This window comes from Cryobacterium sp. Sr8 (genome assembly GCF_004403225.1).
In the GTDB taxonomy this organism is placed as follows: Bacteria; Actinomycetota; Actinomycetes; order Actinomycetales; family Microbacteriaceae; genus Cryobacterium; species Cryobacterium psychrotolerans.
The window spans coordinates 1-57,671 of sequence record NZ_SOHO01000014.1; the positions used below are offsets into that span (position 1 = coordinate 1).

Sequence of the window (57,671 nt, forward strand, 5' to 3'; positions counted from 1 at the left end):
CTTCGACCAGCGGCGGCACGACGTGCTCGCTGTCATCCTCGACGTCGCGGCGCGCAGCGCCGAGGCCCCCACCATCGGAGGCGCCGCCCCCACCGTTCTTGTCACCGTCAGGCAGAAAGACCTTCTTCAGGAACAGGGAGTGGGCTGGATCGACGGCATCGAGGTTCCGCTGTCGATGCGGGCCGTGAAGCAGAAGGTCTGCACCGGCGGCATCCAGCCCGTCGTCTTCGGCGACGAAAACGCGATCTGCTCGCTCGGTGTGCCCGACCGTTGCTTCAATCGGGAGCAACGCCGGGCGATCTCCGCCCGGGACGGTGGCTGCATCATCCCTGGCTGTCAGATCCCGGCCAGCTGGAGCGAGATCCACCACGTCATCCCGGACGCTTGGGGCGGAGACACCCACACCGATAACGGGGTGCTTCTCTGTTGGTTCCATCACAGAACGATCGAGACCTCCGGCTGGAAGATCCGCATGCTGAGAGGCGTCCCCCAGCTCAAGGCGCCACCCTGGCTCGACCCCGGCGGCGGCAAATGGCGCTACGTCACCACCTCCCGCACAAGGATCGCGGACGCCCTCGATCTCCGCCTGGCCCAATCGGACTAGGTGCCAGTCGGACTAGGTGCCAGTCGGACTGAGTGCCAGCCGGACCAGGTGCCGGCTGGACTTGGTGCTAGCCGGACCAGGTGTCAGCCGGACCAGATGCTAACCGGACCAGGTGCCAGCCGGACCAGGTGTCAGCGATCCGGCGAAACCCTCAGCACGATCTTGCCGCGAGTGTGTCCTTGCTCGAGCAGCCGGTGCGCCTCCGGACCCTCGGCGAGGTCGAACACTCGGTCGACATGCACGCGCACGGCTCCCTCGTCGATCAGCTGGGTGATCAGCTCCAGGGTGCGCGCGTCGGCGGCGACCTTGTATCCGGTGGCGCGGATGCCTGCGGCCGCGGCCTCGGCCATCATCGTCGGCCAGCTCCCGGTCGGCGCATTCACCAGAAGGCCGCCCGGCCGCAGCACCGCGAGCGACCTGCTGCCGGTCTGGTCGTGCACATTGCCGACCAGGTCGATCACGGAGTCGAGACCGGACAGCACCTCGTCGAAGCGCTGGTTCGTGTAGTCGACGACTTCGTCCGCGCCGAGTTCCCGCAGGAATTCAAGGCTCCAGGCCGAACCGGTCGCGATCACGTGGGCACCGAAGGCCTTGGCGAACTGCACCGCGAAGTGTCCCACGCCGCCGCTGCCGGCGTGGATGAGCATCCGTTGCCCCGGAGCGGCGGCAGCAACGTCGACGACCATGCCCCAGGCCGTGAGCGCGGCGAGCGGCACGGCCGCGGCTTCGATGTGGCTCAGGCGGGCGGGCTTCCGCGCGACGCTCATGCTCGACACGGGCACGTACTCGGCGTAGGTTCCCGGGGTGCGGGGCACCCGTGCCATCCCGTAGACCTCGTCGCCGGGCTGCAGGGGGAACGACTCGTAGGGCGCGCGCACGACCACGCCGCTGAAGTCGTTGCCGAGAATCGTCGGGTAGGCGGCGATGGCGGCCGAAGCGCCCTTCCCGGCCCTGGTCTTGGCATCGATCGGGTTGATCCCGGCCGCGATGACGCGCACGATGAGCTCGTCGCTGACCGCGATCGCCATCGGCACCTCCGCGAGGTGCAGTTCGTCGGGGTCGCCGGTTCGGTCGATCACGAGGGCGCGCATGGATGTAGGCAGGTCGGTGGCATGTCCCATGCCCCCAGTCTGCTCCATGGAGGGTGCCGGCGCCCTACCGAGCGGCCTGGCGGTTGAGCACGTCGATCAGGTCGTTGGCGAAGCCGACCAGGATGGCGATCTGGTCCTCGTCGCGTTCGATCCAGCGGCACTCCGGCTCCGCGCTGACGGGCACGAAGTCCAGGTGCTGCTCCCAGACGAGGAGCGTGCGTTCGGCGCCGAGCACGTACTGCTGCCACCAGACCTGGCGGAGGTACGAGCGCGGGATGCTCCGCCAGGGCTTGCTCGTCGTCTTGATCTCCGCAAGCTGAAGCGAGCCGTCGGACGAGTGCCCCACGCCGTCCGGCGTTGCGAGGTGCCGGGTCTGGCCGGCGGCGTGGAAGAGGTTCGTGCTGGGTTCGATCCCGTGATTGCGCAGCACCCAGGCGGCGATCTCCGGTTCCCGGGCACGTCCGTGGTCGGTGAAGGTGTTGCCGCTGAAGCCGGTGCCGTGGGTCTTGTCCCTGGCCGCGTTCCGCACGGATGCCGGGGTCGCCAGCTTGGCGGCATCCGTCGCCGTGATGCCCTGGCTGCGTGCCCGCAGCCAGGCGACCCGGTCGGTCGAGTCGGCCACGATTCGGGACAGGTGAGGGGCGAGGCGGGGCCCCCGGGGTGACGGCGGCTCGGCCTCGTCGAAGAGGGAGAGCACCTGGACCGTCACCCCCCTATTCTGCACGCTCTCCGCTCACAGCGTGGGCGCGGGGCGCTCAAAGCTGATTCATAGAAAACTCTGGATACTAAGAGGATCATGACCACGCCCGCGAAGAACCCGTCCCATGGCCCGCGCCTGACCAAAGCCGACGGCAGCCCGATCCGGGTTCTCGTGGTCGACGACGAACCGATGCTGACCGACCTGCTCTCGATGGCGCTGCGCTACGAGGGCTGGGAGGTGCGCACCGCCGGAGAAGGGCGTCAGGCCCTGACCATCGCGCGGGAGTTCCGGCCCGACGCCATCGTGCTCGACATCATGCTGCCCGATATCGACGGACTGCAGGTGCTGCAGCGGGTGCGGGCCGACGGCCACGAGACGCCCGTGCTGTTCCTGACCGCGAAGGACGCCCTCTCCGACCGCATCGCCGGCCTCACCGCCGGGGGCGATGACTACGTCACCAAGCCGTTCAGCCTCGAGGAGGTGGTGGCCCGCCTGCGCGGGCTGATCCGCCGGTCCACCCTCTCCGTGACCGACTCCAGCGACCCGCGGATCACCGTCGGCGACCTCACCCTCGACGAGGACAGCTACGAGGTCTTCCGCGCGGGTGAGCCGGTGGAACTGACCGCCACCGAGTTCGAGCTGCTGCGCTTCCTCATGCGCAACCCCCGGCGCGTGCTGAGCAAGGCGCAGATCCTCGACCGGGTGTGGAGCTACGACTTCGGCGGTCGGTCATCCGTGGTCGAAATCTACATTTCCTACCTGCGTAAGAAGATCGACGCCGGCCGAGAGCCCATGATCCACACTGTCCGCGGCGCCGGCTACATGCTGAAGACCGCCTGATGGCGACGCGCAAGCCGCGCGCCAGGGAACCGCGCGCGCCCTGGACGCTGCGCCGGAGGCTCGTCCTGGCCGTCGTCGGCCTCCTGGCGCTGGTGAGCCTGGCCATTGGGCTGGCGAGCGTCGCGATCCTGCGAGCCTCCCTGCTCGACGGCCTCGATGGGCGCCTCGCATCCGCCGCCGACCGGTCGAGCGCTGTCCTCGGCAGCGACGGGGACGGCGACGAAGACCACCCGCGGCCCACGCCCTCGGCCGAGGTCATCCTGAACGGTCCGGCCCAACCGCCAGGGACGCTCGCCCTGGTCTTCGACGGCAACACGATCACGGCCGGCTACACCAACGACGAGAGCGGCGAAATCGAGTCGCTGACCGCCGAGCAGATCAAGCTCCTCGGTGAGAACCTCGACCAGTCGGCGCCGGTCACCATCGACCTCGGGGGAGGACTCGGGGACTATCGGGTCGTCGCGCAGACGAGCAGGACGGGCACGCTGTACATCCTCGGCTACCCGCTGTCCACGGTGAACGGCACGGCCGCCCAGTTGGCCGTGATCATCGGCGTGGTCTCGCTCATCGGCCTGCTCGTCGTCGCCGTCGTGGCGGCCTGGATCGTGCGGCTGGCGCTTCGCCCGCTCGACCGGGTGACCGACACCGCCGCGCGGGTGGCCGAACTGCCGCTCGACCGGGGTGCCGTCGACCTCGTCGACCGGGTGCCGGCCGCCGACACCGACCCGCGCACCGAGGTCGGCCGCGTGGGATCCGCGCTCAACCGGATGCTCGACCACGTCGACCTCGCCCTGGAAACGCGCCACGCCAGCGAGAGCAAGGTGCGCCAGTTCGTCGCGGATGCCAGCCACGAACTGCGCACGCCGCTGGCCTCCATCCGCGGCTACGCCGAGCTCACCCGCCGGAGCGGTCAGGAACTCCCGCCCGACGCCATCCGCTCGCTGGACCGGATCGAGTCCGAGTCCATCCGGATGTCCGGCCTGGTCGAAGACCTGCTGCTGCTGGCCCGCCTCGACGAGGGCCGCGAACTCGAACGCGAGCCGGTTGACCTCACGCGCATGCTCGTCGACGCGGTCAGTGACGCGCACGCGGCCGGGCCCGAGCACAGCTGGAATCTCGACCTGCCGGAGGAGCCGATCGAGGTGACCGGGGACGCGAGCCGGCTGCACCAGGTGTTGGCCAACCTCCTGGCCAACGCCCGCGTCCACACGCCGCCGGGCACGAGCGTCACGACCGCGCTCGCCGCGGAGGGCGACCGCGCCGTCGTGACGGTGACGGATGACGGCCCCGGCATTCCCGAGAACCTGCGCTCGACCCTTTTCGAGCGGTTCGCCCGCGGCGACAGCTCACGCTTCCGGGGGACCGGCAGCACCGGTCTGGGGCTGGCCATCGCCCGGGCCGTCGTCACCGCGCACCGCGGAGAGATCACCGTCGAGAGCCGCGAGGGGTTCACCCGGTTCCGGGTGACCCTTCCCCTCGACCAGACGCAGGTCGGCAACCCCGATCTGCCGACCTCGGGCGCCTCGCATCACAACTGAGTTGCGGACAAACACCCTTCCCCGCGCCAACGAAGGTACTTTTTCCGCAGTTCAACCCCGGGCGCACGATCGCGACGCTCGCCCGCGAGCGGGCGCAGAGCAGCAGAGAACTGGCTGTCCTTGCTTTCTTGCAGTCCTTGCAGTAGTTGCCAGCAGCAGCAGCAGCAGCGCCTGGCAGTGGGTGCCAGTAGCTGCCAGCAGTGGCGACTCTGGCTGCAGCTGCCCTCGCATCACAACTGAGTTGCGGACAAACACCCTTCCCCGGGCCAGGGAAGGTACATTCTCCGCAACTCAACCCCTGGCGCACGCGGCCTTGGCTAGCGCGGCGCGGTACTACTTCGCGTCGGGCGCGTTCAGCCGGGCGATCAGCGCAGCGAACTGCCGGAGGTCCGCTTCGGGCCAGGTGCCCAGCCGCCGGTTCACCACGGCGATCTTGCCGGCGCGCAGCTCGGCCAGCTTCTGCTCCGCGGCGGGCGTCAGAGCGAGGAACCGGGCCCGGCCGTCGCTGGGGTCCGCCTGGATCTCGAGCAGGCCCAGCTCCTGGAGCTGAGCCGCCTGCCGGCTGACGACGCTGCGGTCAACGGTGAGGGCCTCGGCGACGGTGCTGGCATGGGTCGGGCCGCTGCGCGAAAGCAGACGCAGCAGCTTCAGCCCGAACGGCTGCAGGGCCGGGTCGATGCTCAGCGCGGCATCCCGGATACTCCTCCGGATGAGGCCGGCGAGGATGTTCATCTGCTCCTCGACCTCCGCGAGTGCCTCGGCCGTGGTCATTTCACGACTTCGATCGACCCGGTCGGGTGCGCCTCACCGACCGGGGGCAGGGCTGCGGCCGCGGCGCTCACCTCGATCAGGATGTCTTCCGCGTCTTCGATCTCGCGCTGGTGCACGGATCCTTCGGTCTGAGCGAGTTCAATCGCGTTCTTGCGCCCGAGCGGAAGGTTGGGCAGGAGCGCGACCATGATCAGGGTGACCACGGCCAGCGGGGCCCCGAGCAGGAAGACGGTGCCGACGCCCGAGCCGTACGAGGATTCGACGAGCACGCGGATGGCGTCCGGAAGCTCCGACACGTGGGGGATCGCCCCGCTGCCGAGGGCCTTGCCCGCGGCGACCTGGTCGGCGGGGCTGAGCGAGCCGATGCCGTCCGCGATCGTCGAGGCGACCGTGCTGCCGAGCACCGAGCCGAGCACCGAGATGCCGATCGTGCCGCCGATGCTGCGGAAGAACGTCACGGCGCTGGTGGCCACGCCGAGGTTCTTCACCTCGATGGCGTTCTGCACGACCAGGACGAGGTTCTGCATGAGCATCCCGAGGCCGGCGCCGAGGACGAACATGTACATTCCGACGAGCACGAGGTTCGTGTCGTACTGAAGCGTGCCGAGAAGCAGCAGGCCGGCGATGACGAGCACGCTCCCCCAGACCAGGATCGCCTTCCATTTGCCGGTGCGGCTGACCATGCTTCCGAAGACGGTCGACGAGATGAGCAGGCCGCCCATCATCGGGATGGTCAGCAGGCCCGACTGGGTGGGGGTCGCGCCGCGCGCAAGCTGCATGTACTGGCTCAGGAACACCGAGGTGCCGAACATGGCGACGCCCACCGACAGGCTGGCCACGGTGGCCAGGGTGAAGGTGCGGTCCTTGAACAGGTCGAGCGGGATGATCGGCTCCTTCGCCCTGAACTCCACGAACACGGCGGCGATCAGCAGGGCAGCCGCGCCGGCCACCATGACGAAGGACTGGGCGGATGCCCACTCGAACTGGTTGCCGGCCTGGGTCACCCAGATCAGGAGCAGGGAGACCCCGGCCGCGATGAGCACGGCGCCGAGGTAATCGATGCGGGCGACGCGCCTGGGCCGCTTGGGCAGGTGCAACGTCATCTGCAGCAGGATGATGGCGATCATGGCGATCGGCAGCGCGATGAAGAAGTTCCAGCGCCAGCCGAACGCATCCGTCACAACGCCGCCGAGCAGCGGGCCGCCGACGGTGCCGAGGGCCATCACGCCACCGAACAGGCCCGCGTACTTGCCGCGGTCCCGGGGGCTGATGATGTCGGCCATGATGATCTGGCTGAGCGCCGCGAGGCCGCCGGCGCCGAGGCCCTGCAGCACGCGGAATCCGATCAGTGTGTTGGTGTCCTGCGAGAAACCGGCCAGGGCCGACCCGATCACGAAGATCGCCAGCGCGAGCTGGATGAGCAGCTTGCGGTTGAACAGGTCGGCGAATTTGCCCCAGATGGGCGTGCTGACGGCAGTGGCGAGGAGCGTCCCGGTGACGACCCAGGTGTACGCGGACTGGTCGCCCCCCAGATCCGCGATGATGAGCGGCAGTGACGTGGCCACGACCGTGCCGGCCAGGATCGCGACGAACATGCCGAGCAGGAGGCCGGAGAGGGGCTCCAGAATCTGGCGCTGGGTCATGGTTCCGTCGGTGGTGACGGGGTGCGTGGGGGCCCGGCGGACCTTCTGCGTTCTGGGTGACATCTTGCTCCTGCTGATAATTGACAAGAGTCAACCATAACCATGTAGTGGACCTGTGTCAACTACATGGCCGGGTCGGCGGCGGCGCCCCGAACGGCATCCGCTCGCCCGGCCCGCGTATGCTGTAGGCCGTTCTGTTTAGCCGGAGGAAGCCCCTGTGACGAACTACCCCCGCCTGGTGGCATTCGACCTGGATGACACCCTGGCCCCGTCGAAATCACCGCTCGACCCGCGCATGGCCGCGCTGATGCTGCCTGCTCGACGTGGCGGAGGTCTGCGTGATCTCCGGCGGGCAGCTCGCGCAGTTCCGGATGCAGGTCGTCGACACCCTCGAGGGTGCCACCGCCTCCCAGCTCGAACGACTGCACCTCATGCCCACCTGCGGCACGCAGTACTACCGCTTCTCGGACGGCGTCCTGGCGCAGGTCTACGCGCAGAGCCTCTTCGCTGACGAGAAGACCCGGGCGCTCGACGCGGTCGAGCGCGCCGCCCGCGAACTCGGCTACTGGGAGAGGGAAACCTGGGGCCCCATCCTCGAGGACCGCGATTCGCAGATCACGTTCTCCGCCCTCGGCCAGGCCGCTCCGGTCTCCGCGAAGATGGCCTGGGACCCCGCCGGCGAGAAGAAGAACCGGCTGCGCGCGGCCGTGCAGGCCCTGTTGCCCGACCTCGAGGTGCGCTCCGGCGGGTCGACGTCCGTCGACATCACTCGGCGCGGCATCGACAAGGCCTACGGGATGACGCAACTCGCCGAGCTGACCGGCGTGCCCCTGGATGACATGCTCTTCGTCGGTGACCGGCTCGACCCGGACGGAAACGACTACCCGGTGAAGGCGCTCGGCGTCGCATGCCACTCGGTCCGCGACTGGCAGGACACCGCGGGATACCTCGAGACGCTCATTCCCACCCTCCTGGCAACACCCGCCCGGGCCGGAGCCTGAGCCGGAGCGGCGGCGGGGTGCCGATTTGCACCCGGGCCGCCGCATCCGGTAGCGTGGGCAACAGCCAAAGACCGCCGGTTATTGCCTTGCCCAGAGATGGACAGAGCAATCGAAGGTTCATTCACGTGAACGGCCCGCGCAGGAATCGAAGTAGAAGTGCAGTGAAAGCTGCTCCCGCTCCGGCCTTGCGCTGGAGCTTTTTTCATGTCTGCGCCCCGGGCTACCGGCACATGAAAACTAAGAGGAGCGCCATGGCGAACAAGGAAGCAACGGTCGCCGAGCTTACGGAGAAATTCGAGAGCTCGACCGCCGTTCTGCTCACCGAGTACCGCGGTCTCACTGTTGCGAAGCTCAAGGAGCTGCGCACGTCCATCAGTGAGGACGCCACGTACGCCGTGGTAAAGAACACGCTGACCAAGATTGCGGCCAACAAGGCCGGCATCTCGTCGTTCGACGACGAGCTTGTCGGTCCGTCCGCAATCGCATTCGTGCACGGAGACCCTGTCGCCGTCGCGAAGACCCTGCGTGCCTTTACCAAGGCAAACCCTCTCCTGGTGGTTAAGGGCGGTTACTTCGACGGTAACCCGCTGACCGCCGCAGAGGTAGGCAAGCTCGCCGACCTCGAGTCCCGTGAGGTGCTGCTGGCCAAGCTGGCCGGCGCCTTCAAGGCCTCGCTGTTCGGAGCCGCATATCTGTTCAACGCACCGCTGTCGAAGGCTGTTCGCACCATCGACGCGCTGCGTGAGAAGCAGGAGTCCGCGAACTAGGCATCGGCCTGGCATCGCGGTGAGTAACTAAGAAACTATAAGGAGAAAATCATGGCAAAGCTTTCCACTGAAGAACTGCTTGAGCAGTTCAAGGGCCTCACCCTCATCGAACTCTCCGAGTTCGTCAAGGCGTTCGAGGAGACCTTCGAGGTCACCGCCGCTGCTCCGGTCGCCGTTGCCGGCGCTGCCGGTCCCGCCGCCGCTGCTGAAGAGGTCGAAGAGCAGACCGCTTTCGACGTCATCCTTGACGCCGTCGGCGACAAGAAGATCCAGGTCATCAAGGTTGTGCGCGAGCTCACCGCCCTGGGCCTCGGCGAGGCCAAGGCAGTCGTCGACGGCGCTCCGAAGGCCGTCCTCGAAGGCGTCTCGAAGGAAGCAGCCGAAAAGGGCAAGGCTGCCCTCGAGGCTGCCGGCGCCACCGTCATCCTCAAGTAATCACGCCCCGCAAGGGGTACTGATTGAGGCGTGACCGGCGTTAGCCGTATGAACGCAGAGGGCGTCGCATCCGACAGGGTGCGGCGCCCTCGTCATTTTAACCGCGGTCTCCTCACCACGGTGGAGCAGCCGGGCGGCCGGCTCCTACGAGGTGAGGCGAGGACGCGGAGCGCTCGTGCTCGACCGAACGGCGAGGACAGTCGGCAGGACGGTCAGCTCACCGGCCGCGTCCGGCGTCGCCGGGCTGTCGAGCTCGGCGAGGAGGCTCGTCACCGCAAGGCGGCCCTGGCTGCGCGGGTGTTGCTCGAGTGTCGTGAGCCTGAACATTTCTGCGTACGGATGCCCGTCGATGCCGATGACCGACAGGTCGGTGGGCACGTGGATCCCGAGCTCCCGGGCGGCCACGATGACACCGAACGCGATCTCGTCGCTCGCGGCGAAGACGGCCGTCGGCCGGCGCCGCGGATCCCCGAGTACGGCCAGGCCAGTGGCATACCCTCCCGGCATCGTGAACTCGCTGGCGCAGAAGCATCCGTCCGTTGACAGGCCCGCGTCCGTCATCGCGGCACTGAACCCGGCAAGCCGCTTGGTGTGCACCGCGAAATCCATTTCGGCGGCAAGGCTGCCGCCGATGTGGACGATGTCCGTGTGCCCCAGGCTGAGCAAGTGCTCGGTGGCGAGCCTCGCGGATGCCGTGTCGTCGATGGCGATCGTGTGGATGCCCCGGATTGGGCCGCCGATGCCGACGAGGGGCCGTCCGAGCCGGTGCAGATGGTCTACTTCCGGCTCGCTCAGGGCAATACCGACCGAAATGATCCCGTCGAAGCGCTTGCGTGCGAGGAAGTACTCGAACACGCGGTCCCGTTCGGGCGACGCCCGCGGGAGGTTGTACAGGGTCATGTCGTAGCCCTCCTGGAGCAGGGCCTGTTCGACGCTCTCCAGTACCTCGGAGAAGAACCATCGGCTGATGAACGGGATGATGACGCCCACGTTCTTGGTGCGCCCCGTCACCAGGCTCGCCGCGTTGGGCGATGCCACGTAGCCGATCTGACGCGCCGCGGCGACTACCTTCTCGCGGGTCTCCGCGGACACGTAGCCTCGGCCGCTCAGCGCGCGCGATGCGGTCGCCTTGGCGACCCCGGCGAGACGGGCAACATCGGCTATGCCGCTCACGTCCACCTCCGATTCTGGATGCCTGGATAACAGGGTAGCGTTTTTTCCGCCACCGTGGAACCGGTTCCATTTAATCCCGTCTGCGCTCGGCGGAGGGGTGCCACGGCTGCCATGTTTACGAAGTTGTTATTTATTCAGCCTTGCCAACAGTCCGGGACGTGCCGTACTTTGTGGTGTGGAACCGGTTCCTTATGCGATCGTTTCCGAGCACTCTGCAGCCCTTTTCGGTGGACACGGGTACCTTCGCGCGGACACCACCATCACTCAATGAGGAGAAAACATGCGGCTATCCCTGCACCGTCGTTTCATCGCCCCTGTCGCCTTCGCGGCGATTGCCGGCCTGACCCTCGCCGGATGCTCCGGCGGCCCGGGCACCACAGACACCGATTCCGGCGCAGAGGGTGACGGCACGGTCAGCGTGTACGGCACGATCTCAGAAACCGAGGCCGACCTCCTTGAGGAGTCCTGGGCGGACTGGGAGAAGGAAAACAAGATCGACATCCAGTACGAGGCGTCGAAAGAGTTCGAAGCTCAGATCTCGATTCGCGCACAGGGCGGAAGCGCCCCGGACATCGCAATCTTCCCGCAGCCGGGCCTGATGGCGGATCTCGCCAGCCGTAAGTTCCTCAAGCCGGCACCTAAAGCGGTGGAGGACAACGTCGACGAGTACTGGTCCGAGGACTGGAAGGCCTACGGCACGGTCGACGGCACGTTGTACGGGGCGCCGCTGATGGCGAGCGTCAAGGGCTTCATCTGGTATTCCCCGGCGAAATTCAAGGAATGGGGTGTTGAGGTTCCCAAGACCTGGGACGATCTGCTCGCCGTGACCAAGAAGATCCAGGAAAAGACCGATAAGGCGCCCTGGTGCGCTGGGTTCTCCTCTGGTGAGGCGTCCGGGTGGCCGGGAACGGACTGGGTCGAGGATCTCGTGCTGCGCGAGGCCGGACCCGAAACCTACGACAAGTGGGTCGCGAACGAGATCCCGTTCACGGACCCGGCGATCAAGAGCGCCTTCGACTCGGTCGGCGACATTCTGTTGAACCCGGACTACGTGAACGCCGGTTTCGGTGATGTGAAGTCGATCAACAGCACCCCGTTCGGCGACCTTGCGACATCGGTTTCGGATGGAACCTGCGCCCTGCACCACCAGGCGTCCTTCTTCGACGGATTCATCGTGGACGCCGGCGGCGAGGTCGGACCTGATGCCGACGTGTGGGCGTTCATCACCCCGGCAGCGGAAGAGGGCAGCCAGGCCGTCACGGGTGGTGGCGAGATTGTCGCCGCATTCTCCGATGATGCCGACACGCAGAAGGTCCAGGAGTACCTCTCGAGCGCCGAATGGGCCAACAGTCGAGTCGGACTCGGCGGGGTCATCAGCGCCAACTCCGGGCTCGACCCGGCCAAGGCGACGAGCCCGATCCTCCAGGAGGCCATCAAGATCCTGCAGGACCCGGAGACCACGTTCCGCTTCGACGCGTCCGACCTCATGCCGGGTGCGGTCGGATCAGGGACGTTCTGGAAGGGAATCGTGAACTGGATCAACGGCGCTCCAACCGGCGAGGTGCTGACAAGCATCGAGGCCGGATGGCCGTCTAACTAACGGGTTCACACCACCGTGGGCCGCCCGTTCAACGCGGGCGGCCCACACCCCCCGGGTCCGGCGTCCTGCTCGAAAGGTTTCATATGTCCGCTTTCTTCGCCTGGCTGGCGCAATTGCCGACCCTGCTGCAAATCCCCATTGTCATCCTCGCTTTCGCCGCCGTGGTGGGGGCCATTCTCTTCTTCGTGGAAATCGCACCGCGCTCGGGGAAGATCTACACGGTCATCCGCCTTGTCGTCTGTATTGCGGCGCCGGTTGTGCTGCTCGCGGTCGGCGGATCCTACTGGTGGGCCATCGCGGGCGCTGCCGTGCTCGGCGGCCTCTTCTTCATCCTCGATTACCGCTCCCGCAAGGGCGCCGGTTATCTGTTTCAGCTCGTGGGCTTCCTGACACCGGCCATCATCCTGCTGACCATCGGCCTGATCATCCCGACCATCCAGACCACGGTTCAGGCGTTCATGAGCTCACGCGGCGATCGCTTCGTGGGGTTCGAGAACTTCGCCTGGGTCTTCACCCAGCCGGAGAACATCCGGATCGTCTTCAACACGATCGTCTGGGTGCTGGTCGTTCCGACCGTGTCGACCATCGCCGGACTCGCCTATGCCGTGTTCATTGACAAGAGCCGCGGCGAGAAGTATTTCAAAATCCTGGTCTTCATGCCCATGGCAATCTCCCTCGTCGGCGCCTCCATCATCTGGCGCTTCGTCTATACGGCGCGGCCGGCCGACGTGGAACAGATCGGGCTCCTCAACGCCGTGGTCGTCGCGTTCGGCGGGCAGCCCGTCGACTTCCTTGCCGTCGCTCCCTGGAACACGCTCTTCCTGATCGTGATCCTGATCTGGGTGCAGACGGGCTTCGCCATGGTCGTTCTTTCCGCGGCCATCAAGGGCGTGCCGGCAGAACAGATGGAAGCGGCAGAACTCGACGGCACCAATGCGTGGCAACAGTTCACCAACGTAACCGTTCCCGGAATCCGCAGCGCCCTCATCGTGGTACTCACCACCATCTCCATCGTGTCGCTCAAGGTCTTCGACATTGTGCGCACCACGACGGCCGGCTCGAATGACACCAGCGTGATCGCGAATGAGATGTACACCCAGTTCAAGAACTTCGAGCTGGGGCGCTCGGCCGCCTTCGCCGTGATCCTGTTCCTGCTGGTCGTGCCGATCGTTGTCTACAATGCCCGCCAGATCAAGAAGCAGAGGGAAATCCGATGAGCGCGGTACTGCCCACAGAACTTCCAGTCGACCCTGCCACGAAGCGGCAGCTGCGTCGCGGAGAGCGCCGCGCCGAGAACTCGGCCGCCATCAGGACCAAGAAGCGACTCACCAGCCGCGGCGCGACGATCGCTGCCCTCGTCATCGCCGTTCTCTGGACAATCCCCACCTTCGGGCTGTTCGTCTCCTCGTTCCGTCCGGCCCGGGAAGTGCGCACCACGGGGTGGTGGACCGTCTTCGAGAATTGGGGTTGGACCCTCGACAACTACTCGGAAGCGCTCGCGGCCGGCAACAGCCAGCTCGACCTCGCGGGTGCCTTCATCAACTCCCTCGCGATCACCCTGCCGGCGACCCTGATCCCGTTGATGATCGCGAGCCTGGCCGCCTACGCCTTCGCCTGGATTGATTTCCGTGGGAAGGACTTCCTGTTCATCGGCGTCTTCGCACTGCAGATCGTGCCCATCCAGATGGCTCTCGTCCCGTTGTTGCTCTTCTTCTCCCAGGGCGAGATCTTCGGCTACCCGGTCGTTGAATCGCTCGCCGCGGGCGGGTACTCGCAGGTCTGGATCGCCCACACGATGTTCGCCCTGCCGCTGGCCATCTATCTACTGCACAACTTCGTGTCGGAGATTCCGTCCGAGGTCATCGAGGCAGCGCGGGTCGACGGCGCGGGACACGGGCAGATATTCTTTCGCATCGTGCTGCCGCTGACCATGCCCGCCATCGCATCCATCGCCATCTTCCAGTTCCTCTGGGTGTGGAACGACCTGCTCGTGGCCCTTATCTTCGCCGATGGCACGGTCGCCCCCATGACCAAGCTGCTGGCCGAGCTCTCGGGCAGCCGCGGGCAGGACTGGCACCTGCTGACGGCGGGCGCGTTCCTCTCCATCCTGGTTCCGCTGATCGTGTTCTTCGCGCTGCAGCGCTTCTTCGTGCGCGGCCTGCTCGCCGGCTCGACGAAGGGGTAGCGGGCCGTCGGCGGGATGCCGCGGGCCGGAAACGGCCACGGGACGGCGGGAAGGCGGGAATAGGGCGGTCGGCCATCGCGCTTAGGGTAAGGCTATGAGTGGAATGCACGGCGGCGGCAGGTCGCGCTCCCGCGTGAGCGGCGGGGATGTCGCGGCCCAGCGCGCCGAGAATGCCGAGGCTCCGCGCATCCCGAATCTGCTCCGGCGGATCCTCGGACTGTTCGCGCCGCACCGCGCGGCCCTCATCGTCACGATCGTGCTCGTGCTCATCGGCGCCGCGATGTCGGTGCTCCCGCCGCTCCTCACCCAGCGCGCCTTCGATGAGGGGCTCTTCCCCCAGGACGGCCCGCCGGACCTCGAGCGGCTGGCCTTCCTCGTCGGGCTGATGATCGCCGTCTACCTCGGCAGCGTGCTGCTCGGCGTCTGGCAGACCTGGCTGACCTCCACCGTCGGCAACACCGTGATGGGCGCCCTCCGGGTGCGCCTGTTCACCCATCTTCAGGCGATGGAACTCAGCTTCTTCACCAAGACGAAGACCGGCGTCATCCAGTCGCGCCTGCAGAACGACGTCGGCGGCGTGGCCGGCGTGCTCACCAACACGATCTCCAGCGTGCTCGGCAACATCGTCACCGTGATCGCCGCGTTCGTGGCCATGCTGCTGCTCAACTGGCAGCTGACGATCGTCGCCGTCATCCTGATGCCCATCCTCGTGATCGCGCAGCGCCGGGTCGGCCAGGTGCGTGCCCGGATCGCCTCGAAGACGCAGGAATCGCTCTCCGACATGACCGCGATCACCCAGGAGACCCTGAGCGTCTCCGGCATCCTGCTCTCGAAGAGCTTCACCCGGCAGCAGACGGAGATCAGGCGCTACGCCGACGAGAACGACAACCAGATCCGGCTGCAAATCAGCCAGCAGATGAGCGGCCAGTGGTTCTTCGCGATGGTCAGCCTGTTCCTCTCCAGCATCCCGGCCATCGTGTACCTCGTGGCCGGCGCGCTCATGGTCAACGGCCAGACGGAAGTCACCCCCGGCACGATCGTCGCCTTCACGACCGTGCAGGCCCGGCTCCTCTTCCCGCTCCTCGGGCTGATGCGGGTCGCGCTCGACCTGCAGACCTCGAGCGCGCTGTTCGCCCGGATCTTCCAGTACCTGGACCTGGTTCCGGCGATCAGCGACGCACCGGCGGCGGCGGCTGTGCCCACCGATGGGCCGGATGTCGGCCGGGTCGAGTTCGACCGGGTCACCTTCCGCTACCCGGATGCCGCCGCCGACTCCCGCCCCACCCTCGACGACGTGTCCTTCACGATCGAGCCCGGCGAGTTCGCGGCCTTCGTCGGACCGTCCGGGGCCGGCAAGACCACCGTCTCCTATCTCATCCCGCGGTTCTACGAGGTCGCGGCCGGGCGCGTGCTGTTCTCCGGCGTCGACGTGCGGGAACTGGAGCAGGAGTCGCTGGTCTCCCACATCGGCATCGTCAGCCAGGAGACCTACCTCTTCCACGCGACAATCGCCGAGAACCTGCGCTACGCGAAGCCCGACGCGACACCTGAAGAGCTCGAGACGGCCGCGCGGGCCGCGAACATCCACGACACGATCGCATCCTTTCCCGACACCTACGACACGGTGGTGGGTGAGCGCGGCTACCGCCTGTCCGGCGGCGAGAAGCAGCGGATCGCGATCGCGCGGGTGCTGCTCAAGAACCCAGAAGTGCTCATCCTCGACGAGGCGACGAGCGCCCTGGACTCCATCTCGGAGCGCGTCGTGCAGGAGGCGCTCGACACCGCCAGCCGCGGGCGCACCACCATCGCCATCGCGCACCGCCTCTCGACCATCGTCACCGCCGACGTCATCTTCGTCGTCGACGGGGGCCGGATTGTCGAACGCGGCAGGCACGCCGAGCTGCTCGCGGCGAACGGCGTGTACGCCCGCCTCTACTCGGAGCAGATCACCGACTGACGCTCTCCCCGCCCTCCACTCTCCTTATGCACTCCGAGCGGGTTGAGTTGCGGAAAAAGTACCTTCACTGTCGCCACGAAGGTACTTTTTCCGCAACTCAACCAGGGTGGCGCGCGAGAGCCCGGCTAGGCGCGGGCGGCGAGCATGCTCGTCATGAGCTCGATCTCGGAGTTCTGGCTGGTGACCACGGCCTGCGCGAACGACCGCACCGGCCCGTTGTCGCTGCGGTCGAGCACACCCTCGGCCATCTCGACCGCCCCCTGGTGGTGAGCGATCATCAGGGTCAGGAAGATCCGTTCGGCCTGCGTCCCGGATGCCGCGGTCAGCTCGGCGACCTGGGCGTCGGTGGCCAGCCCCGGCATGGCCTGGCCCTCGCCCGCCGCCGCCGAATGACCGTGCTCCTCGCCGGAGCGGCCCGCGCGGGTCATCCACATCATCGCCGGCTCGCGGCCGGCCTGGGGCAGGCCCCACTGGGTGAGCCAGCCGAAGAGCTGGCCGGACTGCTGCGCCTGGGTCGCGGCGATGTCGTAGGCGAGCAGGCGCACAGCCGGGTCATCCGTGCGGTCGCGCACGACCAGCGCCAGCTGGACGCCCTGGTTGTGGTGCACCTGCATATCGCGGGCGAATCCGGCCTCCGCGCTGGTGCCGGAGGGCGGGGCGTCGGCGAGCGTGCTCAGCCGGCCGAGCGAGAACGAGGCGATCCCGACGACGGCGGCGATCGCGACGACGGCGAGGATCACGGCAACGCGTGCGGGAAGACCCGGGATCCGAGGCACCGGAGTCGGCCTAGGAGACCTTGCCGGGGGCATCGATTCCCCCGGTGCACGGTGCTCCGATCTCCGGGGCGAGGCCGCCCTGCCAGTACTCCTCGAAGAACGCGGGGATGCGCTTGTCCGAGGCCGAGTCGAGCTGCAGCTGTGCATTCCAGCCGCTGAGCACGATCGGCGAGGGCAGGTCGTCAGCGGGGGAGAGCACGACGAAGGTGGAGGGCACCTGCAGCCGGAGCGACTCGAGCTCGGCCTTGCTGATCGTGGGGTCGTAGGTCACCCAGATCGCGCCGTGCTCGAGCGCGTGCACCGCATTCTCGTTGGGGACCGGCTCCGTGTAGACGGCGCAGTTCAACCAGGTCGCGCTGTGCTCTCCGCCGGTGGGCGGGGTCTCCGGGTAGTCAACCGGCGTTTCCACGTGCCCGGCGGGATTCTTGAACGTCTCCACGCCCTCGATCGAGGCGCCCTCGCTGCCCGGCTTGTACGTCGCATCCGGGGCCTTCTGCGGAGTCATGACCACGGACAGGACCACGATCGTGATGACCGCGAGGGCCGCGGCGATTCCGGCGATGAGCCAGATCCGGCGCCGGCGGGCGCTCCGCTTCTGCTGCCGGTGGTACTCCTCGAGCTTCTTCGCACGCTGCGCGGCACGCTGCTGCTTGACGCTCGCGGCGCTGGCGTTCGGCGGCGTGGCGGACGGTGGTGCAGGGGTCACGATGGGCCTCTCTCGGTGGACTTCAATTCTATCCGAACGCATCCGCTCGCCCTCTGGGCTGCCTTCGGGGTCTCTCACAGCCACTTCACAGTCTGGTGGCTGCCTTCGGCCGTCAAGAGAACGTCAATAGAATGGGACCGTGTTCGACTGGGCGTCGTGCCCGTGCTGCCTTCCGGAGCCAGACTGCCCGGCGTTGCCCCACGACGAAGGGTCCCATGAAAATCGCAGACACCGTTCTTGACCTGATCGGCAACACCCCGCTGGTGAAGCTGCACAAGGTCACGGACGGCATTGCCGCCACGGTGCTCGTCAAGCTCGAATACCTGAACCCCGGGGGCTCCGCCAAGGACCGCATCGCGGTGCGCATCATTGATGCGGCCGAGCGCGACGGGCGCTTGTTGCCGGGCGGAACGATCGTCGAACCCACGTCCGGGAACACCGGCGTCGGCCTCGCCCTCGTCGCCCAGCAGCGCGGCTACAGGTGCGTCTTCGTGCTGCCGGACAAGGTCGGCGAGGACAAACGCAATGTGCTCACGGCCTACGGCGCCGAGATCGTCGTCACGCCGACATCCGTCGCCCCCGACCACCCCGACTCCTACTACAGCGTCTCCGACCGGCTCGCGCGGGAGATCCCCGGTGCCTTCAAGCCCAACCAGTACGCCAACCCGAACGGCCCGCTCAGCCACTACGAGACCACCGGCCCTGAGATCTGGCGCGACACCGACGGCACGGTGACCCATTTCGTCGCCGGCGTCGGCACCGGCGGCACCATCACCGGAACCGGGCGTTACCTGCGCGAGGTGTCGGATGACCGCGTGCGGATCATCGGCGCCGACCCGGAGGGCTCCGTCTACTCCGGCGGCACCGGCCGGCCGTACCTCGTCGAGGGCGTCGGCGAGGACTTCTGGCCGGCGGCCTACGATCCCACCGTCGTGCACGAGGTCATCGCCGTGTCCGACGCCGACTCCTTCGCCATGACCCGCAGGCTCGCCCTCGAAGAGGGCATCCTGGTCGGCGGGTCGAGCGGCATGGCCGTCGTCGCCGCGCTGCGGGCAGCGAAATCCCTCACCGCAGACGACGTCGTCGTCGTGCTCCTGCCCGACGGCGGCCGCGGCTACCTGGGCAAGATCTTCAACGACGGCTGGATGCGCAGCTACGGTTTCAGCAACGCGCCGGCCGGGCACACCGTCGGCAACCTGCTCACCTCCAAGGCGGGCACGCCCGCGTTCGTCTACGTGCGCCCGAGCGACACCGTGCACGACGCGATCCAGGCGATGACCTCGTCCAGCGTCTCCCAGCTGCTGGTGCTGGCCACCAAGCCCCCGGTCGTCATGGGCGAAGTCGTCGGTGCGCTGGACGAGCGGCGCCTGATGGACCTCGTCTTCTCCGGTGAAGCCAAACTCACCGACAAGGTCAGTGCGGTCGTGGGCGATCCGCTGCCCCTGATCGGCGTCCAGGAGCCGGTCGCGGCCGCTCGGGCCGCGTTCGCGCACAACGACGCACTGCTCGTCACCGACGGCGGCAAACCGCTGGGCGTCATCACCCGCCACGATCTGCTCACCTACCTGAGCGCTTAGACAGAGAGAAGAATCCCCATGGCCAGGAAGCACAAATTCGACACCGTCGCCATCCACGCCGGGCAGGCGTTCGACCCGACGACAGGCGCGGTCATCCCGCCGATCTACCAGACCTCGACCTTCGTGCAGGAGAGCATCGGCGAACTCCGCGGCGGCTATGAATACAGCCGCGGCGGAAACCCCACCCGCACCGCGCTGGAGACCCTGCTCGCAGCCCTCGAGGGCGGCAAGCACGGACTCTCCTTCGCCAGCGGCCTCGCCGCGGAAGACACCCTGTTGCGGGCGATCCTCTCACCCGGCGACCACATCGTGCTCGGCAACGACGTCTACGGCGGCACGCACCGGCTGATCGAGCGCGTGCACGGTCCGTGGGGCGTGCGCAACACCACCGTGGAAATGTCCGACCTGCGCGCGGTCGAGCAGGCGATCATCCCGGGGGAGACCAAGGTGCTCTGGGTCGAGACGCCCAGCAACCCGCTGATGAAGATCAGCGACATCGCCGAGCTGGCCGACATCGGCCATCGCGCCGGTCTCGTCGTCGTCGTCGACAACACGTTCGCCTCGCCCGCCCTGCAGCACCCGCTGGCGCACGGCGCCGATGTTGTCGTGCACTCGACGACGAAGTACCTGGGCGGCCACTCCGATGTGCTCGGCGGCGCGCTCATCATCAACGACGACGAACTGGCCGAGAAGGCCAGGTTCCTGCAGTTCGCGGCTGGCCCGGTCTCCGCCCCGCTCGACGCCTGGCTCACCATCCGCGGAATCAAGACGCTGTCCGTGCGGATGGACCGCCACTGCAGCAACGCGCAGGCGATCGCCGAACACCTGGACAGGCATCCCGCGATCAGCGCCGTCTACTACCCCGGCCTGCCCGGCCACCCCGGCCACGAACTGGCCAAACAGCAGATGAGCGGCTTCGGCGGGATGATCTCGATCGCCTTCGCCGGCGGCGCGAAGGCGGCGCGCAAGTTCGCCGAGTCGATGACGCTGTTCCAGCTGGCCGAGTCCCTCGGCGGCGTGGAGTCGCTCGTGAACTACCCGTCCGAGATGACGCATGCCTCGGTACGCGGCACAGCCCTCGAGGTGCCCGACAACGTCGTGCGACTGTCCGTCGGTATCGAGGACATCGCCGACCTGATCGACGACCTGGACCGCGCCCTGCCCCGCAAATAGCGGCTCTGCCAGGAAGGCGCCGTCGGCCCGGCGGCCGGCGCGCCTCGGGGAGCATATGCCCGCGGCGGCATCCGACGAATTCGCCGCGCTGTCGGCGGAATAATTCATGTGACCGTCACATTCGCCGTGCATAATTGACGTGCGCTCACAGTTGTGACCGTGCACATGCGAGCAAGGTATCTCCGTGACCGTCGAATTGCCCAAGGGGCGTCCGCCCAGCATCCGGGATGTCGCGCGCCTCTCCGGCGTCTCGCACCAGACCGTCTCGCGGGTGCTCAACAACCATCCGAGCATCAAAGCGTCCACAAAGGCGCGTGTGCTGCAGGTCATGGAGGAACTCCAGTACCGGCCGAACCGTGCCGCCCGCGCGCTGTCCCGGGGGCGGTCGCGCACGATCGGCATCCTGTCGGCGTCGAGCGATCAGTACGGCCCCGCCAGCAGCATCGCCGCGATCCAGAACGCGGCCCGGGAGGCCGGATACTACGTCAACACCGCCAATCTCGTCTCGGGTGACCGGGCGTCGATCGAGGAGGCACTGAACCACCTGATGCTCCAGGCCGTGGAGGGGATCGTGGTCATCGCGCCCCAGGTGCGGGTCTTCGACGTGCTCGAGCAGCTGTCGATCGACGTTCCGTATGTGACGCTCCAGTCCACCGGGCGGCTGGACGACCATGCCCTCTCGGTCGACCAGATCGCCGGCGCGCGGCTCGCCACCCGCCATCTGATCGACCTCGGCCACCGCAACATCTACCACCTGGCCGGCCCGCAGGACTGGATCGAGGCCGAGGCGCGGATGCGCGGATTCCTCGACGAGATGGGAGCCAGGGACGTGCCCACCACCGCGCCGATCCTCGGCGACTGGACCGCCGACTTCGGGTACCACGCCGGCCGGGAGTTGTTGCGGGTGCGCGACTTCACGGCGATCTTCTCGTCGAACGACCAGATGGCCCTGGGCCTGATTCACGCGGCCCGCGAGGCCGGCCTGGACGTGCCGGGGGACCTGAGCGTCGTCGGCTTCGACGACATTCCCGAGGCGGCGCATTTCTGGCCGCCCCTCACCACGGTGCGCCAGGATTTCCCCGAACTGGGCCGGCGCTGCATCGCCCTGCTCCTCCGCAGCCTCGGCGGCGAAGCCGAGGGCTACCCCGGAACCATCGTGCCGGAGCTCATCGTGCGCGCCTCCACCGCGCCGCCGTCTTTCTAGGACCGTCTCCCCGCGCATCCGGGCGTTCGTCGAGGGCGGAAGCCGGGCGTTACCAAAACGATATGTTTCGGGGTTGACAGGCAAATCATGGTGTCGGCTAAAGTGACAAGATCAAATGTGACCGTTCACATTGGACCGCAACATTGCCGCATCAGCAGCACCGCAGACAAGGGAGTCGATTCGTGAGCACGACCGTCGCGCAGCCAGACGCTGTTCTTCCAGCAGGCGACGAGTCGTACGTCCTGGGGGTCGACTACGGAACGCTGTCCGGTCGCGCGGTCGTGGTGCGGGTCTCCGACGGAGCCGAACTGGGCTCCGCCACGCTCGACTACGCGCACGCGGTCATGGACACGACCCTCGCCGCCACGGGCGCCGCGCTCCCGCCCGAGTGGGCGTTGCAGGTGCCCCAGGACTACGTCGACGTGCTCAAGACCGCCGTGCCCGCCGCGGTGGCCAACGCCGGAATCGACCCCGCCCGGGTCATCGGCATCGGCACCGACTTCACCGCCTGCACGATGGTGCCGGTGCTCGCCGACGGCACCCCGCTCTGCGAGCTGCCGGAGTACGCCGGCCGTCCGCACGCCTACGTCAAGCTGTGGAAGCACCACTCGGCGCAGCCGCAGGCCGACCGGATCAACGACCTCGCGGCCCTGCGCGGCGAGGGCTGGCTGCCGCGCTACGGCGGCCTCATCTCCAGCGAGTGGGAATTCGCCAAGGGCCTCGAGCTCCTCGAAGAAGATCCCGAGCTGTACAACCGGATGGACCACTGGGTCGAAGCCGCCGACTGGATCGTCTGGCAGCTGACCGGCACCTACGTGCGCAACGCCTGCACCGCCGGCTACAAGGGCATCCTGCAGGACGGCGCCTACCCGAGCGAGGACTTCCTCGGCGCGCTGAACCCGGACTTCGCCCGGTTCGCCAACGACAAGGTCGCGCATGAGGTCGGCCAGCTCGGCGATGCCGCCGGCACGCTCTCGGCGGAGGCGGCCGCCTGGACGGGGCTGCCGGCGGGAATTGCCGTCGCGGTCGGCAACGTCGACGCACACGTCACCGGCCCGGCCGCACAGGCCGTCGAACCCGGCCAGATGGTGGCCATCATGGGCACGTCGACCTGCCACGTCATGAACTCCGACCACCTCACCGAGGTGCCCGGCATGTGCGGCGTCGTCGACGGCGGCATCGTCTCCGGCCTCTACGGCTACGAGGCCGGCCAGTCCGGCGTGGGCGACATCTTCGCCTGGTACGTGGGCAACCAGGTGCCAGCCCGGTACTTCACCGAAGCCGCGGCAGCGGGCCTGAGCGTGCACCAGTACCTCACCGATTTGATCAAGGACCAGCCCATCGGCGGCCACGGCCTGGTCGCCCTCGACTGGCACAGCGGCAACCGTTCGGTGCTCGTCGACCACGAACTCTCCGGCCTGGTCATCGGCACGACGCTGACCACGCGGACCGAGGAAATCTACCGGGCCCTGCTCGAGGCCACCGCGTTCGGCACCCGCGTGATCGTCGAGACCTTCAACGCCAGCGCCGTGCCGGTGACCGAGTTCATCGTCGCCGGCGGGCTGCTGAAGAACGCGTTCCTGATGCAGACCTACAGCGACATCCTCCGCCTGCCGATCTCGACCATCGCCAGCGAACAGGGCCCCGCGCTCGGCTCGGCCATCCATGCCGCCGCCGCGGCCGGTGCGTACCCGGATGTGCGCGCGGCCGGCAAGGCGATGGGCAAGCTCAACAAGAACGTCTATACCCCGAACGAAGAATCCTCCCTGGCCTACGATAAGCTGTTCGCCGAATACTCGCTGCTGCACGACTATTTCGGGCGCGGCACGAACAACGTCATGCACCGGCTCAAGGCGCTCAAGCGCGAGGCCGCCACCACGACGGAGGCATCGGCATGAGCACCTACGGCCCGCAGATCGAGGTGGCGATCGCCCGCGTGCGTGCGGACGTCGCCCGCCTGCACTCCGAACTCACCCGCTACGGGCTGGTCGTCTCGACCGGCGGCAACGTCTCCGGCCGCGTGCCGGGCGCCGACCTGTTCGTGATCAAGCCGAGCGGCGTCGACTACGCCGATCTCGCGCCCGAGAACATGATCCTCTGCGGCCTGGATGGAGTCGTCATCCCGGACACTCCCGGCGCCGAACGATCGCCGTCCAGCGACACCGCCGCGCACGCATACGTCTACCGGAATATGGCGGATGTCGGTGGTGTCGTGCACACGCACTCCACCTACGCGACCGCCTGGGCCGCCCGCGGCGAGTCGATCCCGTGCGTGATCACGGCCATGGCCGACGAGTTCGGCGGGGACATCCCGGTGGGCCCGTTCGCGATCATCGGCGACGACTCGATCGGCCGCGGGATCGTCGGGGTGCTCACCGGCCACCGCTCCCGCGCGGTCCTGATGCAGAACCACGGCCCGTTCACGATCGGCAAGGACGCCAGGGACGCCGTCAAGGCCGCCGTCATGGTCGAGGATGTCGCCCGCACGGTGCACATCGCCCGCCAGGCCGGGGAACTCATCCCGCTCCCGCAGGCCGCCATCGACACGCTCTTCGACCGGTACCAGAACGTCTACGGACAAGCACCGCAGGGAGCAATTCTCTAATGCCAGCACTCTCCACCACCCTGGATCACTACGAGGTCTGGTTCCTCACCGGCAGCCAGAACCTCTACGGCGAGGAGACCCTGCGCCAGGTGGCCGATCAGTCCCAGGCCATCGCCGCAGCCCTCGGCGCGAGCAGCGACATCCCGGTGAAGGTCGTCTGGAAGCCCGTGCTCAAGGACTCCGAGTCGATCCGCCGCGCCGCGCTCGACGCCAACGCGTCCGACCACGTCATCGGGCTCATCGCCTGGATGCACACCTTCTCGCCCGCGAAGATGTGGATCGCCGGGCTCGACGCCCTGCGGAAGCCGCTGCTGCACCTGCACACGCAGGCCAACGTCGAGCTGCCGTGGGCGGAGATCGACTTCGACTTCATGAACCTGAACCAGGCCGCGCACGGCGACCGCGAGTTCGGCTACATCCAGACCCGGCTGGGTGTCGCGCGCAAGACCGTGGTGGGCCACGTGTCCAACCCGGTCGTCAGCGCGAGCATCGGCACCTGGACCCGCGCGGCCGCCGGCTGGGCGGCATCCCGCACGATGAAGCTTGCCCGGTTCGGCGACAACATGCGCTACGTCGCGGTCACCGAGGGCGACAAAACCGAGGCCGAACTGCGGTTCGGCGTGCAGGTGAACACCTGGCCGGTCAACGAGCTTGCCGAGGCGGTCCACTCCGCCTCCGACGCCGACATCGACGCCCTCGTCGCCGAGTACGAGGACCTCTACGACGTCGTCCCCGAGCTCCGCAGCGGCGGCGGCCGGCACGACTCCCTGCGCTACGGCGCCGCGATCGAACTGGGCCTCAAGTCCTTCCTCGAGGCCGGCGGATTCAGCGCCTTCACGACGAACTTTGAGGACCTCGGCGCCCTCCGCCAGCTGCCCGGCCTGGCCGTGCAGCGCCTGATGGCGCAGGGCTACGGGTTCGGTGCGGAAGGCGACTGGAAGACCGCCATTCTCGTGCGCGTCGCCAACGTGATGGGCTCCGGCCTGCCCGGCGGCGCCAGTCTGATGGAGGACTACACCTACGACCTCACCCCGGATTCCGAGCTCATCCTCGGCGCACACATGCTCGAGGTCAGCCCGTCGCTGACCACCTCGCGGGCCAGCCTGGAGATCCACCCGCTCGGCATCGGCGGCAAGGAGGACCCGGTCCGCCTGGTCTTCAACGCCGACCCGGGACCCGCCGTGGTCGTGGCCATGTCCGACATGCGCGACCGGTTCCGGCTCGTGGCCAACGTCGTCGAGGTCGTCGAACCGACCGAGGCGCTGCCGAACCTCCCGGTCGGCCGTGCGGTCTGGCGCCCGGAGCCCGACTTCCAGACATCCGCCGCCGCCTGGCTCACCGCCGGCGCGGCCCACCACACCGTCATGTCGACCGCCGTCGGCATCGAGGTGTTCCACGATTTCGCCGAGATCGCTCGCACCGAGCTTCTCGTGATCGATAAAGCCACCACCCTGCGCGATTTCACGCGCGAGGTGCGTTGGAACCAGGCCTACTACCGACTGGCACAAGGCCTGTAATCCCACCTCCCGCACCACCTCACGCACATTTGACATCAATGTCGATCAAATAAAAAACGAAAGGAAACACAGTGAAGAAGAAAGCACTCTTCGCAATCGTGGCCGCTGGCGCCATGGTTGTCTCGCTGGCTGCCTGCTCCCCCGGGACCGACGGAGGCTCCGGCGAGGGCGACGGCGGTCTCATCGGCGTCGCGATGCCGACCAAGAGCTCCGAGCGGTGGATCGCTGACGGCAACGCCGTCAAGAGCCAGCTCGAAGAACAGGGCTTCAAGGTCGACCTCCAGTACGCGGAGGACGACATCCCCACTCAGGTCTCGCAGATCGAGAACATGATCACCAAGGGCGCGGAAGCCCTGATCATCGCCTCGATCGACGGCACCACGCTCACGAGCGTGCTGCAGGATGCCGCCGACGCGGACATCCCCGTCATCGCGTACGACCGCCTCATCCGCGACACCGAGAACGTCAACTACTACGCCTCGTTCGACAACTTCAAGGTCGGCCAGCAGCAGGCAACCTCGCTGCTGAACGGACTTGGCCTCACCGACCTCGAGGGCAAGGCTGCCGCCGACGCTCCCAAGGGCCCGTTCAACATCGAGCTGTTCGCCGGCTCGCTGGATGACAACAACGCCTTCTTCTTCTTCGACGGCGCCATGGACGTGCTCCAGCCGCTGATCGACGACAAGACCCTCGTCGTGAAGAGCAAGCAGACCAAGATCGAACAGGTTGCCACGCTCCGCTGGGACGGCGAAACCGCGCAGAGCCGCATGGAGGACATCCTGACCTCCACGTACTCCGACGGTTCCAAGGTCAACGCGGTGCTGTCGCCCTATGACGGCATCTCGCGCGGTATCATCTCCGCACTCGAGGGCGCGGGATACTCGACCGGAGCCGAATGGCCGATCATCTCGGGCCAGGACGCCGAGCTCGACTCGGTCAAGGCCATCAACGGCGGCGAGCAGTACAGCACCATCTTCAAGGACACGCGCAAGCTCGCTTCCGTGGCCGTGGACATGGCTGTTGCCCTGCTGAACGGCGACAAGCCCGAGGTCAACAACACCAAGGACTACGACAACGGCAAGAAGGTCGTCGACTCGTACCTGCTCGACTCGCAGATCGTGGTGAAGGACAACGTCAACAAGGTCCTGGTTGATTCCGGCTACTGGACCGAGAAGGAAATCAACGGCTAACAACTTCGGATCGCTCGGAGTAGTCGAGTGCATTCCGGCCGGTGGGGGAGTAGTTTTGCATCACCCACCGGCCGGACGGCACGACCAGGCAAGGAAGCAGAACGGCGAATGAAGAAGGTACTGACGTGACCACCAACATCCTTGAGATGCGCAGCATCACAAAGACCTTCCCGGGCGTGAAGGCGCTGTCGACGGTGACGCTGGACGTCGCACGCGGCGAGGTCCACGCCATCTGCGGGGAAAACGGGGCCGGCAAGTCGACGCTGATGAAGGTGCTCAGCGGTGTGTACCCGCACGGTACCTACGACGGCGACATCGTCTTCGAAGACGAGGTGGTCCAGTTCAAGGACATCCGGGACTCGGAGGCCAAGGGAATCGTCATCATTCACCAGGAGCTGGCACTCAGCCCCTACCTCTCCATCGCGGAGAACATCTTTCTCAACAACGAACAGAAGGGCGCGCTGGGCCTCATCGATTGGGACAAGACCAATCACGAGGCTGCCACGCTGCTCGCCCGGGTGGGCCTACGGGAGAACCCGACCACCCGGATCATGGACATCGGCGTCGGCAAGCAGCAGCTCGTCGAGATCGCCAAGGCCCTGTCCAAGCGGGTCAAGCTCCTCATCCTGGACGAGCCGACGGCGGCCCTCAACGACGAGGACTCCGACCACCTGCTGGACCTGATCCTGCACCTCAAGGGCCAGGGAATCACGTCGATCATCATCAGCCACAAGCTCAACGAGATCAAGAAGGTCTCCGACGCGGTCACGATCATTCGAGACGGGAAGGCCATCGAGACGATTGCCAAGACCGACGTCACGGAAGAACGCATCATCAAGGACATGGTCGGCCGCGACCTCGAGCACCGCTACCCCGACCACACGCCGCACATCGGCGAGGAGATCCTCCGCGTCGAGGACTGGACGGCATACCACCCCCAGGATACCTCGCGCCTGGTCGTCGATGCGGTGAACCTCAACGTGCGCGCCGGGGAAATCGTGGGAATCGCCGGGCTGATGGGGGCGGGGCGCACCGAGTTCGCCATGAGCCTGTTCGGCCAGTCCTACGGCAGCAAGATCACCGGCCGGGTGTTCAAGCACGGCAAGGAGATCAAAACGCGGACGGTGTCCGAAGCCATCGACAACGGCATCGCGTACGCCACCGAGGACCGCAAGACCTACGGCCTGAACCTCATCGAAGACATCAAGCGGAACATCTCGATGGCGTCGCTGAAGAAGCTCGAGAAAGCGGGCCTCGTGAACGACAACGAGGAATACCGGGTGGCCAACGAGTACCGCACGAGCATGAACATCAAGGCCCCGAACGTGCTCGTCAAGACCGGCAAGCTCTCCGGCGGCAACCAGCAGAAGGTCGTTCTCTCCAAGTGGATCTATTCCGACCCGGATGTCCTGATCCTCGACGAGCCCACCCGAGGGATCGACGTCGGCGCGAAGTACGAGATCTACACGATCATCAACAAGCTCGCCGCCCAGGGCAAGGGCGTCATCGTCATCTCGTCCGAGCTGCCGGAACTGCTCGGCATCAGCGACCGGATCTACACGATTTCCGAGGGCCGGATCACGGGGGAGTTCCCGATCAAGGAAGCCACCCCGGAGACCCTCATCAAGCACATGACCATGGAAAAGGCCCGCTAGCGTCGGCGCTGCGGAAGAGGAGAAACAATGAGTGATCTCGACACCAAGCCGGCAGCGGACACCAAGCCGGCCGTTGCACGGGCGGCCTCGCGGCTGACCCACGTCATCGCCGACCTGGGCAAGAACGGCATCTTCATCGCCCTGATCCTGGTGGTGCTGCTGTTCGCCTTCCTGACCGATGGCATTCTGCTTCGGCCGCAGAACATCTCCAACCTGATCGTGCAGAACGGGTACATCCTCGTGCTCGCCGTCGGCATGGTCATGGTGATCATCGCGGGCCACATCGACCTCTCGGTCGGTTCCGTTGCCGCCTTCGTGGGTGCCTGCTCGGGTGTCTTCGCGGTGCACTGGGGTCTGCCGTGGTGGCTGTCGATCATCCTCTCGCTCGGCATCGGCGCCCTGGTCGGCGTGTGGCAGGGGTTCTGGATCGCGTACGTGGGCATTCCCGCATTCATCGTGACCCTGGCCGGCATGCTCATCTTCCGCGGACTCGCCCTCGTCGTGCTGGGCAACTCGAACATCGGGTCGTTCCCGAGCGAATATCGGGCACTCGGAAACGGATTCCTCACCGACCTGTTCGGCGAATACGAGCTTGATCCGCTCACCCTCGGCATCGCCGCGCTGGCCATCCTCGCCCTCATCACACAGCAGGTTCGCACGCGAATCGGCCGTCAGAAGTACAGCCAGGAGGTCGAGCCGCTGGCCTGGTTCATCGTCAAGCTTGCGCTCATCACGCTGGCCATCGGCTTCTTCGCGTACGCCCTGGCCGCGTACAAGGGTGTACCGGTGACCCTGATCGTGCTGGCCGTGCTGGTCATGGTCTACGGCACGGTGATGACGCGCACGGTCTTCGGCCGCCACATCTACGCCATCGGCGGCAACCGTCACGCGGCGGAGCTGTCCGGCATCAAGACTCGCAAGGTCGACTTCTACCTGTTCGTGAACATGGGGACCCTGGCCGCCCTGGCCGGCCTGATCTTCACGGCGCGGTTGAACCTGGCCGGCCCGAAGGCCGGTGACGGCTTCGAACTGGAGGCCATTTCGGCCGCGTTCATCGGCGGGGCCGCCGTCACCGGCGGCGTCGGCACCATCGGCGGGGCCATCATCGGTGGCCTGATCATCGGTGTGCTGAACAACGGCATGTCGATCCTCGGCATCGGCATCGAATGGCAGCAGGCCGTCAAGGGCCTGGTGCTCCTCCTCGCGGTCGCCTTCGACGTGTACAACAAGCGACGGGCGGGCGGCCACTGACGCGCGGCATCCGTTGTGCGCTGGGCCCCGGTCGTCTTCGGATGCCGGGGCCTTTCGCATGCCGCCGCGACACGCCGCCGCGCATTCCACAGGCAAACCGGCCACCCCCTTTCGGGCCTGTGGATAACTCCCTGCGGCACCGCGGAAACTGGCTCAACCGGGCCGGGCGAGGCTGTGTAGAACCGGTGGAATGTCGGTGGATAACCACATAATTGTAATTACTGCATGTAGTGGCCGTGCCCGGACACAATCACTAGATGTAGTATTGAAGCATCGGTTCGGCGCATATGCCGAACACCCAAATCCACACCTTGTGAGCAATGAGAGAGGCCCCAGCGATGGCAATTACGGTCTACACCAAGCCTTCCTGCGTGCAGTGCACGGCGACATACCGTGCCCTGGACAACAAGGGCATCGAGTACGAGATCTTCGACCTGTCGGTCGACGAGAAGGCACTCGAAGCGGTCAAGGCCCTGGGCTACCTGCAGGCCCCCGTCGTCATCACCGACGAGGACCACTGGTCCGGTTTCCGCCCGGACAAGATCAACGAGCTGGCAGCACGCATCGCGTAGTTTCCACACGTCCGTCCGACCAGCTCCCGACCACCGAGGGGGTGCCCAATGACTGAGCTCGTCTATTTCTCCAGCACGTCCGGCAACACTCGCCGGTTCGTGGAGAAGCTCGGCCTTCCCGCGGCACGCATCCCTCTCTATGCCAGGGACGAGCCGCTGAAGGTCGACGAACCCTATGTGCTCTGCATCCCGACCTACGGCGGGGGCGGCCAGGGGGGAGCAGTCCCCAAACAGGTGATCCGGTTTCTCAATGATGAGAAGAACCGCTCGCTAATCCGCGGCGTCATCAGCGCCGGCAACACGAATTTCGGCGAGGCGTACTGCCTCGCCGGGGACATCATCGCCGAGAAGTGCCAGGTGCCCCACCTGTATCGATTTGAAGTATTCGGAACGCCGGATGATGTGCGCATCGTCCACGAAGGATTGGAATCATTTTGGAAGCAACAGCCGTGAAGTCGCAGCTCTCCCCGTCTGTCGGCGCGGAGATGGATTACCACTCCCTCAATGCCATGCTCAACCTGTACGGCCCGAACGGGGAAATCCAGTTCGAGAAGGACCGTGAAGCGGCGCGGGAGTACTTCCTGCAGCACGTCAACCAGAACACGGTTTTCTTCCACAGCCTGCGCGAACGCCTCGACTACCTGGTCGAGAAGGAGTACTACGAACAGGCCGTGCTCGACATGTACACGTTCGAGTTCATCACGAAGCTCAACGACCTGGCCTACTCGAAGAAGTTCCGCTTCCAGACCTTCCTCGGTGCGTTCAAGTACTACACCTCGTACACGCTGAAGACCTTCGACGGCAAGCGTTACCTCGAGCGCTTCGAGGACCGCGTCGTGATGACATCCCTCGGCCTCGCCCAGGGCGACGAGAAGCTCGCGGTGTCCCTCGTCGAGGAGATCATCGCCGGGCGGTTCCAGCCGGCCACCCCGACCTTCCTCAACTCGGGCAAGGCGCAGCGCGGTGAACTCGTTTCCTGTTTCCTGCTGCGCATCGAAGACAACATGGAGTCGATCTCCCGCGCCATCAACTCCTCGCTGCAGCTGTCCAAGCGCGGCGGTGGCGTCGCGCTGCTCCTCACGAACATCCGTGAGGCCGGAGCGCCGATCAAGCAGATCGAGAACCAGTCAAGCGGCATCATCCCCGTGATGAAGCTGCTCGAAGACTCCTTCAGCTATGCCAACCAGCTCGGCGCCCGCCAGGGTGCCGGCGCGGTCTACCTGCACGCGCACCACCCCGACATCATGCGCTTCCTCGACACCAAGCGTGAGAACGCCGACGAGAAGATCCGCATCAAGACGCTCTCCCTCGGCGTTGTCGTGCCCGACATCACCTTCGAGCTCGCAAAGAAGGACGAGGACATGTACCTGTTCTCGCCCTACGACGTCGAGCGCGTCTACGGCGTGCCGTTCGCGGACATCTCGGTCAGCGAGAAGTATCACGAGATGGTCGACGACCCGCGCATCAAGAAGTCGAAGATGAAGGCCCGCGACTTCTTCCAGACGCTCGCGGAGATCCAGTTCGAGTCCGGCTACCCGTACATCATGTTCGAGGACACGGTCAACGCTGCGAACCCGATCAAGGGCCGCATCAACATGTCGAACCTGTGCTCGGAGATCCTCCAGGTCGCCACCCCGACGACCTACAACGAGGACCTGTCGTACGACAAGATCGGCAAGGACATCTCCTGCAACCTCGGGTCGATGAACATCGCCCTGTCGATGGATTCGCCCGACTTCGGCCAGACGGTCGAGACCGCGATCCGCGGCCTCAACTCGGTGTCGGAGCAGAGCCACATCTCCTCGGTCCGTTCGATCGAAGACGGCAACGACAAGTCGCACGCGATCGGCCTCGGCCAGATGAACCTGCACGGCTACCTCGCCCGTGAGCGCATCTTCTACGGCAGCGAAGAGGGCATCGACTTCACCAACATCTACTTCTACACGGTGGTGTTCCACGCGCTGCGTGCCTCGAACAAGCTGGCCATCGAGCGCGGGCGTGCCTTCGACGGTTTCGAAGACTCGACCTACGCATCCGGTGCCTTCTTCGACAAGTACACCGACCAGGCCTGGACGCCGGCGACCCCGCGGGTCTCCGAACTGTTCGAGACCTCCGGCGTTGCGATCCCGACCCAGGCCGACTGGGCCGAGCTGAAGGCGTCGATCATGGAGCACGGGATCTACAACCAGAACCTGCAGGCCGTGCCGCCGACCGGGTCGATCTCGTACATCAACAACTCGACCTCGTCGATCCACCCGATCGCCTCCAAGATCGAGATCCGCAAGGAAGGCAAGCTCGGCCGCGTCTACTACCCGGCGCCGTTCCTCACGAACGACAACCTGGACTACTACCAGGACGCCTACGAGATCGGCGCCGAGAGGATCATCGATACCTACGCGGCTGCCACCCAGCACGTCGACCAGGGACTGTCGCTGACGCTCTTCTTCAAGGACACTGCCACCACCCGAGACATCAACAAGGCCCAGATCTACGCCTGGCGCAAGGGCATCAAGACCATCTACTACATCCGTCTCCGCCAGCTCGCGCTGGAAGGGACCGAGGTGGACGGCTGCGTCTCTTGTATGCTTTAAGGCTGCAGCCTTAACGGATGCACCGGTGGTCGAGCTTGTCGAGACCACGAATGCCGATCTCGACAAGCTCGATTTACGAACCACTGAAGGAAGAAACCCATGATTGACAAGCTCAAGCTGGTCTCCCACGTTGACGCGATCAACTGGAACAAGATCGAGGACGAAAAGGACGTCGAGGTCTGGAACCGCCTCGTCAACAACTTCTGGCTGCCCGAGAAGATCCCCCTCTCGAACGACGTCCAGTCCTGGAACACGCTCACCCCGATCGAGCAGCAGTTGACCATGCGCGTGTTCACCGGCCTGACCCTGCTCGACACGATCCAGGGCACCGTCGGCGCCGTCTCGCTCATCCCCGACGCGATCACCCCGCACGAGGAAGCCGTCTACACGAACATCGCGTTCATGGAGTCGGTGCACGCGAAGAGCTACTCGTCGATCTTCTCGACGCTGGCTTCCACAAAGGAGATCGACGAAGCGTTCCGCTGGTCGACCGAGAACGTGAACCTGCAGAAGAAGGCCTCCATCGTGATGGAGTACTACCAGGGCGACGACCCCCTCAAGCGCAAGGTCGCCTCGACCCTGCTCGAGTCGTTCCTCTTCTACTCGGGCTTCTACCTGCCGATGTACTGGTCGAGCCGCGCCAAGCTCACCAACACGGCCGACCTCATCCGCCTGATCATCCGGGATGAAGCGGTGCACGGCTACTACATCGGCTACAAGTTTCAGAAGGGTCTCGAACGGGTCTCCCAGGAGCGCCGCGACGAGATCAAGGACTACACGTTCAACTTGATGTTCGAGCTCTACGAGAACGAGATCCAGTACACGCAGGACCTCTACGACGAGGTCGGCCTGACCGAGGACGTCAAGAAGTTCCTGCACTACAACGCCAACAAGGCGCTGATGAACCTCGGCTACGAGCCGATGTTCCCGAAGTCGGTCACCGACGTGAACCCGGCGATCCTGTCGGCCCTGTCACCGAACGCCGACGAGAACCACGACTTCTTCTCCGGGTCGGGCTCCTCGTACGTCATCGGCAAGGCCGTCAACACCGAAGACTCGGACTGGGACTTCTAAGCGGGGTCGTCGCCCCGGGACCAGGCGATCGCGACGAGGCGACGCAGCACGTCGAGGTCGATGTCGTCGAGCGTCTTCACGTAGACGCACCCCGCGCCCTCCGTGTACGCGCCGAGCTGCGGGAGGAGCGCGGCGCCCTCGGGGAGGCCTTTGAGCCCGTAGATCGACAGTTGCGCCTTGCGCGGCGAGAATCCGGTCTTCATCCAGTCGCCGCGCGTGCGGGGATTCGCGGGCGACACGTAGCGATAGCTCCCGTAGCCCACAATCGACGAACCCCACATGACGGGGTCGGCGCCCGTCACCTCGCGGAAGATCGCGTCGAGGGCCTTGCCGTCCTCGCGGCGGCGGGCGGGCGTCGCCGCGTCGAGGAAGTTCTCGACGGAGGAATCCGTCGGCTGGGTCTTGTTTTCGGCCATGGCCTCATTAAAGCGCGTGCACCCCTTGCCCGCTCTGCTTGGTCTGAGATTGAGACTTCCGGTCGAGTTTGCCCGGTGTACCGGTCAAACTCGACCGGAACTGGCCAGGTCGACGCAGGGTGCGCCCATCCGGGCGGATCAGCGAACCGGCACAGTCAGCGAACCGGCACAGTGAGCCGCGAAGTGAAGCGAATGAGGTACCCGTCCGGGTCCTGCACCAGGAACTGGGACACTCCGGCCTCGGTGCTGCCGGTCTGGTACCACTTGTCTTCGGGGGCCATGAAGAGCGGCCAGCCCGATGCCGCGAGGCGTTCGACCAGGGGCGTGATCGCCGGCACCGAGACCTGGAAATTCACGCCGCGGCCCAGGGGCCTTTCGAGGGTGTCGGCGACCCAATTCCGACCGACTCCGATCTGCTCGAGCATGATCTGCGCCGTTCCGTACTGAAGGTAGGCGAAACCCTCCTGCGGACGGTCGTAGAGGATCTCGAAACCGCACAGAGCAACCCAGAAATCCAGGCTCGTGGCGAGATCGGTGATCAGGAGCTCGGGGACGAGGCCAGGGAACGCGGGCGCAGCATCTCCCGATGCGGAGGACACCATGGACGCCATCCTACGGGTGGCTCGCCAGATTGCTGTGCGGTCCAAAAGCCGGACGTCGGCCGTCGCGACCCGGGTGGGCGACGGATGTCCCCACCGCTGGGATTTGCAGAGCTCGCGCTAGGCGGCGGCCGGGCAGGATACGCCGGAAGGCCGGGAACCCCACGGGTTCCCGGCCTTCGGCAGTGTCAGCGGGTGAGACGGAGGCTAGTTTCCTCCGGTCTCGGTCTCGGCGTGTGCGCCGCCGGTGGCGTGCGTGTCGGAGAGGATCCGCTCGGCGATCGTCTGGAGGGTCTTGCCGTACTCGCCGGCCAGCGCCGACGTCTCGACGTTCTGCAGGGCGGCGGCGCGGTCGGCGTCGGACGCATCCTTCACCGCCGTCAGGTCGGTCTGCAGCGACTCCGGGAGCTTGTCGAAGAGCACCGGGTTGTCGAGGAGCTTCTGGGCGATCTTCTCCACGGACTGGCCCTTCGCGCCGGCCTCCGCCTGGTCACCCTGGAGGACGGTTCGCAGGCCGTCCAGCGGGTGGGCGGGGTCGGCCTGGATCTCCTGGGCGAACTCCTTCACCTGTTCGCCGTAGCCGCCGGCCAGTGCCGTGGCGGTGATCGTCGTGGCGAGCGTGGTGCGGTCGGCCTCGGATGCGTCCTTCAGGGAGGTCAGGTCGGTCTGCAGCTTCTCGGGCAGGCGCTCGAAGAGTGCCGCGTGGCCGGACAGGGTCTCGGCGACGTTCTGTGCCTTGTCGCCGATGTCCGTGCCTTCGGACAGGTCGGCGCGCAGCTCCACCTTCAGCGCGGCCAGGACGGCGCCCTTGGTCCCGGCGTGCACCGAAGAGCTGCTGCTCGACTCGGTGTCGGATGACGCGTTCAGCGGCGCGGCGGTCGCGCCCTGGGCTCCAACGCCCAGCAGCGCGCCCGCGGCCAGGGCGGATGCGGCGCCAATGGCCACGCGCTTCGTGCGGGTGGCGGAGGTGCGGGTGGCGGAGGTGCGGGTGGCGGAGGTGCGGGTGGAGATCGTGTTCTTGTTCATTGTGGATCCTTTCGATTGCCTGCGGCCGGTCCGGCGATGATCCGACGGGGGCCGCACGTGGTCACCCGGCGAGTTTAGGGACGCGCCGGATGCCGAGCCTCCGTGGATGCTGGGAGCCGCGAAATTCGGGCTGCCGTCGCACGCCGGGCGTGTCACCGCTCCCGCGGGAGAAATAGCCTCTGAGCTGGGATTACGGGAAGGCGTCCTGGCTCGTTCGGGCCCGGAGGCAGCGCACTGGTGACTGCGATTTTGCTCTGCGGGCGCGGTGCCCTACGACAGGCCGAACGAGACGTTCGCTCAGGTTTCCGGCGGCGCGCTGATGACGATCGTCGGCGACACGATGTTCAGCACGAGCGCGTGGCTCACCGACCCCAGCAGGAGGCGTTCGACCCCGTGCAGGCCGTGGTTGCCCACGACGAGCACAGCCGCGCCGCGGGAGGCTTCCAGCAGGGCCGGCTGCGGTGGGCCGTGCATCAGCGTGCCCCGCACCGGGAGCTCGGGCCAGGCATCCGTCACCTTCGTCACGGATTCATTCAGGATCTGCTGGTGAGTGTCCTCGAGGGAATCGAGGAAGTCCTGGCTCGGCACGGGGTCCAGGGAATCCGGGCCCTGCCAGACCGGGGGCTCCTGCCAGGCGTGGATGATGCGGAGCGGCTGGTGGGACCGGCTCGCATGCTCCGCGGCGAACGCCACGGCGGCGTCGGAGGCCGTCGATCCGTCGATGCCGACGACCACTCCTGACCGGGTCGCACTGTCGGTCTCCGGCACGATCGCGACCGGGCCGCGTGCGCTCGCGGCGAGCCGTGCGCCCACCGACCACTCGAATCGCAGCTTCGAGCCCTCGCGCCGGTGCGTCCCGACGACGACGAGCCGGTTCGGTGCAGAGCGCCGTCGGAGTTCGCCGATCGGGTCGCCCCGCACGAATTCGGATTCCACGCGCAGGTCCGGATGCGCCAGCCGCACCTCGGCCGCGGCATCCTCGAGCGCCGCCCGCGCCGCATCGACCATGGAGTCGTCGACGATGTAGTCCGTGATTCCGATGGAGTCTTCCAGGACGCGCACGAGCGTGAGATCACCGCCGGACGCCCACCGGGCCGCCCACTCGAGGGCGGAGCGCGCCGGCGCCGAGCCGTCCCAGGCCACGATCGTTGTCTCAGTCATGTTGTCCTCCCGAGCACGACACTACGCGCCATCGGCCTCAGCGGAGCGGAGAAAGCCGGGCGAAGAAGTTCGGTTCCTCGCACGCCTGGCCGCCGGCGAGGTTGAGGCACTGGTCGAGGTAGGAAGGGAACGGCTCGGTATCGGTCGACCCGAACCAGCGAGTGTAGAAGCGCCAGAAGTTCAGGTTGCCAAACGCCGAGCAGGAATCCCCGTCGGTGCCCGGCCGGGCCAGCAGCGCGGCATTGGGCTGGTACGGCGTGTAGTTGTACAGGTTCGCGGTGGCCTGGTTCTGAATCCCTACCGGCTCGGCGCCGCACGCGGCATCCGGGTGGAAGCCCACGTCGACCGTGCCGATCTTGTAGGCGCGCTCCGGCTCCTGGGTGTACTGGCGGAATTGCCAGGCCGCGCGGTAGACCTGATTGAAGAACCCGAAGTACCGGGCGTCGCAGTCGGCCGTGTCGGGGCAGGCGTAGCCGGTGGCGCGCAGATAACCGGATGCGGTCGGCCGGGTGATCAGGGATTGTTCCTTCTGCAGCAGCACGAGCAGCACCCGGGGGCTGATCGTGCAGGCTCGGGCGACCTTGGCGATGATGCGGCTGGCCGGCTCGTTGCGGGCGGCGGCATAGCGCGTGCAGTGGCCGGAGCCCTGGTTCGGCTGGGCGGTCGTGCTTTCGCGGTACTCCCAGAGGCAGCTCGAGGAATCGGCGGGGGAGCACGTGCGCGCCTCGAGGAAGGCCTGGATTTCCTCTTCCGTCATGGCCGAGGGGTTGAAGAAGTTGTAGTCGCTGATGATCAACCCGGAGTTGAACGCGACGGGGGCGGCGCGCTCCTCGGCGCGGTCCACGGCCGCGGGCACCGCCAGCGCGGCAACGAGTGCCACCAGCATGGCGACGGCAATCAGCACCGGCGCGCGCCACCGGCGCCGGGGCGGCGCGGGCACCCGCCGCCGTGTCGTGGACCTGGCGGGCGCGCTGCGTCGGGGCGTGGTTGCCGCGGGCGCCCTGCGTCGGGGCGTGGCGGGCGCTCGCCGACGAGGCCTGCCGGAAGAGCTCATAAGCTGACCCTACCGGGGACCGGTCGGAGCGTGCTGGGAGCCGACGGCGCTCAAGGCAAGGGCCAGGTCGTTCAGGAGCGGGCGATCCGCGCCCATGCCGCCGCGGCCGAGCACCTCCTGGAGTCGATCGCCCGGGGTGAGCGGTTGAGATGCGGAGAAACACCCTTCGTTGGGACGCTGAAGGTTGTTTCTCCGCAACTGAACTGGATTGCCGGCGGATGCCGGCGCAGGAGCGCGGGCGTTGGCGTGGTCAGGCGATGATGCCGGCGCCGAATTCCTCGATCGAAATCAGCGGCTTGATGGTGTCCTGCACGGCCCCGCGCGTGAAGTTGCGACGGATGACGTCGCCGCAGAAGACGTTCCCGATGGCGCCGAGAACCATCGCCTGGTCGAGCGAGAGGTAACGCCGGGCAACCAGGCCGGATTTCACGGCCACGGCGTCGTAGAAGCCGCCGTCACCGTACGCCTTCAGCTCTCGTTCGATCTTGACGAGGTTGTCGAAGGCCTGCCGCGGTTCGTATTGCATCGCCAGGAACGCCGCGTGCGGGGTGACGACACCGTCGCCCCAGGCCGGGGCGGGGCTCGTGCCTTCCCGGCAGCCCGCGAAGCCGCCGTCGTAGTGGGTGCGTTCCATGTCCGACACGTAGCCGTCCGGGTTCATCCCGATCGCCTCGACGCCCCACTCGCTGTAGCCGCCGCCCGGGCGGCTGGCCGGCGAGAAGCCCCAGTACCCGTACTTCGCGTCGTCCATCCCGAACTCGCGCTGGGCTCGAACGGTGAGCGGGTGGTTGACGCCCCAGGCCTTCGGTGCCCAGGCGGCCTCCGGCACGAATAGGTCGGGCATGAGCGCCTCGAACATGTCGCCGCCCCAGCTCGGCACGATGTGCATGCCGCGGTAGGCGAAGGCGCCCTCGAAGACGTCGATGCCGTGATAGGTCTGGTGGTCGCCGACGGGCTTCTGCTCGAGCCAGGACCAGTCACAGGTGTCCGGGAAGACCCGCTGGGTGGCGAAGTAGTGGGCCGCAGGGATCTGGCCGCGGGAGATGCCGATGTAGCTGGCGATGCGCGGCTCGCTGTTGTGGATGTCGTAGTGGTTGAGCGTGTAGAACACGTCGGGCGAGTTGCCGAGGTAGTTGCCCTCGGCGGTGTTGACCGCCGGCTTGACGTCCCAGAAGCCGCCCCGGAGCAGGCCGGCCCCGATGCCCGGACGGGCATCCTTGTTGTAGAACATGCCGAAGTTCATTTTCTTCAGGATGCCGTTTGCCAGCCTGGCCGTGCGGGGCTCCGCGTTGCGCACCACCATGAGCGCGGCGGCGAACCAGCCGTTGTCGACGCTGGAGAGGAACGGGTAGACGGTGTTGCCGTCCTCCGGCCACGTGGTCACGACGTCGCCGGTGGCTTCGTCGTACCAGTTGTAGAACATCCCGCTGGGCTCGTGGTGCTTCAGGCGCGCCATGGTGGTCAGCGTTCGGGTCAGCCGTTCGAGGCATTCGCCGGCGCTGATGATGCCGAGCTCGCGCGCGACGACCGCGCTCCAGAGGTAGCCGCCGATGTTCGTCGGGGAGGTGTAGCCGCTGCGCCGGGGCTCGTCCACGGGGCCGCTGATGTTGTCGGCGGGCAGCCCGGTCACCGGGTCGGTCATCGCGACGAGGGAGGCCCACGTGTCGCGGGCCCATCGCTGGATCGTGCCGCGGTCGACGCCGTCTGAGGTCCCGGATGCGAACGGGGAGGCGTGCGCCGGCGTGGTCTGCGCGGTGGCCAGGCCGACCGCGGTGACGGCCGCGCCGCCGACCAGGAACTGTCGGCGGGTGGCGGCGAGCGTCGCCGCGGTGAAAGCAGGAATGGTTGTCATGGCGGTGCAGATCCTTCGTGTCGTCGTTGACGTTCGTGACTGACCCCCGAGTGTAAGCGCATACAAATGCCCGTGCAACCTTTTCCCGCGCGCTGCGGGCTTCGCTGAGCAGCGGGATGCCAGCGCCAGGCAGATCGCCCGGGGTGAGAGGTTGAGATGCGGAGAAACACCCTTCGTTGCGACGCTGAAGGTTCGTTGTCCGCAACTGAATCTGACGGGCGGCGGTCAGCTTGTCTTCGTCTGCCGCACCCGTCGCGTCATCCCAGCCCCGCTAGGGGAGCCTGTCAAGGCCGGCGAGGGAGTAACGTCGTCGCCATCAGGGAAAGAGCGAGAGGAGACCGACATGATGTGGGGCTATGGAGGCGGTTTTGACTGGATGTGGCTCCTCGGGCTGCTGCTCGTCGCGGGCATTGCGCTGCTCGTCGTGCTGATCGTGCGGCTGTCCGCCGGCAGCGGCCGTGGCGGACCGCCCGGCTACGGAACTTCGTCCGGCCGGACTCGCGCTCGCGAGATCCTCGACGAACGATTCGCGAAGGGGGAGCTGACCGCCGACCAGTACCGCGAACAGCTCCGGGTGCTCGACGAGGACCGGTGATGCAACTGATCAGCCGTCGCGGCATCCTGCTCCTGGGCGGACTCGGCGTGACGGCCACCGCGGTCGGCGGCGCCGGACTGCTCTGGGGCTCCAGCGTCCGGACTCCGCCCGGGCCGCGGTTCGCCGAGCCGACCGAGCTGGCCAGCAAGGCCGGCCGGCTCAGGGTTCGTTTGACGGCGGCCGGCGGCCGGGTTCGGCTCGGCGACCGGGACGCGAGCGCCCTGACCTTCAACGGGGGAATTCCGGGGCCCACGCTTCGCCTGAAGGCGGGGGACCGGCTCAGCGTGCGGCTGCGGAACGAACTCCAGGACCCCACCAACCTGCACGTGCACGGGCTCCACGTCTCGCCGGAGGGCTCGGGGGACAACCCGTTCGTCATGGTGGAGCCGGGGGATGCCTTCGACTATGAGTACGAGCTGCCCGCCGATCATCCGCCCGGGGTGTACTGGTATCACCCGCATCACCACGGCACGGTCGCCGACCAGGTCGCCGGCGGACTGTTCGGGGCCATCATCGTCGAGGATCCCGAACCCATCGAGGCGGCCAGGGAGCGCCTGCTGCTGATCTCGGACGTCAGCCTGGACGGCTCGGGGCAGATCGCCGACGTCTCGCCGATGGCCCGGATGCTCGGCCGTGAAGGCGACCTCGTGCTCGTCAACGGCCGGCTCACCCCCCGGCTCGCCGCGCGCCCGGGCGAACGTGAACGATGGCGGGTCGTGAACGCCTGCGTGTCCCGGTACCTGCGGCTGCGGCTCGACGGAGCGCGGCTGCAACTGATCGGCATCGACTCCGGCCGCTTCAGCAGCCCGCGGGACGTGGACGAAGTGCTGCTGGCCCCCGGGAACCGGGCGGACCTGCTCGTCACCACCACCGCCGGCACGGCGTCCCTGCGCGCCGCGCCCTACGACCGGGGCGACGCCGGCGGAATGATGGGCGGCGGGTCACCGGGCACCCTCTCGGGCGCCGTGCTGCTGGCGACCCTGGCGGTTGAGGGTGAAGCCGTCCCGGCCCTGCCCGAGGTCTCCGCCCAGCCGACGCCGCGCGACCTCCGCTCCGCCCCCGTGACGGCCCGGCGCGAATTGACCTTCGCCATGGGCATGGGGGCAGGAATGGGCGGCGGCATGATGAGCTTCACCATCAACGGCCGGGAGTTCGATGCCGGCCGGGTGGACACGACGGCCGCCGAGGGCAGCGTCGAGGAGTGGACGCTGGTCAACGACAGTCCGATGGATCACCCGGTGCACCTGCACGTGTGGCCGATGCAGCTGATCGAGGTGAACGGGCGGGAGGTGGAAGCCGTGCCGCGGCAGGACGTCGTGAACGTGCCGGCGCGAAGCCGGGTGCGGGTGCGCATCGCGTTCGATCGCTTCACCGGCCGCTCGGTCTACCACTGCCACATCCTGGACCACGAGGACAACGGCATGATGGGTGTCATCGAGGTGCGCTGACATCGAGGTGCGCTGACGTGGGCTGACGTGCGCTGACGTGGGCCGCGCTGGCGTGGGTGCGCGCGGCCGCCGGCTGGTTAGGAGCGGACCAGACGGGCGATCGCGGCCGAGGCCTCGCGCATCTTCAGGTCCGCTTCCGGACCGCCGGCCGCGGCGGCATCCACGACGCAGTGGTTCAGGTGGTCGTCGAGCAGCCCGAGCGCCACGGACTGCAGCGCGCTCAGCCGCTTGAGGTAGTCGTCTTTGTTGGAGATGTACCCGTGCGGGCCCGAGTGGGGCATTGCCGCCGTTTCGGTCGATTCTTCCATGCCGACACTATACCCCCCGGAGGTATAAGGAGTATAGTGATTGCGGTACCCCTGGGGGGTACGCCATCGAAAGGGACTGCAGCTCATGAGCGCAACTGACCAGAACGACACCGACCTGACCACGAGCATCCTCGAGGTCTCCGGCATGACCTGCGGACACTGCGTGAAGAGTGTCACCGAGGAACTGGGCCGGATCGAGGGCGCCCGGAATGTCGAGGTCGCGCTCGTGTCGGGCGGCGTCTCGAAGGTCCTCGTCTCCAGCGTGGGTGCGCTCGACCCCGCCGCGGTCGCCGCTGCGATCGACGAGGCCGGCTACGAGTTGGTGACCCAGCCCTGATGAGCGGGCAGCAGGTCGAACTTGTCGTTGGCGGGATGACCTGCGCGTCCTGTGCGGCGAGGATCGAAAAAAAGCTCAACCGCATGCCCGGCGTCGAGGCCTCGGTCAACTACGCGACCGAGAAGGCCACCCTGTTCGTGCCGGAGGGCACCACGGTCGACGACGCGATTGCCACCATCGAGGCGACCGGGTACACGGCCGTGCTGCCGGCACCCCCTGCCCGCCCGGATGCCGTCGACGAGGCGGACTCGGAAGTGGTCAGCCTGCGGCACCGGCTGATGGTCTCCGCGCTCCTCGCGACGCCGGTCGCGCTGATGTCGATGATTCCTGCGCTGCAGTTCACGAACTGGCAGTGGCTCGCCCTCACCCTCGCCGCGCCCGTCGCGGTCTGGGGCGCCTGGCCCTTCCATCGCGCGGCCTGGGTCAACGCCCGCCACGGCGCGGCGACGATGGACACCCTGATCAGCGTCGGCGTGCTCGCCTCGCTCGGCTGGTCGCTCTACGCGCTGTTCTTCGGCATGGCCGGGATGGCCGGCATGACGATGGAGTTCTCCTTCACGGCGGAACCGGGGGCCGGGGCCGACGAGATCTACCTGGAGGTCGCATCCGCGGTCACCGTCTTCATCCTGGCCGGACGCTACTTCGAGGCACGGGCGAAGCGACGCTCCGGCGCGGCCTTGAAGGCCCTGCTGGAACTGGGCGCCAAGGAGGCGACGCTCCTGCGGGACGGGGTCGAGACCCGGGTCCCCACCGCATCGCTTGTGGTCGGCGACCTCTTCGTGGTCCGCCCGGGCGAGAAGATCGCGACCGACGGCGAGGTCGTGGAGGGCAACTCGGCGGTCGACGCCAGCATGCTCACCGGCGAGGCCGTTCCGGTGGAGGTCGGCCCCGGCGCGATCGTCGTCGGCGCCACGCTCAACTCGGGCGGCCGGCTCGTCGTGCGGGCCACCCGGGTCGGCTCGGACACCGAGCTCGCCCAGATCGGGCGGCTCGTCGAGAAGGCGCAGGCCGGCAAGGCCGACGTTCAGCGCCTGGCCGACCGGGTCTCGGCGATCTTCGTACCGATCGTGATCGGGCTGTCCCTGGCCACCCTCGCGGTCTGGCTCCTCATCGGCGCCGGCCCGGTCGTGGCCTTCACGGCGGCCGTGGCGACCCTGATCATCGCCTGCCCCTGCGCCCTCGGGCTGGCCACCCCGACCGCCCTGCTCGTCGGCACCGGGCGCGGCGCCCAGCTCGGCATCCTGATCAAGGGGCCGCAGATCCTCGAATCGACCCGCCGAGTCGACACCATCGTGCTGGACAAGACCGGCACCGTGACCACCGGCCGGATGACCCTCGTCGCCGCCGTTCCCGCCGCAGGCGTGGCCGAAGACGAGCTGCTGCGCCTCGCCGGCGCCGCCGAGACCGGCTCGGAGCACCCCATCGCCGCGGCGATCGCCGCCGGGGCGCTGGACCGCGTGGCCGCGCTCCCCACCGCCGAATCATTCGCCTCGGAAGACGGCCTCGGCGTGCAGGCCGTCGTCGACGGGCACCTCGTGCTGGTCGGACGCCCGCGCTGGCTCGCCGACCAGTGGAGCATCACGCTTCCGGCCGAGCTCGCCGACGCCCTCGCCCTGTTCGCGTCCCGAGGGCAGACCGCCGTCGCGGTCGCCTGGGACGGGCAGGCCAGGGGCATCCTCGCCGTCTCCGACGTGGTCAAGGCGAACAGCGCGGCGGCCGTCGCCGAGTTCCGCCGCCTGGGCCTGCGCCCGCTGCTGCTGACCGGCGACAACGAGATCGTCGCCCGGGCGGTCGCGGCCGAGGTCGGCATCACCGAGGTGCGCGCCGACGTGCTCCCGGCCGAGAAGGCCGAGGTCATCCGCGAACTGCAGCGGGAGGGCCGGGTCGTCGCGATGGTCGGAGACGGCGTGAACGACGCCGTCGCGCTCGCCACGGCCGACCTCGGCATCGCCATGGGCACCGGCACCGATGTCGCGATCGAGGCCAGCGACCTGACCCTGGTGCGGAGCGACCTCGTCGCCGCCGCGGATGCCATCCGGCTGTCCCGGCGCACCCTGGCCACCATCAAGGCCAACCTGTTCTGGGCCTTCGCCTACAACGTGGCCGCGATCCCGCTGGCCATGCTCGGCCTGCTCAACCCCCTGATCGCCGGCGCGGCGATGGGCTTGTCGTCGGTGTTCGTGGTGAGCAACAGCCTCCGGCTGCGGGGCTTCCGCGGGCTCCGCGTCGACGCGCCCGCGGCGCAGGCCGACTCCGCCGAGCGGCGGGACCTCGCCGCCGCGCGCTGACCTCGAACGGCTCCTCGCTTCCCGCCGCTGCACCATGATTGGATAGAACCATGCTCACGAACAGACGTCACACCTCTCGCACCTCCCTCCTGGCCGCGGCGGTGGTGGCCGCCGCGCTCGCCCTCAGCGGCTGCGCCGGCGCCACGTCCGGTGCCTCGGATGCCCCGGCGGCCTCGGAATCCTTCAACGCGGCGGACGTCGCGTTCGCGCAGATGATGATCCCCCACCACGAGCAGGCCGTGGAGATGAGCGACATCATCCTCGACACGGACGGCGTCGACCAGGACGTGGTCGACCTCGCCACCGGGATCAAGGCCGCCCAGGAGCCGGAAATCCAGCAGATGGAGGCCTGGCTCGACGCCTGGGGCGCCGACCGGAGCATGGCCGACATGGACCACGGGACCGACGGGATGATGTCCGAGGAGGACATGTCCGCGCTCGAGGATGCGACGGGCCCGGAGGCCGGCAGGCTGTTCCTGCAGCAGATGCTGATCCACCATGAGGGCGCGATCGCGATGGCCCGGACCGAGCTGAAGACCGGCAAGAACGCCGAGGCGAAGACCCTGGCCGAGGCCATCGTGGCGGCCCAGGAGGCGGAGATCCAGGACTTCAAGGACCTGCTCGCCGCCAGCTAGGCTCGGCCGGCTCCGGCCGGCAGGGGCAGCGGAAGCCGCTTCAGCAGCAGCGCGTTGACGGCGACGATGACGCTCGAGCCGGACATCGAGATCGCCGCGATCTCCGGGCTGAGCATGAGGCCGAGCGACGGGTAGAACACGCCGGCGGCGATCGGGAGCGCGATCACGTTGTAGCCGATGGCCCAGCCGAGGTTCTGCCGCATCTCGCGCAGGGTGCCCTTTCCGATGCGCAGGGCCACGGGAACGTCGAGCGGATCGGAGCGCATCAGCACGACGTCCGCCGTCTCGATGGCGACATCCGTGCCTGCGCCGATGGCAATGCCGAGATCGGCCTGCGCCAGCGCCGGGGCGTCGTTGACGCCGTCGCCGACCATGGCGACGCGTTTGCCCGATGCCTGCAGCTCGGCGATCTTCGCTGCCTTGTCTTCGGGCAGCACCTCGGCGATCACGGTGTCGATGCCCAGTTTCTCGGCGATGCGCCTGGCGGTGGCCTCGTTGTCGCCGGTGAGCATGACGACCCGGATGCCGGCGTCGTGCAGCGCGGCCACCGCTGCGGCCGCGCTCTCGCGAGGCGCGTCGGCCAGGGCGATGACGCCGACCGCCCGGCCGTCGACGGCGACGAGCACCGCCGTTCGCCCCGTCGACGCCAGTTCGTCCCGCTGCGCCGCCACCGGTGCGAGGTCGATGCCCTGCGCGAGCATCAGTTTGCGGTTGCCGACGAACACGCGCCGCCCCTGCACCGTTGCTCCGGCGCCATGCCCGGGAACGTTCCGGAAATCCGACGCGGCCGGGGTCCCCGCCGAACTGTGAGTTTGGAACCTTCGTTCCCCAACGAAGGTGCCGAACTCACGGTTCGGCGAGGGCGAGGGCGAGGGCGAGGGCGAGGGCGAGGGCGAGGGCGAGGGCGAGGGGGGGGGCGCGTGGCCGGCTTCGGCGTAGGCGACGATGGCGGCGGCGAGCGGATGCTCCGACTCCCGTTCCACTGCGGCGACGAGGGTGAGGAGCGAGTCTTCGTCGATGCCGACGGCGATGACATCCGTGACCTCCGGCTCGCCCCGGGTGAGGGTGCCGGTCTTGTCCATCACGACCGTGTCGATCCGCGCCGAGGTCTCGAGGGCGCCGGCGTTCTTGAACAGCACGCCGCGTTTCGCGCCGAGCCCCGTGCCCACCATGATGGCCGTCGGAGTGGCCAGGCCGAGGGCATCCGGGCAGGTGATGACGACGACGATGATCGCGAACAGGATCGCGGTGGGGAGCGCGGCGCCGGCCAGCAGCCAGGCCCCGAGCGTGACGCCGCCGCCGATCAGGGCGACGAGCACCAGCCAGAATGCCGCGCGGTCGGCCAGCCGCTGCCCGGGCGCCTTCGAGTTCTACGCCTCCTGGACCAGCGCCACGATCCGGGCCAGCGCGGTGTCCGCCCCGACCTTCGTCGCGCGCACCCGGAGCGTTCCGGTCGTGTTCACGGTGGCGCCGATCACGCCGGAGCCGACGGCCTTGGCAACCGGGAGGCTCTCCCCGGTGATCATGGACTCGTCGATCTCGGACTCGCCCTCCTCGACCACGCCGTCGGTCGGGATCCTGGCCCCCGGGCGCACCAGCATCAGCTCCCCGGGGAGCACTTCGGAGCTCGGTACCTCCACCGTTTGACCGTCACGGATCACCAGCGCCAGGGGCGGGGCGAACTCGAGCAGGGTGCGCACGGCATCGTTCGCCCCGCCCCGTGCGCGCATCTCGAACCAGTGCCCGAGCAGCACGAAGCTGGCCAGCACGGTGGCCGCCTCGTAGAAGACTTCGCCGCCGCCGGTGAGCGTCACGACCAGGCTGTAGAGCCAGCCGGCCCCCACGCCGACGGCGACGAGCACCATCATGTCGAGCGTGCGCGCCCGCAGCGCCCGGTACGCGCCGTCGAAGAAGATCCAGGCCGCGTAGAAGATCACCGGGAGGGAGAGGATCAGCGCGAAGACGTCGTCGCGGAGGCCGAAGGGCGCCGGAACGGTGAAGCCGAGCACCTCGCGCCCGATCGGCGACCACAGCGTGATCGGCACCGACAGCACGGCGGCGACGGCGAACCGGTTGCGCATCTCGCGGATCATGGCGTCCATGGACATCTCGCCGTGGCCGCCGTGACCCATGGCATCCTGCGCGCTCCGGGTTGCGGGCGAGGCATGGCCTGCGTGGCCTGCGTGGCCTGCGGGATCGGCGTGGGCCGGGGCGGAAGCCGCCTCGGTGTGCGGCGCCGCGTGTGCCTCCGCCATCGTGTCGCAGATGTGCTCGGGGACGGAGCGGCCGACGCAGTGGTAGCCACAGTCCCGAACCCAGCGGGCCAGGTCGGCAATCGACGTCTGCTCCGGATCGAAGGTCACGGTGGCGGTCTGGGCCACCGGGTTCGCCTCGACCCTGCTCACCCCGGGCCGACGCCCGAGCACGGATTCGGCGACGGCCTTGGACGAGGCCCAGTGCACGCCCTTGACCTCGATCACGGCCGTCTCGGTCGGCTGGCCCATCCGCGGAATCCCTCCTCGGTTGCAGTGTGCCGCCAGTGTAGCGCTACTCCCGGATACCCTCCGGGGGTGCTGTGGCCGGCTCGGGGGTCGGCTCAGGCGCCGGCTCGGGGACCTCGAAGTACAGGTGGGCATGGAGGCCGCAGCGCTCGTTGAACGCGGCGCCGCAGGCCGGGCAGGAGGTGGTCTGCCGGTAGGCCGTGATCGTCAGCTCGGTGCGGCATTCGCCGCAGAGGATGGCTCGTTCCGACCATTCCGCCGCCGGCCACCGCACGGCCGGGTGCGTCTCGCCCTCGGCGTGGCACTGGTAACACGGGTAGTAGCGGCCGCAGCACCGGAACTTGATCGCGACGATGTCGAGGGCGGTGGCGTAGTGCACGCAGCGGGTCGCGTCGTCCGTCGTACTTCCGTAGATGCGCATGCCGTGCCTCCCGTCCCTGCCAGTGTACGTTCGGGCCGACGCGGGCCGCGTCGGTAGGATGGACAGTGAAGAGCCCCTCCACAGGCGAGGGTGCTGCCGTGTTGGAGACATGTGATGACTACCAGGTGGGCGAGGCTGGCCAGGGGATGGCTGACCGCATCCGTGGCCGTCTTCGTCGCGGCCTTCTCGCATCTTGTCGGCGGCGGGAGCACACCGGGGCTGATGGGCGTCGCGCTCGCGATGGCGTTCGCCGTACCGGTCAGCATCGCCCTGGCCGGCAAGTCCCTCTCGCTGGTGCGGCTGTCGGTGTCCGTCGGCTTCAGCCAGTTCCTGTTCCACCTCCTGTTCGGCATGGGCGCCGCCGGCGCCCCCACGCTGACGCAGACGGGCGCGTCCCACCACGCGGGCGTGGTATCCGTGGCCGCGGCCGCTCCGGCCGTCGCCTCCCATGGCCTCGCGCACCTCGGAGCCTGGATGTGGGTCGCCCACGCGCTCGCCGCCGTCGTGACGATCGTCGCCCTCCGCCGTGGCGAGAAGACGTTCTGGTCGCTGGTCGAATTCACCCGGACCAGGCTGGCCGCCGTGCTCATCGCCGGTTTCGCCGTCGTGCCGGTGCGACTGGATGCCGGCGCCGTGCGCGCCGCGCTCGCGGCGGTATTCGTTCCCACCGACCTGGGCGTTCTGCTCTCGAGCACGCCCCATCGCGGACCGCCGCGGCCGCGTCCCGTCTTCTGACCTGACCTGACCTGACCTGACCTGACCTGACCTGACCTGACCTGACCTGACCTGACCTGACCTGACCTGAGTCCGGCCTCGCCCGGCCTGACCTGAGCCCGGCCTCGCCCGGCCTCGCCCGGTCTGAGCCGGCCTCGCCCGGTCTGAGCCGGCCTCGCCTGGCTCGAGCTGGCCGCGTCTGGCCTCGCCTCACCTCGCCTCGCCCGACTGGTCCGCCGGGGGCTACGCGCCCCTATCGGCCGGCACCGGGACTGATCGGCGCGAATTCGTCGCCCTCGGGTGAACTCAGGCCAACTCAGGCCAACTCAGGCCACCTCCGGCCCCGGACGGTCGTTCCGCGCACCGCATCCGCGAGCCGCAAGCCCGCAAGCCCGCAAGCCCGGGGTCCCGCGACCCTGGCTCCACCCCCCTCTGGAGGAACAGCCTCATGACCCAGCTCCATGTCCATTCCCACCCCCATCCCCATCCCCATCCCCACCCTCACCCCCATCGCAAACGCCGCGCCGCCGCCGCTCTGGCGCTGGCCGCCCTCGCCGTGCTGGGCCCCTTCGTGCCTGCCGCCAACGCGCACGACCAGGTCACCTATACCGCTCCGGCCGAGTCCGAGCAGCTCGACACGGCACCCGCCGACGTCACCATGCAGTTCACGGACGAGGTGATCGCCGTCGGCGCGCTCATGCTCGTCGTCGACGAGAGCGGACAGGACTGGGTAGACGGGCCGATGGCCATCGACGGCGCAACCGTCGTGCAGCCGCTCAAGACCGGCCTGCCCGACGGCACCTTCGACGTGCGCTGGCGGGTGGTGTCCGCGGACGGACACCCCATCTCGGGAACCTTCCGCTTCTCCGTGGGGGACGAGCCGCCGGCGGAGGCGCCGGGAGCAGGCAGCTCCACCGGTGAGGAAGCCGGCGAGGACGAGGAAGCCGGGACGCACTCGGAGTCCGAGTACCCGGATGCGCGCGCCGAGGCATCCGCCGCCGAAACCGGCGGGCTGCCCCTGTGGGGCGTCGGCCTCATCGGGGCCGGCATCGGGCTCGCCGCCTTCGCCGTCTTCGCCGTGCTGCGCAGGAAGAAGAGCCGCCCGTGACCCGCACATCGCCGGCCCGGAATTCACTCATTCACAACACAATCGACCCCGCACACCGACGCGCACACCGACCTGCCCAGGAGAACCAGCACATGAAGATCACCCCCGCCACCCGTTTCGCCGTCGTCGCCGCCGCGGTCGTGCTCACGCTCACGAGCTGCGCCGGCACAGCCGCCCCCGCGGCCCCCGCCGCCGCCGCCACGAAGCAGGCCGACTCGCTGGCCATTGACGGGGCCTGGATGAAGGCCGCAGACGGCGGCATGTCGGCCGCATTCGGTGTGCTCGAGAACACGGGTGACGAGGACGTGACCATCGTGTCCGCGGCCACCCCGGCGTCGGCCACGGTCGAGCTGCACGAAACGGTCGCCAACGACTCCGGCGAGATGGTCATGCAGGAGACGGACGGCGGCTACGTCGTTCCGGCCGGCGACTCGTTCGAACTCGCCCCTGGCGCGAACCACATCATGCTGATGGGCCTCGCGAACCCGGTGAAGGCCGGCGACGAGGTCACGTTCACGTTGACCCTGTCCGACGGATCGATCTTCGAGTTCGACGCCCCCGCCAAGGACTTCTCCGGCGGAAACGAGTCCTACGAGGGCGACATGGACATGGGCAACTAGTGCCGGCCGACCAGCAACCGCCGGCCGACCAGCAACCGGCGGCCGGCCAGCAACCGGCGGCCGGCCGCCGTCTCAGCCGGAGGCACCTGCTCCTCGGCGGCGCGGCAGCGGGCATCGGCGCGGCCGGGGCCATCGGCATCGACCTGGCCGGCCGGTCAGGCGGCCAGGCGGCAGAGCCCCCGGCCGAGGCGGCCCTCACCGGGGCGGCGACGGTGCCCTTCTACGGGGCGCATCAGGCCGGCATCGAGACCGCCCCGCAGGCGCACGTCACCTACCTGGCCCTCGACCTCGCCGACCAGACCGACAAGGCGGCGCTGCGACGGATGCTGCGGATCCTCACGGACGACGCGGCGCGGCTCAGCCAGGGGGAGGGTGCACTGGCTGACGCGGAGCCCGAACTCGCGGTCCGGCCGGCCCGGCTCACGGTGACGATCGGCGTCGGCCGACGCCTTGTCGAGCGGGCCGGCGGCGCGGCGCCCGGCTGGCTGCGGCCGCTGCCCGCCTTCGGCGTGGACCGGCTCGAGCCGGCCTGGGGCGGCGGGGACCTGCTCCTCCAGGTGGGCTCCGACGACCCGCTCACGGTCGCCCACGCGACCCGGATGCTCCTGAAGGACAGCCGGTCGTTCGGGGCGCTGCGCTGGGTTCAGACCGGATTCCGCCGTGCGTCAGGCTCGGAGAAACCGGGCACGACGATGCGCAACCTCTTCGGCCAGGTCGACGGGACCGTCAACCTGGTCCCGGGCACGCCGGACTTCGAGAAGCTGGTCTGGGGCGCGGCGGACGGCCCCGGCTGGCTGGCGGGCGGCACCGGATTCGTGCTGCGGCGCATCCGGATGGACCTCGACAAGTGGGACGGGCTCGACCGGCCGGGGCGGGAGGCGTCCGTCGGGCGCACCCTGACTAACGGTGCTCCGCTGACCGGCAGCCGGGAAACGGACGAGCCGGACTTCGCCGCGAAGACCGCGATCGGGTTCCCCGTGATCCCGGAGTTCTCGCACCTGCGCCGCGCCCGATCCGCCGACCCGAACGAACGCATCCTGCGCCGCGGCTACAACTACAACGACGCCCCGACCGGCGGCAGCATCTCCAACGCGGGTTTGCTCTTCGCATCGTTCCAGGCGGATGTCGACCGGCAGTTCGTCCCGATCCAGCGGCGCCTCGACGAGCTCGACCTGCTGGGCGAGTGGACCACCCCGATCGGTTCGGCGGTGTTCGCCATCCCGCCGGGGTGCGCGGAGGGCGGGTACATCGGCGAGACGCTGGTCTAGGGGCGGCGCGCGGTTGCGGCGGCGCGCGGGGCGGCGCGCGGCGCGTTGGCCGGTGGCGGTCGGAAGCGGCCCAGGGTGCGGTGCTGGAGGCATGATGACAGGGGCCGCCGGCGGACGGCGGCCTATCGGATGTGCCGGGCGCGCTCGGCGTACTGGGCCCGGATGACGGGACGGAAGTCGCCTGCCGGCCGCGCCGCCAGGGCCAGCGGCCACGCCGGGCGCTCGCCGGTGAGAGCCCAGGCGGCCTGAGTCGCCGCGCCGTCGGCCACGTACTCGCCGGGCGCCGGAACCACGATCGGGCGGTCGAACACCTGCGCGGCGATCGCCTGGAGCGCCGGGTTCTGCGCGGCCCCGCCGATCAGCAGGATGCGCTCGGCCTCGACGCCCTGCCCGCGAACGGCGTCGAGACCCTCGGCGAGCCCGCAGAGCAGCCCCTCGAACGCAGCGCGCGCGAGGTTTGGCCTCGTCGTCGAGGCCAGGGTCATCCCGAACACGGATGCCGTGGCATCCGGCAGATTCGGCGTGCGCTCGCCCTCGAACCAGGGCTGCAGCACCAAGCCGCCCGCGCCGGGCTCCGCCCTGAGGGCGAGCCGGCCGAGCTCGGTGTGGTCGACGCCGAGGAGCCCGGCGATCGAGTCGAGCACCCGGGCGGCGTTGAGCGTGGCCACGAGAGGCAGGAACAGGCCGCTCGCGTCGGCGAACCCGGCGACGGTGCCGGTCGCATCCGCCGCGGGCTCGTCGGTGACGGCGAAGACGGTGCCGCTCGTGCCGATGGACACGACCACGTCGCCCGCTCCGGCGCCGAGGCCCAGCGCCGCGCCCGCATTGTCGCCGGCGCCGGCTCCCACGACGATCCCGGCCGGCACCTCGCTCCGGCTGCCGGGGGTGGGTCCGTCGAATTGGGAACCCGGGAAGGGGGAGCGCACGGGGAAGGCGGCGGTGGCGCCGGGGCTGTCGGCCGGGCCGAGCACGCGGGGGAGGAACGCGGAGTGCCCGAGCGCGCGCTCGAACAGGTCCAGGTCGTACTGGCCGGTGCGGGGCGACCAGTAGCCGGTGCCGCTCGCGTCGGAGCGGTCGGTGGTCAGCTCGGTGAGCACCGGGCCGAGCGGGCTCTCGCCCGCCGGGCCGAATCCGCGCAGCCGCCAGCCGAGCCAGTCGTGGGGGAGGGCGACGGCGGCCACGCGCGCGGCATGGGCCGGTTCGGCGTCCCGCAGCCAGCGCAGTTTCGTCACCGTGAACGAGGCGACCGGCACGGAGCCGGCCCGGCGCGCGTACTCGCCGGCGCCGACCTCGGCCACCAGCGCGGCGGCTGCCGGGGCGCTGCGGGTGTCGTTCCAGAGCAGGGCCGGCCGGATGACCCGCCCGGCGTCGTCGAGGGCGACCATGCCGTGCTGCTGCGCCGCGACCGAGATCGCGGCGACATCGGCGAGGCCGCCCGCGTCGGCGATCGCCAGCAGCAGGGCGTCCCACCAGGCGGCGGGGTCGACCTCGGTGCCGGCCGGGTGCAGCGCGCGGCCGCTCCGCACGAACGCCCCGGTGGCGGCATCCCGAATCACGATCTTGCAGCTCTGCGTCGACGAGTCGACTCCGGCAACCAGCGTCATGGCGTCATTCTCCGCTCAGTGGGTGGTGCGTCTGTGGGCTGGTTCCTGTGGTGCGCTGGTTCCTGTGGCGAACTCAGGAGAATCCGGATGCCGCCGACCGACTCCCGCAGGATTCCGCGGCTGCCGGCGCCGCGGATACCGAATCTCCTGAGTTGGCCCCCGGGGGGAAGGGGGAGGGCACCGGCACCCCTTCACCGGGTTGGCCACGGGGAGGGAAGGGGTGACGGGCGGCCGGCGGTCGGGTCAGCGGGCGCCGAGGAGGTGCTCGAGCGCCAACTGCTGCAGCCGCACGAAGCCGAAGCCCCGGGCGCCGAAGTAGGCGTCCGGCTCGAACGACTCGTACGACGCCGGGTCGGCGAGCAGGTCGTCGTAGCTCTCGCCCGCCGCCAGGGTCGGCTGCGCCAGCTCCGGCACGCGCGACGCCGCGAGCGCCTCCTGCACCTCCGGGTCGGCGCGGAACGCGACCGCGCGCTCCTTGAGCAGCAGGTAGGTGCGCATGTTCGCCGCGGCCGAATCCCAGACGCCGGCGGTGTCCTCGGTGCGGGAGGGCTTGTAGTCGAAGTGGCGCGGCCCGTCGTAGGCGCGCCCGCCGCCCGGGCCGCCGTTCTCGAGCAGGTCGACGAGGGAGAACGCATTGTGCAGGTCGCCGTGGCCGAAGACGAGATCCTGGTCGTACTTGATCCCGCGCTGGCCGTTCAGGTCGATGTGGAACAGCTTGCCGGCATCCAGCGCCTGGGCGATGCCCGCGGTGAAGTTGAGCCCGGCCATCTGCTCGTGCCCGACCTCGGGGTTCACACCGACCAGCTCCGGCCGCTCGAGCGTCTCGATGAACGCCATGGCGTGCCCGACGGTCGGCAGCAGGATGTCCCCGCGCGGCTCGTTCGGCTTCGGCTCGATCGCGAACCGAATGTCGTACCCGCGATCGGTGACATAGTCGCCGAGCAGGTTGACGGCCTCGCGGTAGCGGGCGAGCGCGGAGCGGATGTCCTTGGCCGCGTCGTACTCGGCGCCCTCACGCCCGCCCCACATCACGAACGTCTGCGCGCCGAGCTCGGCGGCGAGGTCGATGTTGCGCAGCACCTTCCGCAGCGCGAAACGGCGCACCGCGCGGTCGTTGGAGGTGAAGCCGCCGTCCTTGAACACGGGCGCGCTGAACAGGTTGGTGGTGATCATCGGAACGACCAGGCCGGTGTCGGCGAGCGCCTGCTTGAGGCGGTCGATCTCGGTCTGCCGCACGGCGTCGGACGAGCCGAAGGGGAACAGGTCGTCGTCGTGGAAGGTGAGCCCGTAGGCGCCCAGTTCGGCGAGGCGGGTGACGGCCTCGACCGTGTCCAGGGGCGGCCGGGTCGGACCGCCGAACGGGTCGGCGCCGGTGTAGCCGACCGTCCAGAGGCCGAAAGAGAACCTGTCGTCGGGGGTGGGGGCGATCGCCATCGAGGGCTCCTGGGGAATCGGGATTGGCGCGGGCGGGACCGCCCACGGTAAATGTTCTGGGTATAAACATATTCCTTTCCCGGGCGATGTCAATGTGCGCCGGCCGGCGTACGCGCCAAGGCTGCCCGCGGGCGAGCGCGCCGGAACCGACGCGGGCGAACGCGCCGGGGCCGACCCCGAGAGGGTTACGGGTGGGTAGCGGGAGGGTCGCGGGCCAGGGCGTCACGCCCCCCATCCCGCGGCCTTGTTGTTATGTTGTGAGTTGCATCAAATGTGCCGGCTGGAATCGACCCGGCTGGAACCAGGATGAACCGAGTGGAGGCGCAAGCCGTGACCGAAGTACGCAACTGGGCGGGCAACCACCGCTACGGCGCGACGGCCATCCGGCGACCGGCCACGCTCGACCAGGTGCGGGAGGTCGTCGCATCAGCAGCGCACGTGCACGCCCTCGGCTCGCGCCACTCCTTCAACGACGGCGCCGACTCGGCCGGGGTGCTGGTCTCACTCGAGAACCTGGCCCCCGACATCGTCGTGGACAGCCGGGCCGCCACCGTCTCCGTCAGCGGCGGAACCACCTACGGCGTGCTCGCCGAGGCCCTGAACCGGCAGGGGTTCGCCCTGCACAACCTCGCCTCCCTGCCCCACATCTCCGTGGCCGGCGCCATCGCCACGGCCACCCACGGGTCGGGCAACCGCAACGGCAACCTGGCCACCGCCGTCCGCGCCCTGCAGCTCGTGACGTCCTGCGGGGACCTGCTCACCGTCTCCCGCGCCGACACCCCCGATTTCGCCGGGATGGTCGTCGGGCTCGGCGCCCTGGGCGTCGTCACGCGGGTGACCCTGGACATCCAGCCCGCCTTCGAGGTGCGCCAGGACGTCTTCGACAACCTGCCCTGGGCGCGGGTGCTCGAGCGCTTCGACGAGGTGTCCGCTAGCGCCTACAGCGTCAGCCTGTTCACCGACTGGCGCGGCGACACCGTCGGGCAGGCGTGGCTGAAGAGTCGAACGGATGCCGGGGCGCGCTTCGAGGGCCGCCCGGAGTTCTTCGGCGGCACGGCGGCCACGAGCGACCGGCATCCCCTGCCCGGGGTCAGCGCGGAAAACTGCACGAAGCAGCTCGGCGTGCCCGGCCCGTGGTCGGACCGGCTGGCGCACTTCAGGATGGGATTCACGCCGAGCAGCGGCGACGAGCTGCAGAGCGAATACCTGTTGCCCGGCGAGCATGCCGTCGCCGCGATCGAGGTCATGCGGGACCTCGCCGGGCAGATCTCACCGCTCCTGCAGGTGAGTGAAATCCGCACGGTGGCGGCCGACGACCTCTGGCTCAGCCCGAACTACAGGCGGGCCGGGATCGGCCTCCACCTCACCTGGAAGCCGGAAGCGGAAGCGGTGGAGAACCTGTTGCCGCTGATCGAAGCGCGGCTGGCTCCGTTCGCGGCCCGGCCTCACTGGGGAAAGCTGTTCCACGCCGACGCCGCGACGCTGGCGCCGCTGTACGAGAAGCTGCCCGACTTCAGGGCGCTCGCCGCGCGGCTGGACCCCGAGCGGAAGTTCCGGAACGACTTCCTGGACCGGACGGTCTTCGGCGTGTAGACCCGCGGCCCGCGTCAGCCGGTCGGCGCCACGTGGTCGCGCCAGCCGTGCTCGGGCGCGTAGCCGAGCATCCGTTTCGCCTTCTCGATCGAGAGCAGCGTGTCGTGCTCGCCGAGGCCGGCGGCGACCGGGACGCCGGGGAAGACCTCCGCGGCCAGCGACGCGCTCGAGCGGCTCATCACCGTGTCGGCGTTCGCGATGATGTACGCCTCGAAGCCGGGCCTGGCCGTGGCCAGCGCGCGCGACACGGCCTGGGCGCCGTCGCGGCCGTCGATGTAGCCCCACAGGTTCCACTTCCGGAGCATCGGGTCGGCGTCCCAGGCGGGGAACGCCGCGTAGTCCTCCGGGTCCATCACGTTGGAGAACCGCAGGGCGCTGATGCTGAGCTCGGGGTCCCAGCGCACGAGCTGGATCGCGAGCTGCTCCTCGAGGTGCTTGACCAGCGAGTAGGTGCTCTCCGGGCGGGCCGGGTACTCCTCGTCCACCGGCAGGT

The 57,671-nt window shown here is 68.3% G+C and carries 50 protein-coding genes and 2 pseudogenes (1 of these 52 running past the window's edge); 33 read left to right on the top strand and 19 right to left on the bottom strand.

The window, feature by feature from the left end:
* The coding region (locus E3T54_RS01485) for an HNH endonuclease signature motif containing protein (RefSeq protein ID WP_134474265.1) at positions 1–604 on the top strand (604 nt) is incomplete at its 5' end.
* Positions 605–735: 131 nt separating this feature from the next.
* Here E3T54_RS01485 and E3T54_RS01490 read toward each other — a convergent pair.
* Positions 736–1,725, bottom strand: a complete 990-nt coding sequence (locus tag E3T54_RS01490; RefSeq protein ID WP_241976998.1) for an NADP-dependent oxidoreductase — start codon at positions 1,723–1,725, stop codon at positions 736–738.
* Positions 1,726–1,759: 34 nt separating this feature from the next.
* On the bottom strand, positions 1,760–2,404 hold the full coding sequence (locus E3T54_RS01495) for a YqaJ viral recombinase family protein (RefSeq protein ID WP_370254581.1): 645 nt from the start codon (positions 2,402–2,404) through the stop codon (positions 1,760–1,762).
* Positions 2,405–2,491: 87 nt separating this feature from the next.
* Here E3T54_RS01495 and E3T54_RS01500 point away from each other — a divergent pair, with 87 nt between their 5' ends.
* Positions 2,492–3,235: a response regulator transcription factor gene (locus E3T54_RS01500; protein ID WP_092324602.1), complete on the top strand. Its 744-nt coding sequence runs from the start codon at positions 2,492–2,494 to the stop codon at positions 3,233–3,235.
* Entirely contained in the window at positions 3,235–4,773 is a 1,539-nt protein-coding gene (locus E3T54_RS01505) for a cell wall metabolism sensor histidine kinase WalK (RefSeq protein ID WP_134474266.1), read from the top strand. The genes E3T54_RS01500 and E3T54_RS01505 overlap by 1 nt, the downstream gene beginning before the upstream one ends.
* Before the next feature lie 333 nt (positions 4,774–5,106).
* On the opposite strand, the gene E3T54_RS01510 is transcribed toward E3T54_RS01505, so the two are convergent.
* Positions 5,107–5,544 carry a MarR family winged helix-turn-helix transcriptional regulator gene (locus E3T54_RS01510; protein ID WP_134474267.1) on the bottom strand — a complete coding sequence of 146 codons (438 nt, stop codon included), beginning with the start codon at positions 5,542–5,544 and terminating at the stop codon, positions 5,107–5,109.
* On the bottom strand, positions 5,541–7,187 hold the full coding sequence (locus tag E3T54_RS01515; RefSeq protein WP_134474310.1) for an MDR family MFS transporter: 1,647 nt from the start codon (positions 7,185–7,187) through the stop codon (positions 5,541–5,543). Before E3T54_RS01515 ends, E3T54_RS01510 begins: the two co-directional genes overlap by 4 nt.
* 217 nt (positions 7,188–7,404) lie before the next feature.
* Here E3T54_RS01515 and E3T54_RS01520 point away from each other — a divergent pair.
* The 3 genes and pseudogenes from E3T54_RS01520 (at position 7,405) to rplL (ending at position 9,390) form a co-directional block, all read left to right on the top strand.
* Positions 7,405–8,188 (top strand): annotated as a pseudogene (locus E3T54_RS01520) (HAD-IIB family hydrolase).
* Positions 8,189–8,439: 251 nt separating this feature from the next.
* Positions 8,440–8,955 (top strand): 50S ribosomal protein L10, encoded by a 516-nt coding sequence (rplJ, locus tag E3T54_RS01525; protein WP_092324607.1) that lies wholly within the window; start codon positions 8,440–8,442, stop codon positions 8,953–8,955.
* 51 nt (positions 8,956–9,006) lie between these two features.
* Positions 9,007–9,390 (top strand): 50S ribosomal protein L7/L12, encoded by a 384-nt coding sequence (gene rplL / locus E3T54_RS01530; RefSeq protein ID WP_092324608.1) that lies wholly within the window; start codon positions 9,007–9,009, stop codon positions 9,388–9,390.
* Positions 9,391–9,534: 144 nt separating this feature from the next.
* On the opposite strand, the gene E3T54_RS01535 is transcribed toward rplL, so the two are convergent.
* The gene (locus tag E3T54_RS01535) at positions 9,535–10,563 is read right to left on the bottom strand and encodes a LacI family DNA-binding transcriptional regulator (RefSeq protein WP_134474268.1); all 1,029 of its coding nucleotides are present in this window, start codon (positions 10,561–10,563) and stop codon (positions 9,535–9,537) included.
* A gap of 280 nt (positions 10,564–10,843) precedes the next feature.
* Between E3T54_RS01535 and E3T54_RS01540 the strand changes: the two genes are divergently transcribed.
* The 4 genes from E3T54_RS01540 (at position 10,844) to E3T54_RS01555 (ending at position 16,305) form a co-directional block, all read left to right on the top strand.
* Entirely contained in the window at positions 10,844–12,163 is a 1,320-nt protein-coding gene (locus E3T54_RS01540) for an ABC transporter substrate-binding protein (RefSeq protein WP_134474269.1), read from the top strand.
* Positions 12,164–12,246: 83 nt separating this feature from the next.
* Positions 12,247–13,380 carry a carbohydrate ABC transporter permease gene (locus E3T54_RS01545; protein WP_134474270.1) on the top strand — a complete coding sequence of 378 codons (1,134 nt, stop codon included), beginning with the start codon at positions 12,247–12,249 and terminating at the stop codon, positions 13,378–13,380.
* On the top strand, positions 13,377–14,348 hold the full coding sequence (locus E3T54_RS01550) for a carbohydrate ABC transporter permease (RefSeq protein ID WP_134474271.1): 972 nt from the start codon (positions 13,377–13,379) through the stop codon (positions 14,346–14,348). The genes E3T54_RS01545 and E3T54_RS01550 overlap by 4 nt, the downstream gene beginning before the upstream one ends.
* A gap of 94 nt (positions 14,349–14,442) precedes the next feature.
* Complete coding sequence (locus E3T54_RS01555) at positions 14,443–16,305, top strand: ABC transporter ATP-binding protein (RefSeq protein ID WP_134474272.1); 1,863 nt, start codon at positions 14,443–14,445, stop codon at positions 16,303–16,305.
* A gap of 125 nt (positions 16,306–16,430) precedes the next feature.
* Here E3T54_RS01555 and E3T54_RS01560 read toward each other — a convergent pair whose 3' ends face one another.
* Positions 16,431–17,081 (bottom strand): DUF305 domain-containing protein, encoded by a 651-nt coding sequence (locus E3T54_RS01560; protein ID WP_241976999.1) that lies wholly within the window; start codon positions 17,079–17,081, stop codon positions 16,431–16,433.
* Positions 17,082–17,091: 10 nt separating this feature from the next.
* Positions 17,092–17,787 (bottom strand): DUF3105 domain-containing protein, encoded by a 696-nt coding sequence (locus E3T54_RS01565; protein ID WP_241977000.1) that lies wholly within the window; start codon positions 17,785–17,787, stop codon positions 17,092–17,094.
* Positions 17,788–18,002: 215 nt separating this feature from the next.
* Between E3T54_RS01565 and E3T54_RS01570 the strand changes: the two genes are divergently transcribed.
* The 13 genes from E3T54_RS01570 (at position 18,003) to nrdF (ending at position 34,196) form a co-directional block, all read left to right on the top strand.
* Positions 18,003–19,364: a cystathionine beta-synthase gene (locus tag E3T54_RS01570; RefSeq protein WP_134474273.1), complete on the top strand. Its 1,362-nt coding sequence runs from the start codon at positions 18,003–18,005 to the stop codon at positions 19,362–19,364.
* Between the two features lie 18 nt (positions 19,365–19,382).
* Complete coding sequence (locus tag E3T54_RS01575) at positions 19,383–20,537, top strand: cystathionine gamma-synthase (protein WP_092324620.1); 1,155 nt, start codon at positions 19,383–19,385, stop codon at positions 20,535–20,537.
* Positions 20,538–20,721: 184 nt separating this feature from the next.
* Complete coding sequence (locus E3T54_RS01580; RefSeq protein WP_134474274.1) at positions 20,722–21,741, top strand: LacI family DNA-binding transcriptional regulator; 1,020 nt, start codon at positions 20,722–20,724, stop codon at positions 21,739–21,741.
* 182 nt (positions 21,742–21,923) lie between these two features.
* Complete coding sequence (gene araB / locus E3T54_RS01585) at positions 21,924–23,639, top strand: ribulokinase (RefSeq protein ID WP_134474275.1); 1,716 nt, start codon at positions 21,924–21,926, stop codon at positions 23,637–23,639.
* Positions 23,636–24,346: an L-ribulose-5-phosphate 4-epimerase gene (locus E3T54_RS01590; protein ID WP_134474276.1), complete on the top strand. Its 711-nt coding sequence runs from the start codon at positions 23,636–23,638 to the stop codon at positions 24,344–24,346. Before araB ends, E3T54_RS01590 begins: the two co-directional genes overlap by 4 nt.
* Complete coding sequence (gene araA, locus E3T54_RS01595; protein WP_134474277.1) at positions 24,346–25,863, top strand: L-arabinose isomerase; 1,518 nt, start codon at positions 24,346–24,348, stop codon at positions 25,861–25,863. Before E3T54_RS01590 ends, araA begins: the two co-directional genes overlap by 1 nt.
* A gap of 113 nt (positions 25,864–25,976) precedes the next feature.
* The gene (gene chvE / locus E3T54_RS01600; protein WP_134474312.1) at positions 25,977–27,053 is read left to right on the top strand and encodes a multiple monosaccharide ABC transporter substrate-binding protein; all 1,077 of its coding nucleotides are present in this window, start codon (positions 25,977–25,979) and stop codon (positions 27,051–27,053) included.
* 125 nt (positions 27,054–27,178) lie between these two features.
* Positions 27,179–28,708 (top strand): multiple monosaccharide ABC transporter ATP-binding protein, encoded by a 1,530-nt coding sequence (gene mmsA, locus E3T54_RS01605; RefSeq protein WP_092324628.1) that lies wholly within the window; start codon positions 27,179–27,181, stop codon positions 28,706–28,708.
* Positions 28,709–28,735: 27 nt separating this feature from the next.
* Positions 28,736–29,959: a multiple monosaccharide ABC transporter permease gene (gene mmsB, locus E3T54_RS01610; protein WP_092324629.1), complete on the top strand. Its 1,224-nt coding sequence runs from the start codon at positions 28,736–28,738 to the stop codon at positions 29,957–29,959.
* 338 nt (positions 29,960–30,297) lie between these two features.
* Positions 30,298–30,531: a glutaredoxin-like protein NrdH gene (gene nrdH / locus E3T54_RS01615; protein ID WP_092324631.1), complete on the top strand. Its 234-nt coding sequence runs from the start codon at positions 30,298–30,300 to the stop codon at positions 30,529–30,531.
* A gap of 48 nt (positions 30,532–30,579) precedes the next feature.
* Positions 30,580–30,984: a class Ib ribonucleoside-diphosphate reductase assembly flavoprotein NrdI gene (gene nrdI, locus E3T54_RS01620; protein WP_092324632.1), complete on the top strand. Its 405-nt coding sequence runs from the start codon at positions 30,580–30,582 to the stop codon at positions 30,982–30,984.
* 32 nt (positions 30,985–31,016) lie between these two features.
* On the top strand, positions 31,017–33,122 hold the full coding sequence (nrdE, locus tag E3T54_RS01625) for a class 1b ribonucleoside-diphosphate reductase subunit alpha (protein WP_134474313.1): 2,106 nt from the start codon (positions 31,017–31,019) through the stop codon (positions 33,120–33,122).
* Positions 33,123–33,221: 99 nt separating this feature from the next.
* Positions 33,222–34,196: a class 1b ribonucleoside-diphosphate reductase subunit beta gene (gene nrdF, locus E3T54_RS01630; protein ID WP_092324634.1), complete on the top strand. Its 975-nt coding sequence runs from the start codon at positions 33,222–33,224 to the stop codon at positions 34,194–34,196.
* On the opposite strand, the gene E3T54_RS01635 is transcribed toward nrdF, so the two are convergent.
* From E3T54_RS01635 to E3T54_RS01660, 6 genes are all read right to left on the bottom strand, one after another.
* Positions 34,193–34,612 (bottom strand): DUF1801 domain-containing protein, encoded by a 420-nt coding sequence (locus E3T54_RS01635; RefSeq protein WP_134474278.1) that lies wholly within the window; start codon positions 34,610–34,612, stop codon positions 34,193–34,195. The two genes, nrdF and E3T54_RS01635, sit on opposite strands and share 4 nt — an antisense overlap.
* 155 nt (positions 34,613–34,767) lie before the next feature.
* Positions 34,768–35,214, bottom strand: a complete 447-nt coding sequence (locus E3T54_RS01640) for a VOC family protein (RefSeq protein ID WP_134474279.1) — start codon at positions 35,212–35,214, stop codon at positions 34,768–34,770.
* Positions 35,215–35,418: 204 nt separating this feature from the next.
* Entirely contained in the window at positions 35,419–36,237 is an 819-nt protein-coding gene (locus tag E3T54_RS01645) for a hypothetical protein (protein ID WP_134474280.1), read from the bottom strand.
* Positions 36,238–36,534: 297 nt separating this feature from the next.
* Entirely contained in the window at positions 36,535–37,398 is an 864-nt protein-coding gene (locus E3T54_RS01650) for a universal stress protein (RefSeq protein WP_092324650.1), read from the bottom strand.
* 37 nt (positions 37,399–37,435) lie between these two features.
* On the bottom strand, positions 37,436–38,302 hold the full coding sequence (locus tag E3T54_RS01655) for a hypothetical protein (RefSeq protein WP_241977002.1): 867 nt from the start codon (positions 38,300–38,302) through the stop codon (positions 37,436–37,438).
* A gap of 400 nt (positions 38,303–38,702) precedes the next feature.
* Positions 38,703–40,304 (bottom strand): glucoamylase family protein, encoded by a 1,602-nt coding sequence (locus E3T54_RS01660; RefSeq protein WP_134474281.1) that lies wholly within the window; start codon positions 40,302–40,304, stop codon positions 38,703–38,705.
* A 343-nt stretch (positions 40,305–40,647) separates the two neighbouring features.
* Here E3T54_RS01660 and E3T54_RS01665 point away from each other — a divergent pair, with 343 nt between their 5' ends.
* Positions 40,648–40,899 (top strand): SHOCT domain-containing protein, encoded by a 252-nt coding sequence (locus E3T54_RS01665; protein WP_134474282.1) that lies wholly within the window; start codon positions 40,648–40,650, stop codon positions 40,897–40,899.
* Complete coding sequence (locus tag E3T54_RS01670) at positions 40,899–42,347, top strand: multicopper oxidase family protein (RefSeq protein ID WP_134474283.1); 1,449 nt, start codon at positions 40,899–40,901, stop codon at positions 42,345–42,347. Before E3T54_RS01665 ends, E3T54_RS01670 begins: the two co-directional genes overlap by 1 nt.
* A gap of 77 nt (positions 42,348–42,424) precedes the next feature.
* Here E3T54_RS01670 and E3T54_RS01675 read toward each other — a convergent pair whose 3' ends face one another.
* Positions 42,425–42,655 (bottom strand): metal-sensing transcriptional repressor, encoded by a 231-nt coding sequence (locus tag E3T54_RS01675; RefSeq protein ID WP_134474284.1) that lies wholly within the window; start codon positions 42,653–42,655, stop codon positions 42,425–42,427.
* Positions 42,656–42,740: 85 nt separating this feature from the next.
* Between E3T54_RS01675 and E3T54_RS01680 the strand changes: the two genes are divergently transcribed.
* From E3T54_RS01680 to E3T54_RS01690, 3 genes are read left to right on the top strand one after another with little or no spacing between them, the layout of a single operon-like run.
* Entirely contained in the window at positions 42,741–42,992 is a 252-nt protein-coding gene (locus E3T54_RS01680; protein ID WP_370254597.1) for a heavy-metal-associated domain-containing protein, read from the top strand.
* Entirely contained in the window at positions 42,992–45,280 is a 2,289-nt protein-coding gene (locus tag E3T54_RS01685; protein ID WP_134474285.1) for a cation-translocating P-type ATPase, read from the top strand. Before E3T54_RS01680 ends, E3T54_RS01685 begins: the two co-directional genes overlap by 1 nt.
* A 50-nt stretch (positions 45,281–45,330) precedes the next feature.
* Positions 45,331–45,915, top strand: coding sequence for a DUF305 domain-containing protein (locus E3T54_RS01690; protein ID WP_134474286.1), 585 nt, complete (start codon positions 45,331–45,333; stop codon positions 45,913–45,915).
* On the opposite strand, the pseudogene E3T54_RS01695 reads toward E3T54_RS01690, so the two are convergent.
* Both E3T54_RS01695 and E3T54_RS01700 read right to left on the bottom strand, forming a co-directional pair.
* A pseudogene (locus tag E3T54_RS01695) lies at positions 45,912–48,419 on the bottom strand (heavy metal translocating P-type ATPase). The gene E3T54_RS01690 and the pseudogene E3T54_RS01695 overlap by 4 nt on opposite strands.
* A gap of 43 nt (positions 48,420–48,462) precedes the next feature.
* Positions 48,463–48,837: a CHY zinc finger protein gene (locus E3T54_RS01700; RefSeq protein WP_134474287.1), complete on the bottom strand. Its 375-nt coding sequence runs from the start codon at positions 48,835–48,837 to the stop codon at positions 48,463–48,465.
* A gap of 114 nt (positions 48,838–48,951) precedes the next feature.
* Here E3T54_RS01700 and E3T54_RS01705 point away from each other — a divergent pair, with 114 nt between their 5' ends.
* The 4 genes from E3T54_RS01705 (at position 48,952) to E3T54_RS01720 (ending at position 52,547) form a co-directional block, all read left to right on the top strand.
* Positions 48,952–49,572 carry a hypothetical protein gene (locus E3T54_RS01705; protein WP_134474288.1) on the top strand — a complete coding sequence of 207 codons (621 nt, stop codon included), beginning with the start codon at positions 48,952–48,954 and terminating at the stop codon, positions 49,570–49,572.
* Between the two features lie 427 nt (positions 49,573–49,999).
* Complete coding sequence (locus E3T54_RS01710; RefSeq protein ID WP_134474289.1) at positions 50,000–50,659, top strand: copper resistance CopC family protein; 660 nt, start codon at positions 50,000–50,002, stop codon at positions 50,657–50,659.
* A gap of 92 nt (positions 50,660–50,751) precedes the next feature.
* The gene (locus E3T54_RS01715; protein WP_134474290.1) at positions 50,752–51,279 is read left to right on the top strand and encodes a copper chaperone PCu(A)C; all 528 of its coding nucleotides are present in this window, start codon (positions 50,752–50,754) and stop codon (positions 51,277–51,279) included.
* The gene (locus E3T54_RS01720; protein ID WP_134474291.1) at positions 51,279–52,547 is read left to right on the top strand and encodes a Dyp-type peroxidase; all 1,269 of its coding nucleotides are present in this window, start codon (positions 51,279–51,281) and stop codon (positions 52,545–52,547) included. Before E3T54_RS01715 ends, E3T54_RS01720 begins: the two co-directional genes overlap by 1 nt.
* Before the next feature lie 122 nt (positions 52,548–52,669).
* Here the strand turns inward: E3T54_RS01720 and E3T54_RS01725 are convergent, their stop codons facing one another.
* Positions 52,670–54,151: an FGGY family carbohydrate kinase gene (locus E3T54_RS01725; RefSeq protein WP_134474292.1), complete on the bottom strand. Its 1,482-nt coding sequence runs from the start codon at positions 54,149–54,151 to the stop codon at positions 52,670–52,672.
* Positions 54,152–54,394: 243 nt separating this feature from the next.
* On the bottom strand, positions 54,395–55,585 hold the full coding sequence (gene xylA / locus E3T54_RS01730; protein WP_134474293.1) for a xylose isomerase: 1,191 nt from the start codon (positions 55,583–55,585) through the stop codon (positions 54,395–54,397).
* 330 nt (positions 55,586–55,915) lie between these two features.
* Between xylA and E3T54_RS01735 the strand changes: the two genes are divergently transcribed.
* A complete protein-coding gene (locus E3T54_RS01735) occupies positions 55,916–57,178 on the top strand; it encodes an FAD-binding protein (protein ID WP_370254603.1) in 1,263 nt (420 codons plus the stop codon).
* Positions 57,179–57,192: 14 nt separating this feature from the next.
* Here E3T54_RS01735 and E3T54_RS01740 read toward each other — a convergent pair whose 3' ends face one another.
* Positions 57,193–57,671, bottom strand: partial view of an NAD(P)-dependent oxidoreductase gene (locus tag E3T54_RS01740; protein WP_134474295.1) — the 3' portion only. It continues 379 nt past the right edge of the window; the window shows 479 of its 858 coding nt (coding positions 380–858); the start codon falls outside the window, past its right edge — the gene reads right to left on this strand; it ends in the stop codon at positions 57,193–57,195.

Bases quoted from the DNA above. Each gene is read 5' to 3' on its own strand.
- E3T54_RS01490 (WP_241976998.1), bottom strand. From the start codon at position 1,725: ATGGGACATGCCACCGACCTGCCTACATCCATGCGCGCCCTCGTGATC.
- E3T54_RS01500 (WP_092324602.1), top strand. From the start codon at position 2,492: ATGACCACGCCCGCGAAGAACCCGTCCCATGGCCCGCGCCTGACCAAA.
- E3T54_RS01505 (WP_134474266.1), top strand. From the start codon at position 3,235: ATGGCGACGCGCAAGCCGCGCGCCAGGGAACCGCGCGCGCCCTGGACG.
- E3T54_RS01510 (WP_134474267.1), bottom strand. From the start codon at position 5,544: ATGACCACGGCCGAGGCACTCGCGGAGGTCGAGGAGCAGATGAACATC.
- E3T54_RS01515 (WP_134474310.1), bottom strand. From the start codon at position 7,187: ATGACCCAGCGCCAGATTCTGGAGCCCCTCTCCGGCCTCCTGCTCGGC.
- rplJ (WP_092324607.1), top strand. From the start codon at position 8,440: ATGGCGAACAAGGAAGCAACGGTCGCCGAGCTTACGGAGAAATTCGAG.
- rplL (WP_092324608.1), top strand. From the start codon at position 9,007: ATGGCAAAGCTTTCCACTGAAGAACTGCTTGAGCAGTTCAAGGGCCTC.
- E3T54_RS01540 (WP_134474269.1), top strand. From the start codon at position 10,844: ATGCGGCTATCCCTGCACCGTCGTTTCATCGCCCCTGTCGCCTTCGCG.
- E3T54_RS01545 (WP_134474270.1), top strand. From the start codon at position 12,247: ATGTCCGCTTTCTTCGCCTGGCTGGCGCAATTGCCGACCCTGCTGCAA.
- E3T54_RS01550 (WP_134474271.1), top strand. From the start codon at position 13,377: ATGAGCGCGGTACTGCCCACAGAACTTCCAGTCGACCCTGCCACGAAG.
- E3T54_RS01555 (WP_134474272.1), top strand. From the start codon at position 14,443: ATGAGTGGAATGCACGGCGGCGGCAGGTCGCGCTCCCGCGTGAGCGGC.
- E3T54_RS01570 (WP_134474273.1), top strand. From the start codon at position 18,003: ATGAAAATCGCAGACACCGTTCTTGACCTGATCGGCAACACCCCGCTG.
- E3T54_RS01575 (WP_092324620.1), top strand. From the start codon at position 19,383: ATGGCCAGGAAGCACAAATTCGACACCGTCGCCATCCACGCCGGGCAG.
- E3T54_RS01590 (WP_134474276.1), top strand. From the start codon at position 23,636: ATGAGCACCTACGGCCCGCAGATCGAGGTGGCGATCGCCCGCGTGCGT.
- araA (WP_134474277.1), top strand. From the start codon at position 24,346: ATGCCAGCACTCTCCACCACCCTGGATCACTACGAGGTCTGGTTCCTC.
- chvE (WP_134474312.1), top strand. From the start codon at position 25,977: ATGGTTGTCTCGCTGGCTGCCTGCTCCCCCGGGACCGACGGAGGCTCC.
- mmsB (WP_092324629.1), top strand. From the start codon at position 28,736: ATGAGTGATCTCGACACCAAGCCGGCAGCGGACACCAAGCCGGCCGTT.
- nrdH (WP_092324631.1), top strand. From the start codon at position 30,298: ATGGCAATTACGGTCTACACCAAGCCTTCCTGCGTGCAGTGCACGGCG.
- nrdI (WP_092324632.1), top strand. From the start codon at position 30,580: ATGACTGAGCTCGTCTATTTCTCCAGCACGTCCGGCAACACTCGCCGG.
- nrdE (WP_134474313.1), top strand. From the start codon at position 31,017: ATGGATTACCACTCCCTCAATGCCATGCTCAACCTGTACGGCCCGAAC.
- nrdF (WP_092324634.1), top strand. From the start codon at position 33,222: ATGATTGACAAGCTCAAGCTGGTCTCCCACGTTGACGCGATCAACTGG.
- E3T54_RS01635 (WP_134474278.1), bottom strand. From the start codon at position 34,612: ATGGCCGAAAACAAGACCCAGCCGACGGATTCCTCCGTCGAGAACTTC.
- E3T54_RS01640 (WP_134474279.1), bottom strand. From the start codon at position 35,214: ATGGTGTCCTCCGCATCGGGAGATGCTGCGCCCGCGTTCCCTGGCCTC.
- E3T54_RS01645 (WP_134474280.1), bottom strand. From the start codon at position 36,237: ATGAACAAGAACACGATCTCCACCCGCACCTCCGCCACCCGCACCTCC.
- E3T54_RS01650 (WP_092324650.1), bottom strand. From the start codon at position 37,398: ATGACTGAGACAACGATCGTGGCCTGGGACGGCTCGGCGCCGGCGCGC.
- E3T54_RS01660 (WP_134474281.1), bottom strand. From the start codon at position 40,304: ATGACAACCATTCCTGCTTTCACCGCGGCGACGCTCGCCGCCACCCGC.
- E3T54_RS01665 (WP_134474282.1), top strand. From the start codon at position 40,648: ATGATGTGGGGCTATGGAGGCGGTTTTGACTGGATGTGGCTCCTCGGG.
- E3T54_RS01670 (WP_134474283.1), top strand. From the start codon at position 40,899: ATGCAACTGATCAGCCGTCGCGGCATCCTGCTCCTGGGCGGACTCGGC.
- E3T54_RS01675 (WP_134474284.1), bottom strand. From the start codon at position 42,655: ATGGAAGAATCGACCGAAACGGCGGCAATGCCCCACTCGGGCCCGCAC.
- E3T54_RS01680 (WP_370254597.1), top strand. From the start codon at position 42,741: ATGAGCGCAACTGACCAGAACGACACCGACCTGACCACGAGCATCCTC.
- E3T54_RS01685 (WP_134474285.1), top strand. From the start codon at position 42,992: ATGAGCGGGCAGCAGGTCGAACTTGTCGTTGGCGGGATGACCTGCGCG.
- E3T54_RS01690 (WP_134474286.1), top strand. From the start codon at position 45,331: ATGCTCACGAACAGACGTCACACCTCTCGCACCTCCCTCCTGGCCGCG.
- E3T54_RS01700 (WP_134474287.1), bottom strand. From the start codon at position 48,837: ATGCGCATCTACGGAAGTACGACGGACGACGCGACCCGCTGCGTGCAC.
- E3T54_RS01705 (WP_134474288.1), top strand. From the start codon at position 48,952: ATGACTACCAGGTGGGCGAGGCTGGCCAGGGGATGGCTGACCGCATCC.
- E3T54_RS01710 (WP_134474289.1), top strand. From the start codon at position 50,000: ATGACCCAGCTCCATGTCCATTCCCACCCCCATCCCCATCCCCATCCC.
- E3T54_RS01715 (WP_134474290.1), top strand. From the start codon at position 50,752: ATGAAGATCACCCCCGCCACCCGTTTCGCCGTCGTCGCCGCCGCGGTC.
- E3T54_RS01725 (WP_134474292.1), bottom strand. From the start codon at position 54,151: ATGACGCTGGTTGCCGGAGTCGACTCGTCGACGCAGAGCTGCAAGATC.
- xylA (WP_134474293.1), bottom strand. From the start codon at position 55,585: ATGGCGATCGCCCCCACCCCCGACGACAGGTTCTCTTTCGGCCTCTGG.